The organism is Parapedobacter sp., from assembly GCF_035556095.1.
Taxonomy (GTDB): Bacteria; Bacteroidota; Bacteroidia; order Sphingobacteriales; family Sphingobacteriaceae; genus Parapedobacter.
Genome location: NZ_DATMFT010000022.1, coordinates 173,014 through 224,580 on the forward strand (window position 1 = coordinate 173,014; position 51,567 = coordinate 224,580).

Sequence of the window (51,567 nt, forward strand, 5' to 3'; positions counted from 1 at the left end):
CACCATCTGAAACGCCCACGTACCATGCACCAACGAGCCCCGTATGGAAATAAATAATTGCGTCGTCTTTTCCGTCACCATTTACGTCGGCCAAAAACAGCTTGGTTGACCCTACCCCATTGCCTACCGACCAAATACTGGGCGCTGAAAACCGATCGCCTTCTGAAAGCGACACGTACCAATTTCCATCATCCGGATCAAATAATATCGCGTCTGTTTTTCCATCTCCGTTTACGTCACCCATAAGCACCCGCTTGTTCCCTGTATCAAGCGCGTCATAAGTGAGCAGTAAATTTGGTGTTGAGAATAACACCCCGTCGGAAAAAGCACCCAACCATTCGCCGTCTTCAAAAACAACGGCGTCGTCCTTACCATCGCCATTGACATCCTTAAAAAATAAGAAGTCGGCCTCGAGACCAAATCCAGAAAGCCGCTTATCCGGCCCCTCGCTGGCAAAAATCGTCGAATAAAATATCCCCGAATTTTTTGGCGGGTCGACCTCCTGTGCGCCACCGGTAATTACGCTTAACAGTACAATAGCCAATGTCTGTAGTTTTTTCACTGAATCTCGCATAATCGCAAATGCCGACTTTACTCGGGCAATAGTGATTTTATAATAATATAAAAGCTATTTCTACCAATACACACCGTTGAAATTCAACAGCTTTTCGCGAAATATCTCAATTTGATGAGGTATATCTGTGAACTGCAGGATACAAAACTTAAACGATTACTCCCATGTAATCTTAATAATTTGTCCCGGTGCTCCCGAACAATGCATTAAATTGTCATCCGATAATTGCGGAACCGGAATTTCCTGATTGTCAACAGACACCGCGGTCACCTTTGCTTTCAATCTGAGAATCAAATTGGACGCAGCACCCAAATGAATCGTCAACGTATTATCCGCTAATGTCATATCGTTAATCCATCCGGTAGAAGACACAACCGATACACCTTTCCCATCATTACCCAAAATAAATGCTTCACGCGTATCATCCGGCATAGCGAACTGAAACGGCAACTCAAGCACCCCGTCTGAAAACGAATAGGCATGATTGAGTACGCCCAAAAAATGGGAATCATTTAAATCGACACGGTGTGTATAAGACAACGCCGAGCCACTAAACCCAATTACCTGTCCGTATGCTGTTGCTTCATTAACACAAGTGTACACTTCCGGAGATTCGCCTACGCGTCCGTAAACGCGGGTAGGTAATTGAGCGATATGCGGACGTATCCGTTTACTTTTTGAAACCGTTGCATTGACGGATGCGCGTTGCTGTTCGTTGGTTTGTTTGAGATTCCCCCAAAATCCATTACCTCCCACAATTGCGGTGTTGACATGGTATCGTTGGGCATAAAATGGTGCTGCGTTATGCGGATAAACAGCAAATGTGAATACCTGGCTTGGTAAAACCCCTGCAAATCGATTCGTAATACTTCGCATAGACTTGGTTCGGTAGGTGCTGTAATCGCCGTAACCCGAAGCGCCATTATTCATCCAGAAAAATTTACCCTCCTGTAGCGGCATCAAACCGACCATACATCGCTGCGGCTCCGTCACATCAATTTCCACTACAACATCCGGATGATATTCCCGTAATGCTCGCATAGCCCGGGTCACATAAAAGGGAAGAAGGTAATCATACCGATCTTTGCGCTCTTGCGCACTGTATGTGCTATCGCCATGAGCCAATCCTGCCAATGAACTAGGGAAGGAGTTGATGGCATCCCATTTAAAGTAACGAACCCCCTGATCAATCAACCATTTACAATCATTAACAAAAACATCGTAAAAACCTCCCACCATATCAAATACCGGATGATTCCATTGCCCTTTGACGGGATTTCCGTTCTTGTCCAATATCACCCATTCGGGATGTTCCTTAAACCGGTCGGCCTTTGCGTCGATTCCCATGGGCGACAACCAAATTCCAGGAATCATACCCCGATTTTTGATTTCAGCTATCAACGGCTCAATACCATTAGTTAGCCGTTGGTTCGGAGTCCATACGCCCTGTGTCACTTCCCAACCATCGTCCAATACGAATAACTCCGCACCCAACTCCGCAGCATAACCGATCTCTTCTTTAATACGTTCTTCCGTAAAAACAGCCCTTACATCTCCTGATGCCCGCTGCATTCCCCATGTATTGTAGTAAAAATGGGAAACGCGTGCCGGTTCGTGGTCGGTTATCTGTTCCATAATATATCGATGCACAATAGCTCGGGTGTCCTGCTCCTTTTCATAAAAAGCCAGCGCCATCCACGCCGTTTCATATGGGTGTGTGGTATCCACCCGTTCTCCCTCCAAATATCCCCCTCTCCGAATCTTCGTGCCGAGCGTCAAGTGATCAGTCAGCTTCCTGGTTTCCATAGCGATGAACCATAAGCTCTCATCGGTATTATCCAGATCGGTTTCGCCGACGACACCTTGCGCCCCATCATTGGCAAACTGGCCGCTTTCCGACGGCTGGTACATTGCTTCAAAACCTTTTCGGCTGTCCTGAGAGGCATGCTCATATGCGCTGAAAAGCGTATATCCATCCATCCGTATTGTCTGGAATGGTCCTTTGACGTTTGCCGAGTCTCCGTTACTGAGCGAAAAGAATAGCGAGTCAGGTGCAAACATATGGCAATATGCTAAATTATTTACGCGGTGCCGTTGATCCCAGGTAGCAGAAGAGTTCAGTTCGGGCAACACTTCCTGCGCATAGGTCGCTATGCGTGTCTCCTTAAGATTAGTCGTCGCACTTGAACTCGTAAAAGCATATTGCGGAAAGACAAAATGAAGTTTATTGTCAAGCTTATTTAAGCTGAATTGGTGCTTTCCTTCCGTTTTCAAACCAAGCTTTTCACGAGTCAACGAAGAAAAAGGGAAATACTGCTTGCGCACTTCCACGATCAGACCTTTCAGTTGTCGTTGTCCCGAAAGGCGTATTACCAATTCCGTCCCCCCGTTGCCCAGCGCTATTACCTCGTGGTCACGATATTTCCACACAGGCTGCAAGGCATGCACCAACTGCTCATTAATCACAAATTCAAACCAAGGCACACGGTGAGACGGAGCAAGTAACTCCTTTCCGAGTTGCTTGCTCCATATCGACTTAGGTATCACTTTACCATCTTCGAATGCGATTACCTGGGTCATCGCCTCGTTTTCTATAGTAAGCCGTTTTCCATCCCAAGTAACCTGTGCAGATACCGAGTAACTGATTATCAAAAACGCGATGACTATTAACCTCAGCTTCATTTTCTCCAATTTGCCCATCATTAACTAAATGTTCCCTTTATAAATCGGGTCCCCATAAATAGAGCGCACCTGCTCTTACCGCTTGTTGACCGCTGGTAAAGTTAACCAAAATACCAATCGAGACTTCGGTGGATTCCTCCAACGAAAAATTCACTTTGACATTGAAGCGATCCACGCCTGTCACAAACGAAACTTTACCTAATGCGTCATCCAAATCAGCGACATCTGGAAGAACGCCGCCCTTAGCCACCACCAGATATCGCTCTGCGGTACCACGATTTACCGCAGCCGAGTTGCCCTCAGTTGTCCATATTACTTCATAATCGCCCGCCGGCAATGTCACGGTCTGATAAATCTTTCCATTTACAATCGCTGGATCTCCATCCCCCCATTTCTGCAGACCGAACGATCCGGAGTTATTGATATTGTCATATCCTCCATAAATTTTATTACCAGCAGGACCCTGATTGTGCATCGCATCGTTTGTTACCCAATCTTTTAATGTCCCCCATCGGGCACCGTCGTACGCCTCGCGTTGGAATGGCGCCTCGAAATTCTTAAGGTAGCGGCTACTGACATCTATCATTAAAGGCGGCACATATTCTTCCACCTGCTGCTCGGAATAGGCCGTTCGGAACATGTCGAGTGCGTTGGAGTCAGGGAGAAAAAGCGTCCGATAAAAATAGGAAGTCCCGGTTAAATAGTCCTGAAAAAATGTCGAATCGGCTATCGCATCGACATTTCTATGTACAGTATCTCCGGCAAGGTTTACATATTTGATTTCGGTAGCAAACGCCCCCCCCGCCGTGTCAGCTATACCCCAAACAATAAACATTTCTCCATTCTTTTTTTGCTGAGAAGTTAAAACCGGTCTATCCAACAACTGGGCTTGGTACTTTTCACCATACGTATTCCCAAATACTTCCAACGGTACGGAACGATTCCCCGCTTTATCATAAGTGACAATAACAAAAGAGTAATTGCCTTCCGGAAGATTTTCGATCGTACAGTTAACGGTATCGATAGTGGACGCTACGGGAATCTCGGTAGAATCCGAAAATACATTCCAAAAAATTCGTGCTTTGACCACACTTGGATCCGGTCCTTTCGGCCAGCTGATTTTCACTCGTTCCCGGCCACTGCTCACCGTAACATTTGTTGGCCTCTCCGTATAAATCCGACCACCCCTTTCTATGTGCTCCTCATAGGTACGATCCATCTTTTTACAGGAACCGAGTAGCACACACCATCCCAATATCCAAAATATTAACAACTTATTATTCATGATCTCTCCGATTTAAAATCAAATTGCATTAATTTATCTGTCCCCAAAATGAAATCTCAGAGGTTTGTACACCGCCTCCCGGGGCCCACGTCTCCAAGGTCTTAAATCGAATGTACCTGACAGGGGTCGCCATCGTTCCATCGAAGTCAAAATCTTCCCCATTGATTACAGCATATTCGACATCTTCTGTAGTGGTGGATCCAAATGGCAGCCCGGAAGGTTTTACCGAGGTAAAAGCGCCCAATAACTCCCAATTGTTCCATCCGCCATCGGGATCAGGGTTGTTACTACCATAAATCTCAAATGCCTTTATCATCGGTGCGATGTAGGGATAATTGGCCCGTTGATAGACTTTCATTCGACTAAAGGTGGCCGATACGCCTAGATCTACTGTGAACCATTGAGGCACCGAATACGTTGCAGATACGATCCATACGTTTTCGGAGTTATTGGTAACACCATCCCATATCTTCTCTATGTTGTAGTTGAAGGTGTTCTGCCAGGTGTCACTGGGTAGCTTAATCAATTTGAAATTGTCTTTCGGTATAAATTCTTCGTATAATGGAGTGAGCAATTTCACAAGCGTGTCCGACCTATTCCCCCAGCGGTCGCGAACAAACAATCCGATTCTTTTTTCTTCATCATCCAAGCCTCTGGCTGAATATATAGCACGTTCACTGCTGGTAAAAAATGTAGCTATTGGATCCCACGTATTCTGGCCGCTTGAATCAACCATTACCACGATAGCTAAATTGGCTTTGCTAGCATTTTCGAAAGCAACCTTCACACCACCGAATGTTGCGTCCAAGTCGATCGAACTAAATACTGATAACACAGGTGGTGTTAGCGGATTGACGGAAATTTCAACCGGTTCGGACGTTTTTTCATTTTTACCTACACTAAAAATTTTAATCGGATGACTACCGGTATTGCCAAAACCCTCTACCCGCAACGTATCGTAATACCTCGATGCTTTTGTTTCCCGCATTACACCGGGTTGGATTTCATAAACGGCCTTTACATAAGAAAGGTTGGGATCATCGGGAAGTTCGTAGGTAATTATTGCTCCTCCGGGTGTGGCACTAATTTCCAGACCTGTCACCTGTGCCGGTGCAGGCTTATCGGGATCCAAGTGGTCTAAACGCTCAACTTCTGAGCAACTAAAGACCCCAATCACTATCCCTGTGAATACAATGGGGATTATGCTTTTTATGTTCATAACATTTACTTTATTAGACAGTCTATTACTTACCATCCTATGTTTTGCACCAGATTTCGATTCACGATGATGTACTCATCTTTTATAGGCCAGAAGTAATCTTTCGTACTAAATGTTTGGTTATATACTACCTTTGGCCGGTAATATGCGCTGGCGACTTGCTGTTTCAAGTCCCAGCCAACGACAGGTTGATTTAAGACCGTGGTTGCGTCTTTCCATCGACGGATATCCCAGAAACGGTGGCCTTCAAAAGCCAGTTCGATAAGCCGCTCCTGTTGAATAATCTCCCGCAGCCCGTCTTTTTCATTAGGTTTATTCGGTTGGTTCGAATATTCAGCCCACGATTCCTCTACTCCGCTAAGACCGGCGCGAGCTCTAACCAAATCTATATACTTATAAGCCTCCGCTGTTGGACCGCCAGATTCATTTAATGCTTCCGCATATAACAAGTATACATCGGCTAACCGAATAATAGGCCAAGGATATGAGGTAACAGAGTAGCTCGTGCCAGTACCGATAACATTTTGGTAGTGGATGTATTTTTTTATGAAATAACCCGTTATGGTGCCGCGATCTGCCAAGTTGCTGCCGTTTCGCTGCCCTCCCATGGCTTCCAGATAAAACAACTCATCTGGTTGCTTATCGTCATATTTACCCTGTCCATACCACACACCTCCATCAAACCCTAAGTCAGCGTAGAACCTCGGCTCCCGATCAAAATGCAAACCGGCTGTAACGAAATTCTTCCGAATGTACAACTCGTCCTGTTCCGTTGCCTCGCGAAGGTTATATCTCGCACTGTAGTTCCACGTTTTATCCTCCTCGATAGGTACACCATGCTGAGAATAAAACATTTCAGCAAGCTTCATCGGGGGAGAAAGTTCTCCCCGCAGTGGCCAATTATCCAGATACCGCGGGTCAATGAAGGTTGTGGCCAACACTTGAATACTGTTTGATCTGGTTTGCGTGTTGGCCCAAATGACCTCACTGTTCCATTTCTCAGCTAGGCTGTTGCGTATGTTCATCTGTGTGAGGATGGTATCCGTAAGCGCATATTGCCCAAATTCTGGTTGAAAATAATATAGGCTAAAACCAGCATCATGGCAGGCTTCTATGGCTTCTTTACAGGCTTCAGCCGCCCTTGCCCATTTGGCAACATCAAATTCGGGATTAAACAAAGGTTGTCCATCGGGGTTTTTTAAGCCCACTTGGTCAGGATTGCCGTTAAACAAAGGGCTAGCCGCGGTAACCAATACCTTCGCTTTCATGCTGAGCGCTATGGCGGCGGTAACCCGGCCAAGTTCGTCCATGGGGTTAGCGATCTCAGTAGGCAAGTATTCCAATGACTCGTCGATCAAATCAACAATGTAATTGAAGCATGAATCGACCGGATCACGCATCACCTTTACCTCGTCGGGATCGGCCCATATCGGAAGATTTTCTTTAATAAGTGGAATGGGACCATACATCCTTACCAAGCAAAAATGATAGTATGCCTTCAAAAACTTAACTTCACTGGCCCACCTCGCTCGCTCGGGAGCTTCCATATCGGTTACATTTTCTATGTTTTCAAGGAATATATTACAGTCTCTAAGCGCACGGTACATCAACTGCCAATTGTCGCCATACGGATTCACTACATTCATCAGCCCACGAGCAATTTCAAACATCGATCCGCCCCGTTCATTGATCCGCCAGATTTCATCACCACCCAACATGGCAGGGTCGGATCCTAAATCACCATTTCTCGGCATATAGGAGTAACAAGTATGTAAAAACTTCTCTGCCTGCGTTCTGACGGTAAACGCGTTATCGAGCGTAGCGACATTATCCGGCACGATATCCAAATAACTGTCACATGCTACTAGGGTATTTAGGCCTACGATCAACGCCAAACACCTATATTTAAATTGCTTACTATTCATCTGTTTATTTTTTTAATTCAGTTGTCAGATGGAGCCTTTGATGTTTAAAACAATTATTGCCCTATGTGCTTAATAATTATTTTAAACATGTCGGGTTCATAATAAAATTGATTTGGTTACCTTACGTTTGTCAAAAATTGACGTTTAATCCGATATTATATACGCGTTGAACCGGATAACCCAACCCGTCTCCGGCCATTTCCACGTCCCAAAGTTTAAATTTGCTAAATGTCAGCAGATTGCTACCATTCACGAAAATCCGGAAATTACTGGTCCGCAATTTCTTCTGCACACCGGCCGGCAACGAATAACCCACTTCAACCTGCTTCAGTCGTAAAAACGTCCCATCACGCATAAACCAAGTACTGGTTTGTGCGTTATTATTGATTAGGGTTGTGCTGAGCCTTGGCCAAAGCGCGTAGACATCTTGATTGTCTTCAGCCCAATGGCTGTCGGCGTAGGCCTTTAGCAGTTGCGTATCGCCGACAAAAGGATAGGTACTATTGGGTGAACTGACGTCAATCCAGAATGACTCATTCGCAAGCCCTTGGAAAAAAGCGGAGAAATCCAGCCCTTTATATCCCGCTGAAAACCCAAAACCATATACAATTTCTGGAACCACCGGATTGCCGATAGGGACAATGTCATCTTCCGTGATCCTTCCATCATTATTCACATCCAAATACTTGATATCGCCCCCCCGATACTCGCCAAAAGGCTGGGCCGGGGAATTATAAGCTTCATAGTCGTCTACAAATAACTTCTCAGCGATATAACCATACCACTGGTTAATGGAGTTGCCCACGCGATAACGGTAGGACTCGCTATACTGCGGTTCTTCAAATTGCCGGTATTGATTCGTAGCATATGTGAAATTACCCCTCATCGATAGCCACCATCCGTTATACCACGACTGCTGATAGTCAACGGATGCATCTACGCCTTGGGAAGACGCCTCTCCCACGTTGGCCCGTATCGGCGCAGAAAGCCCCATTGTAATGGGCACGTAACTCCTTGTCATTAAGATATTCTTGCGGTACTCATAGAAATATTCAGCTTGGAGATTTATTTTATCGAATAACCCCAATTCAAGTGCGTAATTCTGCTTCAGCGCGGTTTCCCAAGTAATATCCTCGTTCGCATAGCGTCCCAATGAGATTCCGTTCCGGATATAGGTTTGATCGCGGCCAAAGGTCGCCGCCCGGCTTCCATCATCCATGTTCACATTGGATAGGTAAAAGAAGCGATCTTGGGGAGATCCTATCGCATCATTGCCAACGAAGCCGTACGTAGCTCTCAACCTGAGATTGGATACAACATCTCGTGCGGGTGCGAAGAATTTTTCGTTGGATAAGCTCCAAGCTAAACCGGCCGATGGGAAAAAGCCATACCGTCTGGATTGGTGGAACCGTTCCGAACCATTGTAGCCAAAGTTAAATTCGGCGAAGTACCTATTGTCGAACGAATAGGTTGCCCGGCCGGATAAGCCCAAATTCCGGAAAGGCAATGACAGCTGAAGTTCTTCAGCGTTAGCATCGAGATATTCCCGCATCATAAATACCAGCAAGCCACTTATTCCATGTTTTTGGTTGAAATTCCGGTTATAATTTACGATGGATTGCAAGTAGAACGAAGAGTTGACGGTTTTAACCCCCGGTTCATAGCTGAGGTATTCTGTCGCGGTAGCCTCGTTGACGTTGCTGATGCCATAAGTATCGGTAAACCGGTCATACCCATTGAGTGTATAATAAAAAGGATTATACGCCCGTACCATATCGAAATAGGCATATCGGTTGGTATTAAACATCGCTTCGATAGACAAGCCTTCCGTCAAATAAGAAAAGTCGTGTTTGAGTTCGAGTTGTGCCGCCATTGTCGACGATGCGTAATCCTTATATCCTCGTGTCATATCCGCATACGGATTTCGATAATTGCCGGTATCGTAATTCCCATACATAATGTGATTAACACGCTGGTGTTGCTGATCTTTAGGGAAGTATGCTGGAAAAAGAACAGGGTTCGACCTCACCACACGCCGATACATGTCGGCACCGCCCCATATAGGCCCGGTATAGTCATCGAAATTACCGTTTAACCGAACGACCATGTCCGTGGTCTTCGTAAGACCGATGTTTACGTTTGAACGGAGCGAGTAGCTTTTTAAGTCGATGTTATTGTTGAAGTTGTTGCGGTTATCTACTTTAAGCACTCCGTTATCCCGATTAAAGGTGCCTGAAACGAAATATTGTGCTACTCCGCCACCACCGCTTACATTGAGATTCATCCGCTGGTTCATCGCGTAATCCTTAAACATCATCTTCCGCCAGTCATTTGCTGGGTACACGTACGGATTCAAACCGAGTTCAGTATTCATGATTTTCTCATCCGAATACAGTACTGTATTCGGATTGATTTGCCCAAGGGGCGTGCGCGTATACACCGCCTCATTATATTGCTTCATGAACGTCACCGGGTCAGCCAACTCCACATTCCTTGTGGGCGTGGAGAGGGAGTTCTCAATTCGGAAAGACAAGGCAGCTTTACCTACCTGTCCTTGCTTCGTTGTTACCAGTATAACGCCGTTGGCCCCACGGGCTCCGTATACGGCAGTGGCCGTAGCATCTTTCATAATACTGAAGCTGGCGATATCATCCGGTTGAAGGCGGGCCAATTGGGTGGTGGTTACTTCCATGTTGTCGATCAGAATCAATGGATCTACCTTATACCCGAATGTCGTGACTCCCCGAATAAAAAAATCAGCATTATCCTGACCCGGCTCTCCGCTCCGCTGGTAGGCAATCATACCGGCTACCCGGCCCGCAAGAGCAGTTGTTAAATTGCTTGATGGGTTTTTCTTCAAATCATTCGCACTGACGGAAGTTACAGACCCGACCATATCACTTCGCTTCTGTTGTCCAAATCCTACTACCACCACTTCATCCAATGCACTGGGGTCGGCTGCTAAAACCACATCGATTTTTGTCAATTGATTTACTTCAATTTCTTGGCTGACATAACCAACCATGGAGTATACCAAAACAGCTGATGGGCTTGATACATCGACGACATAATTACCGTTTTCATCCGTTTGAGTGCCCTGACTGGTACCTTTAATTTGTACCGTTACGCCAGGCAAAATACCAGTCGTGTCTTTTACGCTCCCGGTTACCCGGACCGCTTGTGCCGATACCAACGCAACATTGGCCAGCAAGCACAGAAACAGCACAAAACAACTTTTTTTCGTACTTATTTTTCTCATGATTATATAATTGATTACAAAATATTAAAGAATGTCTCGTCTTTCTAGATAGACGTGATTTCGAGGATCTCCTGCCCGTATCGGTCCAATGACAATGTCAATTTTCCACGTATTAATTCGTCACCAGAAAATATTCCAACTTCCTGATCAGTGAAGCATGCATGCACACGATAGCGCCCATCGGGCCGTACCCAAGGCACATTAATCTGCCGGTTAGCAAGCCCTTCGCTTCCCCTCAAAACCACGACCGCGCCACTTCCCTGCTCGTTGAGTTTGCCCCACCAGTGCCAATCGGTGTCGGTTGGGCCTGGTACACCACTAAACTGAAAATGTGCATAGACACCGTACTGCCTATTTAGCCGATCCAACAAGGCGAATCCCTCCCGATAAGTCGTCTTATTCAGTTCGCTCAATGATTCCAAATCACCTGCGAACACACTAGGCACCCCCATAAACCAACTACAAAGCTGCCGCTGTTGTATCGCTGGTGTCAAACTGTTTTCAAGATTCACCGTAGCGGCACCGTAATATTCGATAGACCGCAGCGGCAACCCCCTGTGCGCAAAGAATTGCTGACGCGCATTCCAACACCCTTCTATCAGCCGCGCACGGAGGCTATCGGTGTTCTGCAGGCGTTGTACGGCAGCACGTTGCCTCGGATTTCCCGCACCCGCGTAATCGTTGGGCGGTACGTGAAAATAATGCGCATATTTCAAGGCTGCGACATCGCACGGCGTACCGGGCGTTCCCCAGTAGATTTCATGGGTCAATTCCAAGTGTACGTCAGGCGCCATACGAGCAACTGCATCCTGCGCTTCAAACAACCCCCGGAGCCCCCGCAATAGTGATTCCTTTTGCGTACGGCTGTCATGTCCGCTAGCGATGTCCCCGAATTTGATATTGGTTAAATCCTGCTTGAAATAAGTAGCATCGTAACGGTCATGTAAAGCAATCAAATCATATGCATAGTAAAAGCGCCACTTACTGGCGTAACTCATTGCCAGTGCTCCATCGCGCTCCACTTTAGGATAGCTGTATGCAGTTGGCAATGCCTTCAGGTCCGCCGAACGTGTCGGGTGCCGAAAGCAAGTGACCCATAGCCCCACATTCAATCTTTTATTTTGGATATAAGCCGTCGTCTCACTAAAATCAGGAAAGTTCGTTGAGTCCGGAACAACGCTGAATCGTGCAATAGCACTCGGGCTATTTGCTTCAGACCAACCTGCATCTAATAACAGTGTCTTTATCCCAATGTCGGCAGCTATGTCCGCCGCCTTCCGCATATTTTCGTCATTGATTAAGGGCCCGTAATTGGACCAACTGCACCATAAAGGAGCAAATAACGAAGGATCGAATGTTTTTATGCCCACTACCTCCTGCAAATATTGCTGGAAGTCGGTTTCGACCGTCCTATCCAGGGCGGTTGAAATTGCGGATATCGTATTCGCGGGTGGTCCCGCATAGGCATAAGTAAAAACAGGTTCGGATTTAAATTGCTCTGCCGGGCCCAATACCCATTCGAAATGTTCCAAATTATATCCCATGCTTCCCTCCGTCGAAATGGTACGCAACGCGGAAGGAACTTCACTCACTTGTAACACACCGTGGGTCTGGCTGCTATCGGAAAAAGCCCGGATACTGGATACCGCTCCCCTACCCGAAGGCGTCAACTCGGAGATGTTACGATAATCAGCGGATAGACATATATCATCAATCATCAAGCTGTCAAACTTCAACCACGACCCACTCCCATTGGTAATCTCCACCCACTTCCTGATGGCCGGATGTTTCTCATGAATTTCATAAATGATATCAACAGCCAACCCCTCAAGGCTATCCATACCGCTGCTTCTGTAGCGCACCCTTAGTTGGTCCACTCCCGCATTGGGCTGGGATTGGATAATAACATGATGGTTAAATACGCTCCCCAAGGTAGATCCATGACATACGGTTACCGGTGTCCATTTCACTTGTTGCCCATCTACCGTATGGTCATTGTTCACATGCAGCTCGTCCGTTTCTCCCAAATTTTCCGCTAATGAAATCAAACCCGGGTCGCCATCCTTTGATTCACGTAGTCCTTGGGGCTCTATGTTCGGTACGGCCCGATGTATACGGAAAGATATTTCCGACGCTGGGCCCGAGAGCAAATTCTGTTCTGCCACATGAAGTTCTTCCGTGCGCACTCCCGTTTTATCTATCGATAATACGCGCTTCAAGAGCCCGGCATCCAATATCACCGACCGTTCGTTCTCGATAACAACACCGGCCCCCTGGCCTTGCGCCAACGCAATGCTCATGGAGAGAAATTGAATTAAAATATAATATATCAACCATTTAACTGACATAGCATTGATATTATGTTTGATGTTTCCTGATTAAAGAACCATGGCTCGCAGAATCTTTCTTAGGCCTATAAGCAATGGTTCTTACATCCGCTAAATTCCTCAAAAATGATAGTCGCTAAAAACATCCTATTTGCTTGTTATAATACACTATTTACGGACATCAAAAAGTAATCATCAACCCCCCGTCCACAGTCACCACAGATCCCGTCATATACGACGCATCTGACCCTGCCAGGAACCAAACTACTCCAGCCACTTCTTCGGGCATCCCAGGTCGTTTCAGTGGTAAATGATTATATTTGATATAATTATCCCTGAACCAATCCGATTCCAATTCGTTACCGTGTGCCTTAATCGACATGGGTGTACAAATAAATCCCGGTGCGACCGTGTTGGCCAAAATACCCCGTGGCGCCAGTTCCAATGCCAACGAACGCGTGAATTGAGTAATTGCCGCTTTGGCCATCCCATAGGCCGAACTGCCATTTTCCACCCGGTTCCGATGGATGGAGGTGATGTGAATCACCCGGCCGCCGTCTTTTAGCAGCGGCACAAGCAAACGGCAACTCTTTACCGTACCATACAGCATCACTTGTAACGCATTATCCCATTGTTCAAATTCGCTTTCCAATGCCGGCATACCCTGCGAAACGCCTACGCTATTGACCAATACGTCGAAGCCGCCGACCTCAGTTTCAATCCATTTAGCCAGTTCACCGATATGCTCGCTGTTCCTTACGTCAACCTCAAACGCCCGATGGCCCTCACCCACTAACGCTGCACAAACGTCGTTACCCTTACGCCGGTTTGACGACCCGATGAACACGCGATAACCTTCTTTGGCGAATCGATCGGCAGTGGCCTTTCCGATACCTGATGATCCACCAAGTATAATTACTTTCTTTGTTTCCATCGTTAGTATGTTGCCCTCCCGCCAGAAATATCAAAAACAAACCCGGTTGAAAAACTCGCCTCCGGCGAAACAATCCAAGTGGCCATAGCAGCCACCTCGTCAATGGTTCCTAATCTGCCCATCGGAATCTTGTCTGTCATATATTTAAGTTGCTCTGGCGCCGTATCAGCATTCATCGCCGTTTTAATTACCGCCGGCGCAAGGCCGTTCACCGTTATCCCTTTGGTAGCATATTCCTTACCTACAGCCTTCACCAAACCAATGACACCAGCCTTCGTTGTCGAGTATCCCACCATGTTGGGATTGCCTTCCTTACCCGCTATCGAGGCAATCAAAAGGATACGACCGTAGCCGCTTTTTTCCATCAATCCAACCCCGTATTTGGTTACTAAGAAAGCTCCCCGAAGATTTACGCCATAAATCCGATCAAATTGCGCAGTATCGTATTCGGTAATCGGTGTACTTGTAGGGCCAACAATACCCGCTGAATTCACGAGCACATCCAATTTCCCATACCGTCGTGCTACTTCTGCAAACACTCGCTGTACCGATTCCTCATCTGCGATGTCCACCGGAAAACCTGAAACACCTTCGCTATCGCTAAATTCTTCTAGTGTGGCGTTCAATCTATGCTCATCGGCATCGACTATTACTACGGTTGCCCCTTCGTCTGCCAACCGCTTGCTGATACCTTTTCCCAGCCCGTCCGCACCACCCGTTACCACGGCAACCTGTCCTTGAAATCGTCTATCCATTTAGTTGTATTAGATTTAATACTATTTATTCCACTGCTATTCCCGAAGGTCACTCGTCGCTCGCTTCAAAAATGATATCGGCTAAGTTAGGCGACTTCATTTCAACCGAGAAGCACCTTATTTGCCATCTGTGATACATTATTTACATTGGTAAGCTTCAAATTTGGATATTCGAAAAATAGTTGCTAATTATGTATTACTAACGAACAGATTATGGCCACGCAACACCACCTGAAAAGTATTTTCCAACACCAAAGTGCATTGGTGGATATGAGTTTCATCGTGAGGGAATACCGCCAGCGGCATTTCGACTCGCCTTTCCATTTCCATGATACCTATGAGCTGATCATGATTCCGAAAAGCCATGGCAAATTATACATCAGCAATAAAGTCGTCAATTTCTCAGATGGCGAGATTTACCTGTTCGGTCCAGGATTACCGCATTGCTTTCTCAACGACACGTCCTTCCGGGCAACCGGCGAAATAGCACATGCCATCGTGGTTTTCTTCAAAATGGATTTCTTGGGAAAGGATTTTTTCGAAAAGCCCGAGCTGGCGGCTGTAAAAGAGCTTCTCCAACATGCGGCTGTTGGATTGAAGCTCGACAAGCCGAACCGGTGGCTGCAACACGCTTTCCCCGCCATCGTCGAGGCAAAGGGAATGGACGCCATGCTTATTTTGCTGCAAATGCTCCATCGGTTATCACGGCTGCAAGAGCAATTGGTCCCGATTAACAGCGCCATACCGAAGGTCCGGCCCAAACAAGAAGATGCTGAGCGGCTGGAAAAGGTAATCCGATATATTATCGACCACTTCAAAGACGAGCCGGATAGCAAGGAAGCGGCTTCCATTGCCTGCATGAATGATGCAGCGTTTTGCCGGTATTTTAAGCGGCGGACGGAAAAGACGTTTTCCCAGTTCGTAAATTACGTGCGGGTTACTCACGCCACCAACTTACTGTCAAAAGAAAATTGGAACATTGCCAGTATTTGCTATGAATGTGGCTATAAAAATGTTTCCTACTTCAACCGGCAGTTCAAGAACATTATGGGGGTCACGCCAATGGAATACCGATCTACCCATGTAGGTACCGCAGAGACCTTGTTGGAAGAAATCGCCTAATATAGATAACGACTGATGTCACGACCAGTCGCATGTTACCAAAACATCATATACAGGGCCACCAATATACCGCAGACCAAAAGCGCGCCCACAGCAAAACTGTTGTCTACGCCGAATAGCTTACGATCCACCTCGAGCCCTTTTGCCTGTACGCCACGGCGCCGGTCCCACTGACTGATGCCCCACATACCAATGACACACAACACAAAAACGATACTCATTCGGTCCAAGAAGGGTATTTCAAACTGCCCGGAAGAATTTAGTTTTGCAAAACCAATGGGCTCCAAAAACGCCCAGTTTATCCAATATGGAGAAAACTTAAGCCACACCGAAAAGACAAAACCACCAATTGTCGCAAATAATGCCGCATTAGATGTGGTTCCCTTCCAGAAAAATCCGAGGATGAACATGGCGAATATCCCGGGTGAAACGAAACCGGTATATTCTTGGATGTACTGAAAGCCCCCCTTTTTATCGATACCCAAAAACGGAGCAATCACTACGGCAATCAACATGGATAGGATAACGGTGAGCTTCCCCACGCGCACCATCTTTCGTTCGGAAACCTGCTTATCCGACAACCTTCGGTAGATATCCAGGGTAAAAATGGTTGCTATGCTATTGGCTTTGCCCGCCAAAGAAGCGACAACCGCTGCCGTAAGGGCAGCAAACGAAAGCCCTTTAAGCCCAGCAGGCAAGAGGTTCAACAATACCGGATAAGCACGGTCGGGATTGAGCGAGCCATCGGCCATCATTTCATCCTGAAAACTTCCCTGCTGGTATAGCACATAAGCCGCAATACCCGGCAAAACCACAATCAGTGGCATGAGTAATTTGAGAAAAGCAGCAAAAAGAATTCCCCTACGTGCGGTTTTCAAATCAGCTCCCAGTGCCCGTTGTGTAATATATTGATTACACCCCCAATAGTTGAGGTTGGCAATCCATAGACCACCGAGGATGACACTGAGGCCGGGCAAATCAAAGTAATACGGATTGTCGCGGTGTAAAATCATCTCGAAGTGACTGTCTGCATGCTCAGTCATCAGCTTAAAGCCTTGTAAGACGCCCGAAGCCCCGAAGTGATCCGCCACCAAATCAAGGGCGAGGTATGTAGTAGCCAAGCCTCCCAACACCAGAAACCCAACCTGTATAACGTCGGTATAACCGATTACCTTCATGCCTCCGAGTGTAATCACGATAGCGAACACTGCAAGGAAATACATACAAGCTGTTAGGTCAAATCCAGATATGCTATTGATGGCCAATGCCCCCAGAAAGAGGATAGACGTAAGGTTTACCACGATATACAACAGCAACCAGAACACAGCCATGATCAAGCCAACCGTATCGTTGTACCGCTGGCTCAAGAACTGCGGCATGGTAAAAATCTTGTTTTTCAGGTAAACCGGGATAAAAAAAACAGCTACTACGATCAGCGTCAGCGCCGACATCCACTCGTAAGATGCAATAGCCAATCCCATTTGAAACCCTGAACCACTCATTCCGATAAATTGTTCGGCTGAAATGTTGGAAGCAATGAGCGAAGCCCCTATCGCCCACCACGTGAGTTTGCCTTCTGCCAAAAAATATTCCGTGGTCGACATTTCAGCTGACTTTTTCCGAAAGTACACCCACAGGCCATATCCGGCAACGACGATAAAGTAGCAAATAAAAACAACGTAGTCTCCTGTGGTTAATCTATTCATCAGGCTTACTCTTAGTTTGGTACTGTGCAACAGGTTACAAATATAAACTGCCTTGTGGCGGAAAGTTCATACTAGGTTTGCGTAGATTGATACATTATTTGCCGTGTCCGCACTATCTTTGGTCGCTTCGGTTTCGCCCTTACAGTATAGTACGGGTTGCCGGCCGACCTAAAACATCTACATTTGATGGCGTTATCTCACCATGGCTAATCATCTGAAAACAGAAAAATATTATGCTTCTAATAACAGCACATCGACCATTATGAGTTTACTAAAAATTACACAGGCCTTTTGGTGCTCAGCCATCTTGCTCATGGGAAGCGCCCCGTCGCTCTTTGGGCAATACATCAAGGTGAATGAAGCAAACTCACCTTATGTCAGCAAGCCCCTGGTAAAAAATGATCCGGCATATGCCGATTTCAATACGGAGCAGATTGCGCTTATCATGGCGAAGGCACCGCAAGGTGCAACCATTTATTTTCCGGCAGGGGATTATCATTTCAATGGTAGCGCCATGCCCAACAGGGGCACTATCGAATCCAGTCAAACCGGGCAGCTTTTCCGGGGAGATGGCGTGGGAACCACCCGTATCATCCAGCATAACGCACAACGCGATTTTGGATTCCGTGCGCGATCCGACTTTAAGCGGGTACCTGCTGCCACGCTAAGGATACGGCACAAGGGATGCCGGATAGAACAGCTGACAATCAAATTGGCCGATCAACTGCCACCCAAAACCATAGCTGGTACAGCGGCCATTTCCATTGCACATATTGTTTATTTTCCCGACCATAATGTGGGAATCGTAGAAACCACAGGCGATGCAAGTACAGGAAATTTTTTACTGGATCATGTGGTCGTCACACAAGTTGACATCGGCGAAAACAATACCGGAGGCATTTTGGCCCAACGATTTTTCGAAGTCGGCATCGATATCCAGGGATCGGGTGGGCATATCCGTGCATCGCACATAAACCGGCTTGATGCCCGAACAGGCATTCGACTCGACAACGGCAATCATTGCGGACAAGGTGAATATCAATTCGAGTCAATTTATTCCATGGGCAACCCCGCTGTTTTCACCGACGGAATATTCTTCGATTGGGCAGGTGGGCAAGGCCCCTCCATTCACAACAGCTCCTGCTCCTTTACCAGCGGTATCTTTGCTGGGCCCAAAGGCAAGTACGGTGATCGGTTGAATCCCTACCCTGAAGCCATTGTAAAGCGACGACCGGAAAAAGATTGGGATTGGTTCACCATCCATGATCATTATGTGGTTGACCAGCCAAATGAAAACCAGCGACGCGAATGGTATGGCTTGCCGAGGTACAGCGAAATCGTCCGCATCGGCAGCCAGCCAAGAACGGGGGGAAAAGAATGGACAGTGGGTGAAGACTTCGTTATCGAGCAAATCGATACGGGCGCATATCAGGGTGCTGCTAAGATTATTTGGAAAGGCGATAGGCCGTCACCCTCCTCAGTGTACTATGTTACATATCAACAGGAAGCAGCCTATCGGGTACACGACCTGGAATGGGGAAACGCCATTAACTTTTCCTGCCAAGAAGCTAACCAGGTCAACGGATTTGCTATTAAGTTTGATGATCAGGAGACGGGATACCTCAATCCCGACTTCCGTTTCGGCATCGGCTATAATTTCCTTTTTTCGGGAAACTTCATTATTAATGGCAATATCGAATTCAACGGACATACAGACAACATTAATATCAGCGGCCTGACCTCCGGCGTTTGTAACATTGTGTTGAAGGGAGCAGATAAGAACAGAATGGTTAGCCGTATATCGGTGAATAACAGCACATTTAACCATTTAGTTGTAGGCGATTATACGCACCAAGTAAAAGCTGCTAATAATTTCCTAGACAACACCTATCAAATCCATGCCCAACCGGGTAACCGGCAGGAGGAGCTGCTCAACGAAAAGAAACTGCATTTTGATGATTTGGGTAAGGTGGAATTACTGTATACACCTTAAGCGAATATAGTGCCTATGCCCTGGTTATCTTTTCAGTTTTTTACTTTGACTACCCTCACTTTCCAGTCCTCAGGGCCTTTTTCAATATATTCCCACCGGAAAGGTTCGTTGCTTTCCGCCTCCATTTGATAATACAAAGGTTTGGGGTCGTGGTCGTTTATGAACTCAAAAGCTTCACCCGGCCGGATGTCGGCGAATGCCTTATAAAATAGTTCATGCCTTTCCGCCGGGGGAAACGGACGTAGATCAAACTCACTGACCACCGAGAAGCCATCGTCCCCCAATCCACTATCATCCTGTTTGGTGATATGGACCACATACTCCCCATCACTCTTCTTTTTATAGATCCATTTGTGCCTACCTTCAAACTTATTGATGAAAATCTCGTGTATTTCCACGGGGTCCTCACCCGAAATCAACTCCATCGTGGTATTTTGCTCCATCATACCGTATCGGTGGAAAACGATTTGCTTCCATACCTTTTCGTCCGCCTTTCTCAAATCGAGCAACGTCGAAACATCGTCGAATTCAACCCCTTTGGATGCTTCCAGACGGGTCACTTTAACCTTCCATTCCCTTCCGCCCCGGTTCAGGTATTCCCAACCCACTACGTCGCCGTATATGGAGCGGAACTCATAAAATAAAGGGATCGGATCATGATCGTTTATAAAAATGAAATGGTCATCCACCGGCAGCTCCCCGAAAAGCCGGATTAATAATTCATGTCGCTGGATTGGAACCAATACCCGTACATCCAACTCGCCGTCTGCATTTTTCGCTATTGTCATTTTTATGAAATTTAATAAAGTCTGTTACTCAACCCCGGTCTACCCAATCAGGTAGGCCAACCCGTTAGTGACCGAATGGCAAAGGGCCCGGACTTTTCTTTCCCTGAAAATCTTCTCCATCAATTCCCTTGCGATTTTGTATTCCTCATGGATCGGGCAGGGGTGGGATGCCGAACATTTACTCAGGCCAAGCCCGCACTCCCTGAAAACACCATCCCCTTCGATTGCTTCAACGATATTGATAATGGGTTGCTCCTGCTGTTCTTCCGTCAGGTAAAAACCACCGGACGGGCCTTTGAGGCTATTGATTATTCTTTTCCGGGCCAATAGCTGCAATATTTTCCCAACAGTATGTTCACTGGCATTGATCCTGTCGGATATCTCCTTTATATTGGCTTTTTCACCGTCTTCACTTTTTCTCGATAGAAAAATGACCGCTTTAATGGCTGTTTTACACGTTAAGCTCAGCATATCGTTTCGTTGTTATCATAAATTTATTGTCCCAAAAACTCCCTTCCTTCCGGGGAAAGCATGGCGAAACTCCATGGCGGCTCGAAAGTCAGGTTGACGTTCACCCCCCAACCCGGAAATGATTTGCCCAGGGAGTTATGCGTATCTGTTGTGATTGCGTCGCCCATGGGGCAAAACTGGGTGGTCAGCGTCATGATACACACTACTTTATTGTCCGTTTCATCAAAATATAATTCATAGACAAGCCCCAGATCCACAATATTCAGTCCGATTTCGGGATCATACACGTGATACAGATCCTGCAATGCATAATTGCATTGCTCACTGTTGTTTGTTTTGATGTTCATGTTTGCTTTGCTTTATGGCCTGCGGTAACCGCTACATTATAGACGTATAATATAGCTGCGATAAGTAATGCCAGCGCACCTGTTTTCAGTATGAGCTGGTTGAGGATGATAATACCCAGGATAAAAATGATGAAACCCACAAGATAACTGTACCACATGATGCGGTAGACGCGATCGTTGAAGATTTCCTTTGGTGCCGGTGTTTTTCCTTTATGTGCCTTGTTATGATAGACCTTATTCCAGATGATAAAAGGCATGGTTTTGAAGGTCATGCCGAGGATGATGGCGGTGATCCAGCCGAAGAAGATACAGAAGCCGTAGATCATGGCAATCCGTGGAAATTGTCCCTGAGGTAAAAAAGTCAATGCAAGGATCAACGCTACAAAAGGCAACAGCATCTGAACGACCGAAATTAATGAGGTTTTTACCTGCTGGTCTACACTTTTCCTGATCCTGCCCTGATAGGCCTTGTAACAATGCCTGCCAAACAATAAGATAGCAGTCAGTCCCATGATAACCGGGATATAAAATAGCATAGTCGGCACAGCCATGAGATAAAGCACCATAAAGCTGATTAATGCGATATTCAGCAACGCAAACACCAGCCATAATATCCCGTCATTTGTATACTTGGAAATCAAAAACATGGGTATCAATCTCGAACCTACACCGACCACCATGAATACAAACCAACCGACAATCCCCAGATGGGCATGGATAGACAAATAATCCACCGAATTTCGGGACAATATCGGCGTACGGAAATTCAGCACCAGCAGCAGGCCAAAAAACGTGGTTGCGAACAGCCACAATGTGGCCGTGATCACATACCACGCATGTACGTTCCTGTGCTTGCTTTTGAACGAACTGCCCAGCACATTAGCAAGGTAACAGATTACGCCGATATTGACCAGCACGGCCCCGATCTGCATCGGCCAGCCCATATCAAACACATAGAAGCCATAAACCAAAAGGGGGATACCGACGGCTGAAAAACCAAACGTCAGGTAAGCCAACCGGTCGCTGTCCAGTTTTCCTTCCACCAGCACCGGCAAGAGCTGATGGGATGCCCCGAAGATGATCATCGTACCCCAGGCCAACGCCATGGTATGCGTAATAGCCAATGTCTTTGGATTGAAATAATGTGCCCCGACGGCCTCCGTACTGAACAAAAGAAGGATGGTACCCAACAGGAAACCCAGGGAGGCATAGCTATAAAATGGCAGCACCACTTTATAATTGGTTGTCTTCTGCAATCCGCCGATAAGTGGAGACATCATACCGAATCTACTTACTTTTAAATATCAGCAAATAAACTTCCCCGTCTCGAACTTCCTTTATCCGGTAATCAAACTCCCTTTCTTTCAATTCTGTTAGGAGAAATACGGGAATCCTTTTATGGTGAACGTAAAGCGCTTTACCCTGAGGTAAGACCTCCAGGTTCTCTAAAATGGTCATCATGGGCATGGGCATTTCCAGGTGGCGGACGTCCACTTCGACCAGCTTGTTTTCATATTGCCGCAATAAGATAGCCCAGTCCCCGGAGGTCGACAGGTCCTCTTCTCCGACATTGACTTCCTCCGCTTTCGAGGTATCGGCTGCCGCTATTTTATAAAAATAGGTTTCGATCGTATCCTGATCAATAAAATTGACATAGGTCTGGAAGCCCTGTTTCTCCAACAATTTTATCAATGGAACAGGTTCAAAATTGTTGATGATTACCAAAACCTCTCCGGGATTCAGTGATTTCACCCGCTGCTGTATGGATTTCAGTGGGTCGTTCCCTTCGGCCAACATGGCGCGTACATCAAAATTGACCAGGCGGTCCGGTGGTATGTTTTGCAGGTACTCGGGTTTGGGGTTGTTTTCCGGAACTGCCTCTTCCTGGGCAACCGTTTGCGACTGATCCACTTCAAAACCAAGAGGTGCCAACGCTCTGAAAAAATCAACGGGCTTACACCCTCCTATCTTCGAAGCCATGGCAATGGTAGTCCTTCCCGCCATCAATGCCCTCAACACAGGATTTCGCAGTTTTTTGAAATCAGGACTAAGTGTTACAATGGTTTCCAGCGCATCGGGATGGTGTTTCAGCAGTGCCGCAATTTTGGTTCGTTCATTGATCAACATATTCATTTCAATAACTCCATCGATTGGTTACTTGACTTCCTCGCTTTTTCTGCTTATCCGGATGTCCCACCATTGAGGGCCCTGCTGCAGGTATTCCCAGGTAAAGACGTCTCCATGCATTGCTTGTAATTGATGGTAAACGGGTCTCGGGTCATGGTTATTATGGATGATAAATGTTCCTCCGGGCTTCAGCATTTCAAACACCTTGAAAATCAACGCATGTTTCTGCTGCGGTTCGATTTCCGGGATATTCAGGATAACATCGTCTTGTCTTTCCGTCGGAACAACAGGGACCTGCCGGGTCACCTTGATATCCCACCATTCCGGGCCCTTTTGCAGGTATTCCCAAGAGAAAATATTTCCACGCAGGTTCATCAATTGGTAATAAACAGGCATCGGGTCGTGATTGTTGTGGATAACCAGATGCTCACCCTCCACGAGTGTATTGAACACGTCGAATATGGTTTGATGCCTCAACCTTGGTTCGAGTTCCTGAACATTGATAATCTTTTCGTTGGCTGTTTGCATGTGTCTAATTTTTAATGGATTTCTGATTTAAACAAAGCAAATATAACTAATAATCTTTCAATAAAAGTATTAAAGTACTTTTATTCTTTTATGATTACGCAATTTGACAAAAAACTTAGAAAGCCAGCATTAGCCTGAACATCGTGTGATTTTGTTATTGATTTGTCGCTTTATTTCCCGATGCAAAACTTCGAAAAAATATTATCCAGTAAATCATCGGTGGATACACTGCCCGTGATTTCTCCGAGGTGATGTAATGCCTGGCGGATATCCATCGCCAAGAAATCAGATGTAACCGGGTTATCGATGCCGTCAAGTACTTTCCCAAGCGACTCACTTGTTTTCCGCAATGCCGCCACATGCCGGATATTGGTTACCAGCACATCATCACTGTCTAGGTTATGCAGGTTTACTTTACGCAATAACTCGTCTTTCAGCTCCTCCACCCCGACGTTGTTCTTGGCTGAAATAAACAAAGGTTTAATATTGGCCAATGCTTCCCTGTGTGTTTGTGTGAGCAGGTCTGTCTTGTTGACCACCACCACGTAGGGTACACCCAACGCAGCCACCTCTGCAATCTGGCTGTCGATCTCATCAACATCATCCTGCTGCGGATCGGCCAAGTAAATAATGAGCCGTGCCTGCCGCATCTTTTCGCGTGTGCGCTCCACCCCTTTCGCTTCGATGATGTCCATCGTGTCGCGGATGCCCGCCGTATCGATAAAACGAAATGACACCCCATGGATGTTGATCTCATCTTCAATCGTATCGCGCGTTGTACCTGCGATATCCGATACGATGGCACGCTCTTCGTTGAGCAAGCTGTTGAGCAGCGTCGACTTGCCTACATTGGGCTTGCCCGCGATGACCACCGGCACCCCATTTTTCAGCACATTGCCTTGTTCAAAAGAAGTAATAAGCCGACGGACCACCGTATTGATTTCAAGCACCAGGCTTTTGAGCTGTTCCCGATTCGCAAACTCCACATCTTCTTCCGAAAAGTCCAGCTCAAGCTCGATGAGCGAGGCGAAGTGGATCAGTTGTTCGCGGAGCTGCTTCAATAGATTGGAAAACCCACCGCGCATCTGCTGCATGGCCACTTGGTGCGATGCTGCAGAATTAGAGGCGATCAGATCGGCTACAGCCTCAGCCTGTGATAGGTCCATCTTGCCGTTGAGAAAGGCACGCAGCGTAAATTCGCCCGGCTGGGCTGCGCGGGCACCCCCGCTGACGAGTAGCTGGATAATCCGCTCGATGATGTAGCGCGAATTGTGCGTGGAGAGCTCAACCACGTTTTCACCGGTATAGGAGTTCGGACCGACGAATAATGACACCAGCACCTCATCCAACACCTCATCGCCATCACGGATGGTTCCGAAATGGACGGTATGGGTAGACTGCTGCGAAAGGTCCTTACCTCTGAAAACCCGGTTGACGATGGCTATCGCATCCGTACCTGACACACGGATGATCGCAATGGCGCCGCTTCCGGTGGCCGTCGCCAACGCTACAATCGTTTCTTGATTTGCCATAGCGGCAAAGGTACAAAACTCAACCGATCACCGTACCGCTAGGCAATATCGCTCGCTTTTTGGTGACCACAATGCCGTCACGTATGACATGCGTTTCGAAGTCGCCATCCTCCAAGTGACTGCCACCTGTGATGCGGACGTTATTGCCAATGCAGCAGTTTTTATCAATGATGGCATTTTCGATGTAGCAATTTTCACCTACACCGGCCAGCGGCATCCCCTGTTGATTTGATTGCTCAATTTCTTCAAGTGTCTGGTAAAAATCACATCCCATCATGTAGGTGGTCTTAATCACCGTGCCTGCACCGATACGCGATCGTACACCAATGACGGAGCGTTCAATTTCCTCAGCCGCGACGATACAACCATCGGCCAACACTACCTTATCCAGCCGGGTACCCGAAACTTTAGACGGCGGCAGCATGCGTGGCCGGGTAAAGATGGTATCTTTGTCAAAAAGGTTAAACGAAGGAATATCGTCTGTGAGGCCAATATTGGCTTCGAAAAATGAGCCAATAGTACCAATATCGGTCCAGTAGCCCGGGTACTGATAGCTGTGCACCCGGCGGTGTCCGATGGATTCGGGCAATAGCTCCTTGCCAAAATCAACACCCGAGCTTTCAGCCAATATCTGTTTAAGCACCTCTTTATTAAATACATAGATACCCATTGAGGCGAGATATTCCCTACCGGCAGCCTTCATCTCATCGCTCACTTCAGACACCCAGTCGGGCAGCAGCGAACTATTAGGCTTCTCAATGAATGAAGTGATGTTGCCTTCCTCGTCGGATTTTAGGATACCGAACGACGTGGCATCCTTGGCACTCACCGGGATGGTAGCCACGGAGATCTCGGCACCTGCCTTGATATGCGACTGGATCATTTCCTGAAAATCGATCTGGTATAACTGATCGCCCGACAAGATGAGCACATGCTCATAATCGTGGTGCTTGAGGTAACGCATCAGATGCCGAACCGCGTCGGCCGTACCTTGATACCAGCGCTCACCCTCGTTGGTCTGCTCAGCCGCCAGTATATCCACAAATCCTTTACTGAATAGACTGAAATTGTAGGTATTTTTGATATGTGTATTGAGCGAGGCCGAATTAAACTGGGTAAGCACATAAATGCGGTGATAGCCCGAGTTGAGGCAATTGGAAATCGGAATATCTACCAATCGGTATTTGCCGGCAATCGGCACTGCAGGCTTTGAACGCTTTTCAGTCAATGGATAGAGGCGCGTGCCCTTGCCACCCCCCAGTACTACGGAAATTACACTGTGCTTGATCATAATCTATTCGTTTATATGCTGATAAAGATCTATGTATGAAACGGCCGATTTATCCCAGGAGAAATCGAGCGCCATCAGCTGCTTCCGCAACTGCTGCATCCGCTGCGGGTTGGCATACAGTTCCAGCGCCCGGCCGATGGCGCTGGCAGCATCCGCTGCATTAGCCTCGGCAAAGGTGATGCCGTACCCGCCCGGCTCAAGGATATCCTGCACCGTGTCCTTCAATCCACCCGTACTTCGTACGATTGGTACCGTACCGTAACGCATGGCATATAATTGGTTGAGCCCGCAGGGTTCCACGCGCGAGGGCATGATGAGAAAATCTGCCGCAGCATAAATACGGTGCGACAATTCCTCTTGGTAGCCAATGTAGGCCCCTAGCTTGCCAGCATACTGTTCGGCCAGGTGGGCAATCGCGGCCTGCACCTGCGGATCGCCTGAGCCCAGTACCATGATGGATAGCTCAGCACCCTCACGCCCCAATAGGCGTTCGATGATATCCGGCAGGAGATCTGCGCCTTTCTCACCGGCGAAACGCCCGATGTAGGCGACAAGTGGCTTCTTCGGGTCTAAGCCATAGGCATTGCAGAGGAAGGCTTTGTTTTTACTTTTGCCCGACTGCACGCGGCTTGGCGGGTAATGGTGCGGCAACATCGCATCGCTTGCCGGGTCCCAAACTGCGGTATCGATACCATTGACGATGCCGACACCCTTGGCACGCTCCATGGCAAAAAGATGTTCCAAACCATTAGCCTGTGTCATCAGCTCGCCGAGGTAACCTTCGGAAACCGTAGTAAACGCGGTGCAGCATTTAATTAACGCCGCTAAGGGATTGATGGTTTTATCCCAATCAAGCAAGCCCCATTTCCATGTATCGAATGGGGGCAGTAAAATAGCTTTGTTCCAATCCATCCATCCCTGGTACTGCCCGTTGTGTACGGTACCTACTGTGGGTACGTTCTTCAGCGTGGCAAACTGTTCGCAGTAATACATCATGAAAGGGATGAGACCCGTATGATGGTCGTGGCAGTGCACCACATCCGGCACAATACCCGCTTCGGTAATCCAATACAAAAAACCATGCTGGAAAGCCATAAATTGATCGCTCTCATCAGCATATCCGTAAGGTTCATCGCGGTCCAATAGACCCGGTATCTTAATCAGATAAAGTTCAAAACCCAATACGTCGTTCCGCGCTTTGAGCACCGTCATTTCCAATGGCCGTGACCCTTGGCGGAACGAACCGGCATACACCACGTCAAACGTATGGTGCTGTACAAAGGGTTTATTATACCACGGCAGCACCACCCAGGTGCGGATGCCCGCTTGGTTCAAGTACTTGGGCAGGGCGCCCACCACATCGCCGAGGCCACCTACCTTGGCCACCGGATAACATTCGGCACTCAAGTGGATTACGTGCTTACCCGCCCGATGTGTTGTTCGTTTCCCCATCGTCTTAGTTGTCTTTTGTTGTGTCTTTTTTGGAAGCATGCCGCTTACGGACCGGCACGTCCGCTTTTTCCGGTTTTTTTTCCGATTTCCGCTCCGGTTTACTGGCTTTCTCCGTACTGATAAGTGGTGTTTTCCTGCTTTGCTTCACCTGTTTCCGGGCGGGCTGCTGTGCGGTATCGCGTTTGAGCACAAGGCCTGCCAACGGCGGCAATGTAAGCATGGCCGACCAGTCTTTGTTCATCCAGCGGATAGGTTCGGCCTTTATCGCGGGCTGCTCGATGCCGCTGCCGTCGTAACGGCGGTCATCCGAATTGAGTACCACGGCCCATTCGCCCTCGGCGGGTAGACCGCAGCGGTATGCGTACCTTACCACAGGTGTCAAGTTCAGAATAATGAGCAGATCATCTTCTGACCGCAACCCTTTGCGCACATAGGCAAGCACGGAGTTGGACGAGTCGCCGGCTTCTATCCATTCGAAACCCTCCGGGCTAAAACTATGTTCATACAGCGCGGGCTCGCCCCGATAGAGGTAATTGAGTGCCTTCACCAGCTCAAACATTCCCTGGTGCGGTTGGTATTGCATCAGGTGCCAATCGAGCGACTGATTACAGTTCCACTCGGTGGTCTGTCCAAACTCGCAGCCCATGAAGAGTAGCTTTGTACCCGGGTGGGTGTACATGTAGAGATATAGCGCACGGAGGTTGGCAAACCGCTGCCAATCGTCGCCCGGCATCTTCTGTATCATGGCACCTTTGCCATGTACCACTTCATCATGCGAAAGGGGTAGCATGAAGTTTTCATGGAAGGCATACAGCATACTGAAAGTAACCTGGCCGTGATGGTGTTGGCGGTATAAGGGATCGCGGCCGAAATATTCCAATGTATCATGCATCCACCCCATCATCCATTTCATGCCGAAGCCAAGGCCCCCGCTATACACTGGGCGACTCACGCCCGGCCAGGAGGTGGATTCTTCCGCGATGGTCTGCACGTCAGGAAAATACCCATACACAGCCTCATTCAGTTCCTTCAGGAAACCGATGGCTTGCAGGTTCTCACGGCCGCCGTGTTCGTTGGGTATCCATTCACCTTCCTTGCGGGAATAATCGAGATAGAGCATGGAAGCCACCGCGTCTACCCGTAACCCATCCACATGGTATCTATCCAACCAAAATACAGCATTGCTGATCAGGAACGAGCGTACCTCATTGCGCCCGTAATTGAAAATATAAGAACCCCAGTCGGGATGAAACCCCTGGCGTGGGTCCTGATGCTCATACAGGTGCGTACCGTCAAACAAGTGCAAGCCATGTGCATCACCCGGAAAATGGGATGGCACCCAGTCCAACAGTACGCCAATACCGTTGCGGTGCAGTTCTTCGATAAGATACATCAGATCCTGGGGCGACCCATACCGCGACGACGCCGCAAAGTAACCGGTAACCTGATAGCCCCAGGAAGGGTAATAGGGATGTTCCATAATGGGCATCAGCTCTACATGGGTAAAACCGGCTTCCTTGATATAGGGGACCAACTTTCCGGCAATATCCCGGTATCCGAGCAGTTGAGTCGGGTCGTCTGGACTACGAATCCACGATCCGAGGTGTAACTCATAAACGGCGACAGGCTTATTGAGCCCATTGTGCTCATGGCGGGACTGCATCCAATCGCCGTCGTCCCATTCATACCATGTGGTTGATATCACCGAGGCTGTTTTAGGCGGCACCTCACATCGCAATGCGAAGGGGTCGCTTTTCTCCAAGGTCTCACCCTGATACGACCGGATATGGTATTTGTACAACTCACCTACACCGACGCTGGGAATAAACCCTTCCCAAATGCCCGACCCATCCCAACGTACAAACAGCGTGTGCGCATATGGGTTCCACCCGTTGAAATTGCCGATTACCGATACCGAATCGGCATTGGGCGCCCACACGGCGAAATAAGTTCCCCATATACCGTTCCGCAGCACGGCGTGCGCCCCAAACTTTTCGTATAGTTTGTGATGCTTGCCGGCCTGGAAGAGGCTTACGTCAAAATCCGTAAATAACGAATATACTTCTACCGAATGCTGCATAACGTTGGGGTTAAATGGTTAAGCAATAGCTATACTCCTGAAATCCTTCGGCACTTTAACGACATAGCGGCCCTCATCATCCTTTTTAAACGTTGTCGTCTTATCGTCAACCACCACCTGTTTCAGCTCAAATGGCAAGGCAACCAAGTGCAGGTCATACGTATCGTATTTTTCGGAATACAGGCCATCGATATGCTGTGTAATGGCCAAGCCCTTGGATGTACCTTTTACTACGAACTTCTTTTCCAAATAGATGTGCTGCTCGTATGCAAATGTGTCGCCGTGGTCTTCATAAAGGTACGAATTGGTTTTCTTATCTGTATAGTATACCAACAACTTTAGCGATTCTATGCGCTTTTCATGCACATATTGCATCACTGGATATTCAGGCATGACCGCCCCAGCCTTGACAAATATCGGCATCCTATCGATCGGCGTATCCACCTCGTACTCCTTGCCACCTTCGAAGCGGACGTTGTCCCAATAGTCGTACCACGTGCCTTGGGGTAGGTATACTTTTTTGCGCTGCTGACCGGGATTCAATACTGGCGATACCAGCAGCTTGTCGCCGAAGCAGAACTCCTCTTCGCGCTGGATGTTACTATCCAAGTGCTGCTCGACCATCGTCACCGGCCGCAGGATGGGAAAGCCATATTTGGTGTGTTCCCAAAATACCGAGTAGATATAGGGCAGCAGCTTATACCGCAATTCGATGAATTTCCTGTTCAGCGCCTCGCTCTCAGGGCCAAAACTCCATGGCTCGCGCTCGGCGGTATCACCCGCCGAATGGGCACGCATAAACGGCGAGAACACCCCGAATTGGATCCATCGAGTGAAAAGTTCTGCGTCTGGCTCCCCGCTGAACCCGCCGATATCCGTACCGCAGAAAGGTAATCCCGACACCGATAACCGCTGCAACTGCAATACGCCCAATCGGAGGTGTTCCCAAGTAGCGATGTTATCGCCTGTCCACACCGATGCATAGCGCTGTGTGCCGGCATAGGCGGCACGGGTGATGGTGAAGGGTCGCTTTTTCTGGAATAGTTTCTTGAGCCCATCGTAGGTTGCCCGAACCATCTGCATGCCATACACGTTGTGTGCCTTACGGTGCGAACCCCGGTGCCCATCGAAATTGTGGCGCACGTCATTGGGGAAGGTACCCCTACCGAACACCGCAGGCTCGTTCATGTCGTTCCATACACCGGCTACGCCGGCCTCCACCAGCTCCTTGAACAATCCGCCCCACCATTCACGCACTTGCTTATTGGTGAAGTCGGGAAACTGGCAACGGCCCGGCCACACATAGCCTTCCATGAAATAATCATCGCCGCGGCGGCAGAAGTAGTGGTTTTTCTTCCCTTCCTTAAACACCCAGTAGTTTTCATCCACCTTTATACCCGGGTCGATGATTACCACCGTACGGAAGCCATCATCGGCCAGCTCCTTGATCATCTTCTTCGGATCGGGGAAATAATGTTTGTTCCATGTAAAGCAACGGTAGCCGTCCATGTAATCGATATCGAGGTAAATCGCATCGCACGGGATTTTCCGATCGCGGAAGTTTCTCGCGAGGTCGTGCACTTTGCTTTCGGGATAATAGCTCCAACGGCACTGATGAAACCCAAGGGCCCACAGCGGCGGCAGGTAATGCGTGCCGGTAATACTATGATAGCGTCTCACCACGTCCATCATGTGGGGGCCGTGGATATAGTAGTATTGCAGTTCGCCACCTTCGGACCAAAAGCTTGTTTGGTCGTGCGCCTCGGCTGCAAAATCAAAATAGGTTTTGAACGTGTTGTCGAAGAAGATTCCATACGCATTTCCTTCCTGTAAACCGATATAAAAAGGAATGCTGCGATACAGCGGATCTTGGTTGAACTGGAATGAGTAGGTGTCCGAATTCCAGTTGGTAAAACGCCCCCCACGGAGGTTGAGGTGGGTCGGCTTGTCGCCCAGCCCATAAAACGCCTCGTTGACCGTGGCCACCTTGGTGCTGTATACGTAATAACCACCGAAGTCGGGGTTCTCCTCCCAGTGCATGGGCGAATAGTCCCTATTATACACAATTCCTTCGCGATCTTCGAAAGAAATCAGAAAATCAGCCTTGTTGATGACACAAGTTACCGTATTGGTTTTTACCCGGTAAACATGTTGGTCTTCCTCAAAATTATACACGGCTACGTGCTGGTCGGTCTGCGGCACCGCATAGGAGAAGTCTTCCAAGAACTGGCCGCTCGGCGCGAGCCGCACCCGGATAATCTCATCACTGACCACTTTGACCTCCACGATGGCACTGCCGTCACTGAAGTAATAGTTGTTATTCTCCTGATGGTACCCCGCTACCGGGCCCAAGTAGTTCTTTACAATCTCCGGTAAATCCAATACCGGATTATTCACGTGGTGTATTCCCTCTTCCAATAATGAGGAAGCACTGCTCGTATCTATTTCTTGTTGTTTAGTCGAATCCTTCGCCATAAATCACCTTATATTTTTAGCCAAAGTACATTTTTTGGGAAATTAAAACAATTTATCAGTTTATAAATTAACCGAAATAAACCAATATGCTTGTTATCAGTTGTTTGCTCAAGTAGTTCTCGCTTTCCGCCGCTTGCCGCGATATGGGCTTGTTCTCTGGCTTGACCCAAAGAATCAAACTGACCAAAGGGAGCTCGTGCCAAAAAGTAAAGCGCACCCGGCGAGGGCAAAAAAGAAAAACATGCCGAAAGAGCGGAAAAAAGAAACAACGTTTTAGACAAAAACTTGCATAGACCACATTTACCACCTATATTTGCCCACCAACTTCATGGATTATTAATAGAAAACATGCAGCTTGCTTTCATCCATACATTTATACACCACCATCGCCACTGCGGCGATATGTAATTTGTATGTTTCTACGTGAAGCAATTTGAAACCCAATGTTTTTATCTCCAAGTATTAATAATTAAAGCGCATTGAAGCCAGCATGGAATTAGCCCTTAGCATGGATAGCATGCATAGCTTCATAGCCGTTAAAAAAATATACTCAACTCATGAACAATCTGAAAATAGCGATACAAAAATCCGGTAGGCTCAACGAGAAATCGGTACAACTCTTGAAAAACTGCGGCTTGACTTTCGAGAATTACAAGAGCTCGCTCATTACCACCGTTGCCAACTTCCCATTGGAAATCCTTTTCCTGCGCGATGATGATATTCCTGAATATGTACAAGATGGGATTGCCGACCTCGGCATCGTGGGAGAAAATATAATCGCCGAAACCGAGGCCAGCGTACGCTATCTGCAGCGGCTAGGGTTTGGCAAGTGCAGCCTCAAGATTGCGGTTCCCACACACAGCGAATTCAACGAACCGGCCGATCTAAACGGCAAGGCCATCGCAACCTCCTACCCCACCATCCTCAAAAAATTCCTTGATGAAAACCACATATCTGCCGATATCCGTATCATTTCAGGGTCGGTAGAAATTTCACCGGCATTGGAGTTGAGCGATGCCATATTCGATATCGTCTCCACCGGGGGAACGCTACGTAGCAACGGGCTCAAGCCTTTTGCCGACGTGATGACATCAGAAGCCATCTTAATCAGCAAAAATGGCATTGACGGCAATCCCGTAGTGCGCGAGCTCATCCAGCGCATCCAATCGGTATTACGTGCCGAAGAAACGAAGTACGTGGTGCTCAACGTTGAGCGTAGCAGCCTTGATGAAATCATCGCCCTGCTACCCGGCGTGAAAAGCCCCACCATCGTACCACTGGCCGAGGAAAACTGGGTAGCGGTACACACCGTCATCTCCGAGCAGGACTTCTGGGACAAGATCAATAAATTGAAAGCGGCCGGCGCCCAGGGCATCGTGGTGATGCCCGTAGAGAAAATCATCATGTAACCACACCATGTTGAACACTTACCGATACCAATCGCTCAACGAGCAAGACATCCGACGGCTGCTCGACCGCAATACGGATCCATCGAACGAGATACAGCAGTCGGTTACCGCTATTATCGACGACGTGCGTATAAACGGTGATGCCGCACTCAAAAACTACGCCGCGAAGTTTGACGGTATACAGTTAGAACGCCTGTACCTCGAAGCCAACGAGATCGCTACCTTGGCCGCCTCCATCGGACGTGAGCAGCAACGTGCGCTGGAAATCGCTTTTGCCAATATCCACCGATTCCACGAAACGCAGCAACGGAAAGAACGGGTAGTGGAAACGATGCCGGGCGTGAAATGTTGGCGTGAACCGCGGCCCATCGAAAAGGTGGGACTATACATCCCTGGTGGCTCCGCCGTGCTACCCAGTACGCTGTTGATGCTGGGGGTACCCGCACGTATCGCCGGCTGCAAGGAAATCGTAGTTTGCTCACCGCCACAACCCGACGGCGGCATCAACGGCTATGTGGCGTATTGCCTGCAATTGCTCCACGTCGACCGGGTTTACCTCGTGGGCGGCGCCCAAGCGGTGGCTGCCATGGCCTATGGCACCGCCAGTGTACCCAAGGTCGACAAGATATTCGGACCGGGCAACCAATACGTCACCAAGGCCAAGAGCCTGGTTCAAGGCCTCACCCAGGTGAGCATTGATATGCCTGCTGGCCCTTCTGAAGTATTGGTTATTGCGGACCACACGGCCAACCCTAACTATGTCGCCGCCGACCTACTGGCACAGGCTGAACACGGAACCGATAGTCAGGCCGTATTGGTGTGTACGGACCAGCTGTTGATTGACCGTGTGCAGGCTGCCCTTGACGAACAGCTTGCCGGATTACCACGCGCAGCCATCGCGGCGAAAGCCATAGCCAATTCATATGCGGTTTTGTGTGATACGTTAGATGAGGCCATCGCATTTAGCAACCGATATGCCCCGGAGCACCTGATCATCGAAATCGACGACTGGCAGCCCCTATTGCGGAAGGTGATGAACGCGGGGTCTGTATTCGTCGGTCACAACACGCCCGAAAGTGCGGGCGACTATGCCTCGGGCACCAATCACACATTACCCACAAGCGGGTTTGCCCGTTCATACTCCGGCGTATCGGTCGACTCATTTATCAAAAAGATCACTTTTCAGCACATTACTGACGAAGGGTTGCAACGCCTCGGCCCCACGGTAGAGGTGCTAGCGGAACTGGAAGGCTTGCAGGCACACAAAAATGCCGTCTCGATCAGGCTGGGCTAGGGGGGACATATTTATTCCGATAAATTCCGTACCTTTGCACATAGTTTCATAACAAGGGTCCGACCGGAATTGACAGGATGGAGACGGTTATGTAAGCATGCAGCGCGTTGTGAGTATGGCGCTTTAATCTCAACTTTCAACTTTATAAATGGCGAAAATAACTACGCCTTAGCTGCCTAATTTAGAATTAGCACAGCTTTTGTCCCGCTCGCGCTTGGTTCCGTAGCGTAGCGTCAGGGGCATCGAATTACGGAGCTGGTTGACCTGGTGTTGCGACAGGTCGATGAGATAAAGCAACTACGGAAAACGGTATAGGCAAGCATCCGGCCTTCCCTTTCCCGACAATGAAACGGAAGCTAAGCATGTAGAAAGCGTACATTGTACCATGGCTGGACGAGGGTTCGAATCCCTCCGGATCCACCGAAAAGAAGCCCGGCAACTGCCGGGTTTTGTTGTTCAACGGCGTTGCAAAACGCAGTTTTAGCAAAAGCAGGAGGAACAACAAAACAGATGGAGCGCAGCAGCCAATTATCTCTAAGCAACCCAATGCATGGGGAATGAGGGATGAGAACCCGACAAGAGGGTTCGGCAGACTATTCCATGATACTTGACGAGGAAACAAGATGCAGGTCGGCATATTGCCATGACTCTTCAAATGCAGCTTTCACTTCGACTGCTTCATTGGCTTTGCCCAGCTTTACCAAACTGTTGTATAGACCGATCAACGCCCAACCGTTCTTGCGCCAAATCTTTAAATCATCCCGATAAACGTTCACGGCCTCCTCATACTTTCCGGCCTTGAGCAATACGGCTCCCAAATGATGCCGGACAGCGAAAAACCAATCCGGGGGTTCATTGTAATTGAGGTCATCTTCAATCGCCACCGCTTCTTCCAACAAGGACTCGGCTTTACTTAGTTCATTCTGTTGAACCGCAATTCCGGCAGACAATACGTTGACCGCGATATGAACGAGGTTGACCGCAGTATTGATATCCCAAACGGTAATGTGCCGGAGGCTGGTGTCTGCGGCCAAGAAACGCAGGCTGTCCAACTGTTTTGCCGCACCGGGTAAATTGCCTTTCCCTAAAAAGGCCATTCCTCTGGCATAATGCCAAACAGCCCGCGGATATACAAGGTCTTGTTCCGGCGCAGTGATGGACAGGATGTTATCCCATGCGGCGAACTTTACCGCTACGTAATAAGGGATGGTGTAGTAATGCTGTAAGGTTCCCCAACCCGGCATGCGCATGATATCTTTTGCCGTATGCTGTTGTAATTTCATGGCGGCCTCCCAGGCTAGTTTTGAGTTGCCTTCCAATGTGGCTGTTGCGGCTAAAAAATGATAATTATGTGGATAGTAAGCGAGTGGGTAAACCCCTTGTGCATGGCAGGCCGTGGTGTACAGGCTGTCAATTTCTATTGCGCGTAAATTAACAAGTGAACCGAGGTGATAATCGCCTGTATTGATATAAATATGGGAGGGCATGTGCACCAGATGGCCCGACCCCGGCACCAATGTTTCGAGCAGTTTTGCGCTTGGCAATGCGCGCTCAGGTGTGGCCGAGGATTCCAGTGCATGTATATAAAAATGATGCGCACCCGGGTGCTTCGGATACTTTTCCATCAGATGTTCCAGCACGGCCAACAGTTTCGGTGTCCAGGCCCTAGGAGCCTTTGTTGATTTGTCATACAGATCCCAGGGATGCAGGTTCATCATAGATTCCGCATATAGCGCTCCGATATCCGGATTGGACGGATATTGGTCATAGACTTTTTTCATGGCAGCGGCATAAGCTATATCCAATGGACTGCGGTCAGCCGGAGGTTGTTCCGCGTACCTTTCTGTCAATGCTTCAATGAGCGCAACCTCCGCGGGAGTACAGTTTCCAGAAAGTGCTTTTGCTTTCATGGCCGCATCATAAGCCCATTGAAAATGCTCCTCTTCCATTCCTCCATTGTAGTTAGGCCCCAATACATAGGCAAAACCCCAATAAGCCATGGCGCATGTGGAATCGAGCCTGGTAGCCTCGTAAAACGACCGAGCTGCTTCAGCATGATTAAACCCATACGCCAACATCAACCCTTGATTAAAGTATTCCTGCACTTCTTTATCAGCAGCGGATATCTTGAAATCGATGCCTTCCAACCCCGCAAACCTCGGTGCCCGCTTGCCCGATGTGTACCAATCTTTATCGGATATTTGCGGACTGTAACAGCGCACGGCCTGCGGCATTTTATCAGACCGTCTGTTTTCCTTTGCGGAATTATTACATCCGAGGAAGAGAAACAGGAAGAGCAACAGTAAACAGAACGTTTGCATGTGTATGGTTTTTGATTTCTTCTCAATAATTTATTCCTCATTGGCCAAGCGGAGCCCTTGGCAATAAACGCCGAAAGACCCACGAACATACAAGCTACATTCAAAACGCGTAAAACAAATATACTGGCATCTTTTCATATTTAGCAAAACAATCTTTGGCCTCGTCGGTTTGTTTTTACACAGTGAATAACTCAGAAAATTAGCGAGATAGTTATGAGGAGGTTGTTGCTTTTCAATGGGGTCTGTATTTTACTTTCTATTTTTGCATCGTGCGTGAAAAATGACGGCACCGATCGTACCATCAACATACATTCCGACTTTTCGGAAGGTAAAGATGGCTGGGAGGCCGGTTTTTCCGAATATAATGGCGATAACGAAGAAAGTTATGAATTGGAAGAAGGGTTAGCGCCGCTACCGCCACCGCTGGATGAAGGGCAATCGGCGTACCGGATCTCGGGGATGAATCGCAGCGACGACCTTTTCATGTACCTCACGAAGCGGATGCAAGGGCTCAAGCCCAACATGCGGTACCATGGACATTTTACCGTGAAGCTGGCTTCAAACGCACGTACTGGCGGAGTGGGTGCCGGCGGCGCTCCGGGTGAATCCGTAGGCATTGGCATTGGGATTACGGTCGACAAACCCATTTCCGTAGCCGACGAAGACAACTTCTACCGGATGAACATTGACAAAATACAGCAGTGTTGTACCGACGGTACCGACATGGTTGTTATCGGAGACGTGGCAAACGGTACAGAAGACGAAGTATACACCATCATCGAGCGGACCGGTGAGTTTTCAGCTGAGACTGACCACCAGGGCGTACTCTGGCTAACCGTAGGTACGGACTCGGGTTATGAGGGCCGAACCGCGCTATACTACACCGGTATCGACGTAGTCCTGCAAGAAATATAAGTGCCAGCCATACCGTCAATCGGGGTGCAGTGCTACCGAGCGGGGTTTTCGTTGTACTTTTTTACCAAACTCCTTGATAATCAAAAATAATCTATCTACCTTTGCCGTCCTTAAAATAAGTTTAGGATAAAGCAAAAATTAAAAAAAGGTAAATGCCTACTATTCAACAATTAGTTAGAAAAGGTAGAGTAGCTCTGGAAGACAAGAGTAAGTCCCCAGCGTTGGACAGCTGTCCACAGCGAAGAGGCGTATGCACGCGCGTGTATACCACTACCCCTAAAAAACCAAACTCAGCAATGCGCAAAGTGGCGCGTGTACGCCTTACCAATGGCAAAGAGGTAAACGCTTACATTCCTGGCGAAGGCCACAACCTACAGGAACACTCCATCGTGTTGATCCGTGGCGGCCGGGTAAAAGACTTACCTGGTGTGCGTTATCACATTATCCGTGGCGCTTTGGATACCTCGGGTGTTGCAGGACGGAACCAACGGCGTTCGAAATATGGCACAAAACGTCCGAAACCAGGACAGGCAGCGGCGCCAGCAAAAGGCAAGAAATAATTAAACGGAGGACAAGAAGATGAGAAAGTCAAAACCCAAAAAAAGGATCATTCTGCCTGACCCGAAGTTTAATGAAGTGCAGGTAACCCGCTTTGTCAACAACATGATGATTGACGGCAAGAAGTCACTTGCTTACAGCATATTCTATAAGTCAATGGATTTGGTAGAAAAGAAAACCAGTGAAAATGGCTTAGAGACTTGGAAAAAAGCGTTGAATAACGTGATGCCGGCAGTAGAAGTGAAGTCACGCCGCGTAGGTGGAGCCAACTTCCAAGTTCCCACGGAGGTCCGTCCGGAGCGGAAGGTTGCACTGGGCATGAAATGGCTGATTAGCTTCGCTCGCAAACGGGGCGAAAAGACCATGTACGAAAAACTAGCCGCTGAGATCATCTCTGCATCAAAAGGCGAAGGTGCTGCCGTTAAGAAAAAGGAAGATACCCACCGGATGGCCGAAGCCAACAAGGCGTTCTCGCATTTCCGGTTTTAAGAATTAACAACAAAGCACAAATGAATATACACCGATCTTTAGTAAGGTGCAATCGTATCCACTAAAATCGGTGTATTTTTTATTGGTGCAATTTTGAAAACATCCGCACCCTGCGGATCATCTCAGAACATTATGTCAAGGGATTTAAAATACACAAGAAACATCGGTATTGCCGCTCACATTGATGCTGGCAAAACCACCACCACCGAGCGTATCCTGTTTTACTCAGGGGTAAACCATAAGCTTGGTGAAACGCACGAAGGATCGGCTACGACCGACTGGATGGCACAGGAACAGGAACGCGGCATCACCATCACATCAGCTGCCGTAACCGTATTCTGGAACTACCGTGACAACAAGTACAACGTCAACATCATCGATACCCCGGGACACGTGGATTTTACCGTAGAGGTGAATCGTTCACTCCGTGTATTGGACGGACTGGTATTCCTATTCTCTGCCGTAGACGGCGTGGAACCACAATCGGAAACCAACTGGCGTTTGGCTGACAATTACAAAGTGCCCCGTATTGGCTTTGTCAATAAAATGGACCGCTCTGGTGCTGATTTCCTGAATGTGGTCAAGCAAGTAAAAGAAATGCTTGGCTCGGAAGCTGTGCCTTTGCAATTGCCGATCGGTGCTGAAGATAATTTCAAAGGCGTGGTTGACTTGATCAACAACCGCGGTATCGTGTGGAACGAGGAAGATAAAGGGATGACCTTTACCGAAGTGCCCATCCCGGACGATATGTTGGACGATGTGGCCCAGTGGCGCGAAAAACTGTTGGAATCGGTAGCTAGCTACGATGAGTCGTTGATGGAGAAATTCTTCGACGATCCGGATTCCATCACCGAGCGTGAAGTGTTGGACGCGCTGCGCAAGGCCGTGCTTGATAACTCCATCGTACCGATGGTCTGCGGATCATCCTTTAAAAACAAAGGGGTGCAAACCATGCTCGATTTCGTGATGGAATTGTTGCCTTCACCTATGGACCAGGAAGCTGTAAAAGGCACGGACCCACGCAATGACCAGGAAATCAGCCGTAAGCCGGACACGAAAGAGCCGTTCTCTGCGTTGGCTTTTAAGATTGCTACCGATCCATTTGTTGGCCGGCTTTGCTTTATCCGGGTGTATTCCGGTAATCTGGAAGCCGGCTCCTATGTGTTCAACACGCGGTCGGACAACAAAGAGCGGATTTCGCGGATATTCCAGATGCATGCCAACAAGCAGAACCCGATTCCAAATATCGGAGCCGGTGATATCGGTGCGGTGGTTGGTTTTAAAGACATCAAAACCGGCGATACGCTTTGCGACGAGAAAAACCCGATCGTATTGGAGTCCATGAATTTCCCAGAGCCGGTTATCGGCTTGGCCATTGAGCCGAAGACACAGGCCGATGTAGACAAACTGGGTGTAGCATTGGGCAAGCTTGCTGAAGAGGATCCGACTTTCCGTGTTCAGTCTGACGAGGAAACTGGCCAGACCGTTATCTCCGGAATGGGTGAGCTTCACCTGGATATTCTCATCGACCGGTTACGGCGTGAGTTTAAAGTGGAAGTAAACCAAGGGGCACCACAAGTGGCCTATAAGGAATCCATCAACGGCACAACCCAACATCGCGAGGTGTATAAGAAACAGACCGGTGGTCGCGGTAAATTCGCCGACATCCAGGTGGTCATTTCTCCGGTGGATGCCGATTACGACCTTTCGAAGTCTCCGTTGCAATTTGTCAACGAAATCGTGGGTGGTTCTATTCCCAAAGAATACATCCCATCTGTACAAAAAGGATTCGAATCTTCGATGGTAAATGGCGTATTAGCCGGATATCCACTATCCAGCATGAAAGTACGCTTGATCGACGGATCGTTCCACGCAGTCGACTCCGATTCGCTCTCTTTCGAAATCTGTGCGCGTTCGGCTTTCCGTGAGGCACTCCCGAAATGCCAGCCGGTATTGATGGAACCGATCATGAAGATCGAGGTGCTTACACCGGAAGAAAACATGGGTGACGTGATGGGCGATCTGAACCGCCGCCGCGGACAGTTGCAAGGTGTCGATACACGTGCCGGGGCGCAGGTTATCAAAGCAAAAGTACCGTTATCCGAAATGTTTGGGTACGTTACGCAACTGCGTACCATCACTTCCGGACGCGCTACGTCGACAATGGAATTCGACCATTACGCTGAGGCTCCACGCAACATCCAAGAAGAAGTGATTGCCAAGGCAAAAGGAAAAGTAAACGTTTAATTCAAATACCATAGGCTGCCTGTTGTTAATAGCTCTAACGGGCAGCTTTCACTTTTAACTAAATAACATGAGCCAACGTATCAGAATCAAATTGAAATCGTACGATTACAACTTGGTAGATAAATCTGCCGAAAAAATCGTCAAAACGGTAAAACCCACAGGCGCGGTGGTAAGTGGTCCCATCCCCTTGCCAACAGAAAAGAAAGTGTACACGGTTTTGCGTTCACCACACGTGAACAAAAAAGCCCGTGAGCAGTTTCAGCTTTGTGCGTATAAACGGCTGTTGGACATCTACAGCTCCAACTCCAAAACGGTAGACGCGCTGATGAAGCTCGAACTGCCCAGCGGTGTTGAAGTTGAAATCAAGGTGTGACGGTTTCATTGAAAACAAAAAAAGCCCGTCTCGTTTAGCACGAGACGGGCTTTTTTTGTGTTGTAACTGGCTTACGCTATAGTGCAAACCCTAAACCAACGGTCCATACGCGGTTGGTCAACTTTTCGTCGCCCGTAAAATAGTTGTTGTTTGAGCCGCGGAGATCGGTTATCCCCATGCCATATCCACCATGAACCATCAGTCCATTAGCGAATTGAAAACCGCCGATAAAGTTCAAACCGAAATCAGTGCCTTTCAACGTTCCTTCCTTATCAAACTCAAATTCAGTTTCTGTAGAACCCCAGTCTGAATCATACTTGTTCTTCCCAGAAAGGCCGAATGCAACATATGGACCTGCGCCCAGGAAAAAGTTGCCTGCATTCTGCACTGGGAACTTAGCAACGAAGTTAACTGGGACTTCCAACCACATCGTATTCTGTGTAAAAGAACCAAATTCGTTATCGATTAATTCTGCACCTTTCCCTTGCAACGACACGCCGGGCTGGATTGAAAACCAATCGGTCGCGATTGGCGCATCTAAAAACGCGGTCACGTGAAAATTAGTCGAACTATTTGTTTGGTACGCGGCATTATCGCCCGAAAAATTATACTTCGGGAAATTTACCCCGGCTTTGATACCAAAACCCATGGGCTGACCTTGCGCGAAGGCACCTACAGAGACGCCTAATGCTACTATTGCTAATACTAATTTTTTCATTTTTGATTTCTCCTTTTTCGTTGAAATTTATGTATAAAACCAGATAGAGAGTGGCAAGATATGCGCCACGATTTGCATTAATAGCTTAATCAATTAATTATCAGCACACTACTCTAACATGAGTCATACCAACGAGTGTATGGATTATTGTACACTCAATTAATATCCATTCTACCTTTCCTATTATCAATAATTTATCTTAGCTTTGCAGTCCTTTAGCGAAAGGGTCGGGTGGCCGAGTGGCTAGGCAGAGGTCTGCAAAACCTTTTACAGCGGTTCGAATCCGCTTCCGACCTCGTTTTTATGACAAAAAAATAAGAAAATGGGAGTTACACGCTTAAAAAGAAAAGACAGAAGAAATAAGGTAGTGGCAAAAAACGAAGTGCAATTTTTGAAGCTTGGCCGTAACCTTGAAACAGGTAGCCGTTCCAAAATGCCGGCTAACAGCCAAGTTGTGAAGAACAACGCTGTCCTTGATAAACTGGCCACTGAATTGAAGAAGTAAGCTTACCGTTTACTTCGGTTTCTTTCTAACGATTTTTTAGCATATCCGCCATTTGGCGGATTTTTTCCTTTGCAGACACCCAAACGGTGTCACCCATCCCTCCCACTTCGCCACCTACGTAGTCCATCCCACTTCGCTGTTCGATTTTAGCCGATGAATGGAACGAAGTGGCTCCCGTCAGCTCCGCGATTTGTGTGATGTTCTGTTCGCTGATACCTGAGCCCGGCATCACTTCGATCCTCCCGTTAGCCTGTTTGATCAGTTGGGCTATCGTCTCCACACCTTCCATGGCAGAGTTTTTCAAGCCCGAGGTGAGCAGCCGGTCGCAGCCGAGGTTGATAATGGCCTCCAAGGCTTCGAAAGGGTCCCTGCAACGGTCGAATGCCCGGTGGAAAGTCACCTGCATGGGCCGAGCCAGCTCAATCAATTCGGCCATACGTAAGGAATCAACCTGCCCGTCCGCAAGCAGCATACCGATCACCACACCATCACATTTCGCTTCTTTACAAAACATGACATCCGATTTCATCTCTAAAAACTCGGTGTCTGTGTATAAGAAATCCCCGGCTCGGGGTCGGATCAATACGTGCACACCGATAGACAAGCCTGCCCTGGTAAGCCATACCTGCCCCAATGAAGGGGTGGTTCCACCCACATCCAAATTCTGACACAGTTCCACACGATCGGCCCCGCCTTCCTGCGCAGTTAAAGCCGACAATACCGAGTTGGCACAAATTTCTAATTGGTATGTTTTATCCATGGTTGGGGATGTATTCTTGTGCTTCAAACCTACTTAAATTTACCTTTATATCCAATTTCTGCGGCCCAATCTCAACCAACAAATTCCTATCTTTACGCCGCATGCGCGAATCGTTTGATATCATTGTCATCGGAAGTGGCCTTGGGGGTCTCGTCTGTGCCACCATCCTGGCCAAGGAGGGACTTAAGGTGCTCGTATTGGAGAAAAACAAGCAGTACGGCGGCAATCTCCAGACCTTTGTACGCAATCGTTGCATCTTTGACACAGGCGTCCATTACCTGGGCGGATTGGAAAAAGGCCAAAACCTCTATCAGTATTTCAACTATCTTGGCATCGCTGACAACCTCCATCTCAAGCGTATGGATAAGAACGGTTTCGACCGGATTACATTCGATAATGACCCTCACGAGTACCCATACGCACAGGGTGGAGACAACTTCATCAACCAGCTCTGCCACTATTTTCCTAGCGAGCGTCATGGTATCGCCAAGTTTTACACGCGTATGCAAGAGGTTTGCCAGCAATTTCCTCTCTATTTTCTCAATGGCAAAGACGCCTACCAATGGAATGAAGAAATACTCAGTTTGAAAGTGCACGATGTGATAAACAGCTGCACCACCAACCCGAAACTACGTGCGGTCCTGGCCGGCGTCAATCTGTTATATGCTGGAATCGCCGACAAGACCCCATTCTATGTTCACGCACTATCCACCAACTCCTATATCGAAAGTGCATGGCGATGTTTGAATGGTGGCAGTCAGATTGCCAAGCTTCTCATCAAGGCAATCCACAAGAACGGCGGCAAAACGCTGAAGTATAAAGAGGTGTCACAACTTCACATCGAAGATGGCCTAGTGCGGTCGGTCTCAACTACCGATGGAAGTACGTATCGGGCAGATACCTTTATATCCAACGTTGACCCCAAGCAAACACTTCGCCTCATGGGCCAATACCCCGTACGCAAATCGTACATCAACCACATCCGGCAGGCAGCGGACACCATTTCGTCATTCAGCCTCTACATCGTACTGAAACCGGGACGAATACCGTACCTCAATTACAATTATTACCATTTTAAAGACGAAACCAGCGTATGGGGCAACATCCATTACGACGAGACCGACTGGCCTGCTGGGTACATGGTGTCGATGAATGCGAAAAGCGAAAACGATCAGTGGGCAGAAGGGATGACCGTATTCACTTACATGCGCTATGAGGAGGTCTCTAGGTGGGCCCAGACGCATAACACGGTTGCATCGGCAAGCGATCGTGGCGACAGTTATGAGCAATTCAAGCAACGGAAAACTGAGGTCATGCTCAATGAGCTAGAGAAGAAATTCCCAGATCTGCGGAAACATATCCGCGCAACGTATGCATCCACCCCACTCACCTACCGCGACTATATTGGTAGTGAAACCGGCGGGATGTATGGTTTTATAAAAGATGCCAACCAGCCGCTGAAAAACAATCTCCCACCGCGCACTAAGATCAAAAACCTTCTGCTCACGGGACAGAGCGTCAACATGCACGGTATCCTTGGAGTAACCATTTGTGCGGTGCTAACGTGTTCGGAACTATTGGGCAAGGACTATCTGCTCCAAAAAATCAATGAAGAAAACGGATTACACATCCCCAATGCATATGGCAGCACTTAATCTCAAACCCCTCGAACGTATACAGCCCATTCCGAAAGAACAATTTATCCGGCGGTATTACCGTACACAACAACCTGTACTTATTGAGAACCTCACGGACGCATGGAACAGCAAATGGACATTTGACCATATCAAATCCCTGGCCAGCGAGCAGCTCGTGCCGCTGTATAACAATAAGCCTGCCGAGGGAAAAGAAAGCGTTTATGAACCGGTGATGAAAATGCAGTTCGGCGAATACATCGACCTGCTTAAATCAACACCCACCGACCTCCGTATTTTCTTTTACACGTTGAAAGATCATTGCCCACAGCTGCTGGAAGATTTTGAATATCCCGATATCGGACTGAAATTCTTCAAGCGGCTACCAGCTCTGTTTTTTGGAGGTGGGCTATCCAAGGTCTTCCCCCATTACGACATCGATTTGCCGGACAACCTGCACATTCACTTCGAAGGCAACAAACGTGTGCTGCTGTTTGGGCCAGATCAAAGCAAAGACCTATACAAGGTGCCATTTTCAATACACAACATCGACAAGATCGATCTCGACAACCCAGATTTCGACCGATACCCAGCCCTAAAAAATGTGCAGGGTTATGAAGTGCACATGAAACACGGTGATGCCCTCTATATGCCAAGCGGTTGGTGGCATTACATCACCTATCTCGACGGTGGTTTTTCGATGACGTTGCGGGCATTACCGCGCACACCGCGGCGCGTGGCAAAGATGCTATATAACGTCTTCGTGATGCGACTTGTCGACAACTCGATGCGGAAGATAAGCGGTCAGAAATGGCTAGATTTCAAGGAGCGGTGGGCCTACCGGCGAACGCAACGGGCGCTAGAGAAGACCTAGCTGATTGCCGAACCGATAGCTGAGTCCAATTTCGTGTGTGGTGTTGTTGATGCGCCTACTCAACACTTCGCTACCGGGATTAAACTGGTAGCTGTATCCTAACCCGAAACTCGCGAAATTGAACTGAGCCATGCCAGCAATCTCCCCATAACTGCGGAAGTTGCCGCCTATACCAAAAACTTGCTTAATGAAGAATAAGGCGGAGGCTTCTGCCTGTGGACGGAGGCTTTCGGAGTACGTAACCAACACGGACGGGCGGAAGTGGAAATCTGTACCCAACGGAAACAACGCCCCTGCCGTAAGGTGGTAGATGTTACGGAAATTGTATCGGCTATCGTCCGACCCACCCAAGCTGCTCAGCATCAGGCGTGGCAGGGAGAGTCCCACGTAGTAGCGCTCGGGTCTATACAACATTACACCAAAGCCGACCAACGGATCGACTTCCTTTACGTCTTCTCGAAATGCAGGGTCTTGTGGGTCCAACTGCGAGAAGCGCCCGTCCATGTAAGCTACTCCGGCATTCAGCGACAATCCCACGTATTCCGTTTGGGAGATACGGACGCTCTTCGCAAAAAATGCACTGGCTTCGGAAAGTTTTTCCACCGCCAGGCTCTCATGGCGGATGCTGAGCCCCGCCGTGGCACCAAAGTCTTTAAAGCCGATATGTCCGCTACCCCAAAATACGGCAGGCGCACCATCCACGCCCACCCATTGGCGGCGGCTGATCACACTTACTTCGCCACCACCGGCTATCAGACTTGCTGCTGGATTCAAAACCGTGCGCAACCGCCCATGTTGCGTATGCGTTAGCGGTTGTTGCGCGTTTGCGGCAGCTGCGAACATCAAAATCGCAGCTACCGTATTCATTGTTATTCTTCTCATTTTCCTTTTATCTAATAACTAACGACTGATGACCAACGACTAATCAATACCTCATTACAAAGTATCCCTTCTGCGCCCGCCATTCGCCATTTTCCTTGATTTCAACAATGTAAAAATAAGTTCCCGCAGGCAATTGCAACTGTCCGGTAGAGACGCCGCGGAAGACCTTATTCGCATTGTCATATCCAGAAACCTCGAACAATACCGTTCCATTTTTATTGATGATGGTTACCCTATTTTCCGGATAATCCCTGATTCCTTCAATCATCAGGAATTCATTAATCCCATCGCCATTCGGTGATACGGCTTTATGCACCCGCACCGGGAAGTCGCTTCCATCCGTTACCTGGATGGTAACGCTTACCGGTTCGGCCGGATAATAATTGGCGTTTCCTTCCTGCGTGGCGGTGATGGTGACGGTTCCCACACGGAGTACATCGAGCGTGTTCCCGTCAAGCTTAGCCACCTGCTCATCGTCTAGCGTCAGTGTCACCGACAAGCCGCTGCTGGCCAGTACATCCAGCGGTACACGGCCCACGCTGCGATCCAACTCGTCCGGCGCGTCAAATTCAATCTGCTGATGGGCGCGCGTCACGGTCAGCGTTGTTTCGTTATATTTAAACACATAATTCGCCGACTTTCCACCGCTGATTGTAATTGGATAGTTGCCTACGTCGCTACTCGGCGTCGCCGCGGTTGTGGCCACCGGCGCTTGTTCCAAATCCTGTTCCGTATCTTCATTCTCGAAACCGGAATAATGGAGTTCAAACGCCGGATTGGCCTCCCCGAATGGTCGGTCGACAGCTTGAACCGAAACTGAAAGTGTAGCGGGTTGGATAGCCAATGTCCGCACCACATCTTCCGCGGCCCCATAAATTCCTGCACCGGCTTGCGATGCGATGACTTGCACCGTACCTGCGCCATTTATACGCACACGGTTACCGTCCACAATTTCCGCGATATCGGTATCGTTGCCCTGCACATCCGTTATTCGGTAAGATACCGATAATCCGCTGGTTGCCGTTCCTTGCAATATGATTTCTTTATCGCCGTAGGTCTTGTCCGGGATTGGTGCAAACGCAATTTGTTGTTCCAATTCTTCCACTACAAGCACACCTATGGATACCGAGCGCTCCTCTCTCGTATTCCGTACCACACCATTGGCTTGCAAGGTATGCCTACCCAATTCCAGATCAGCAGGGATCGCCAATGTGCCCTCAAACGTACCGTTTTCCTGTACAGGTATGTGACCCAGCAATTGCGGTTCGGAGAACACGTACAATGTGATTACCGTTCCCGGCTCAAAGCCATAACCTGTCACCCGCACCGAAGCCCCTTCACCACGGATAATACGGATGACCGCTTCAACGTCCGTAATTGGGATTAGCTGATCATTGATACCGATAGAAGCCAAATCCATTGCGAATCCATCACCGCTTAGTCGCAAGTAGCTGTTATCGATCACTTCCAATGTAACGTTTTCCGGCTGGCCGTCAACAATCACGACGGTCTCTCCCGGCTGCGGTGTTGGCAGTTCACCGGTTTCGTCGGGCACCGGTATGGATGGCACTACCACGGGCGTGGCAGCACTAAACGCGCCCGTCCCGGCCGCGTTGACTGCCGCCACGCGCAACCGATAAGGCACGTTGTTGGTCAGTCCCGTTAACGTTGTTTCAGTAGCTGTAGAAATACCGTCGTCAATGGTATGCCAAGTTGCACCATTGTCCGTGGTATACTGGATTACGTAGTCCGTTATTGGGGCACCGTCGGTGTTTTCGGGTACCTTCCAAGTAAGTTGCACCTGTTCATCACCCGCTTGCGCCACCACAGCTGTCGGGGCGGCTAAGCTACTGCCCGCGGATAGGTTTGCGATGGCATTATTCAATTGTTCCAACGCTGCGTCTACTGCTGCCTGCGTAGCCGTCGGATTATCGAGCACAACCTGTGCGGTATTTACTGCCTCTTGCAGGTCGTCCCAACTTGCTGGCGTATAATCCGTTTCTACCAATCCATCCACTTCACCAACAGCTGTTTGCAGTGCCGATTTATCCACTGTTACGAGGAAGGCCAGCGTATTAGATTCCAATGTCGGTGTAGCTGTGCTGGCGACAAGGGTCACGTTACCGGCCTTTTCACCGGTGATCGTAAGTTGAACCGTACCTCCATTGGTTGTAGCCGCCGATAAGCCGGTGATTGACCCATCGCCGCTTTGTTGTGCAAATACAATTTGCAGCGTACTCTCAATGCCGGTCGTAATGGTGTTTCCAGCATTGTCTTTCAACGTGGCTGTCAATTGACGGGTATTGCCAGAAGCCAAGTCGGCCGTGCTTGCTACCAACTCAAGTTGTGCAGCGGTACCATGGCCGGCAACCATCACTTTCGATGGAGCTGATGTCAGTGCTGGATTAGCCGTAAAATTGAGTACGTACGTTTCACCGACGATACCTGAAAGCGCAATGTCAGTAAACGTGATGATTCCCGAGGTAGCCACGAGCGTTGTTGCGCCGGTAAGTGTACCACCATTTCCAGCAGCAATTGCAACGGTTACCTCTGTGTCGTTGTCTGAGGTAATAACGTTGCCGTAAGCATCGCGGATCTCGATCAACGGTTGCGTAGCAAATATTTCACCGCTGGCACCGGCAACGGGATGTTCGATAAAGACAAGCTGGGTTGCCGTATTTGGTGACACCGTACTGTTATACGGACTGCCGTTGATGGCGGCGCCCCCCAGGGCAATGTGGATTTCATCTTCGCCTGCTCGGGTTGGTACGTAGGTCACCGAGTATGTGCCATCACCGTTATCGACTATATCACCTACTTCCGCCCCTGTATTTGCACCGTCGATATTCAGATCAATGTCATCAAGCGATACATCACTTACCGGATTGCCTTCGCTATCGCGAATGATAATGGTGATGGTAGTGGTTTCGCCAGCCGTACCCGGCGTGACAACAGCAGTTGTGGTGGAAGCATCCGGTGCACCTGCGATTAAGGTGATTGCATTTGATGTTACCGCCGGTATAGTTGTTGCGGATGTTGTTGAAATACTGAATTCCAGTTCATAAATACCTGCCTCTCCGGTAATGCCTAGATCGGTAAAACTCCAGCTTTCTGTGTCACTTAGCAGCCGCGTTGCAGCGGTGCCGTCCAATGCCCCATTCCCCGATTTAATAGCGGCATATAGAACAGTTCTACCCGTGCGCGGGCCAGCTGGATTGTCAAATGCGTCCAATAGCTCGATAGTGGGTTGCTGGCCGAATACCATACCACTCCGTGTTGTTGCACTAGGCTGGGTGCTTATTGCCAATTTTGCTATTGGTCCGCCTATGATTTCTGAAGAGTAAGGGCTGCCACTGATGGCATCGCCGTTTAAGGTAATGGCAATATTATCCATGCCAGACTTGGTCGGTGTGTAAACCGCTTTGTAAGTACCAGGGGCCGTACCCGCAACGAACGTCAGCGTGCTCGTGTTATCACCGATGATGCTACCCGATAAATCGGTTGACGCGCCTGCAACAGGGTTATCATATTCGTCCAGCACCGTAACCGTAATCGTGGTTTCCTCCCCGGCCGTTCCGGCCCCGACAGTAGCAGTCGTATGGCCAACAGAGGCCGCACCAACTGTAACCACAACCGTCTCCTCGTCCGTGATGTCCGTGCCCGCAAGCGTACCGGTGATCGTAGCCGTCCCAGGGCTCGTAGCCGTAAGCGTGGCC

General features: G+C 48.4%; 38 protein-coding genes, 1 tRNA gene and 1 other RNA gene (1 of these 40 only partly in view). 14 read left to right on the forward strand and 26 right to left on the reverse strand.

The annotated features are described in order from the left end of the window. The 9 genes from VNQ80_RS14630 to VNQ80_RS14670 form a co-directional block, all read right to left on the reverse strand. On the reverse strand, nucleotides 1-574 hold the 5' portion of the coding sequence (locus tag VNQ80_RS14630) for an FG-GAP-like repeat-containing protein (RefSeq protein ID WP_325639908.1). The gene continues 1,622 nt to the left of window position 1, outside the view; 574 of the gene's 2,196 nt are visible here — the first part of the coding sequence; it begins with the start codon at nucleotides 572-574; its stop codon lies off the left edge, out of view. A gap of 156 nt (nucleotides 575-730) precedes the next feature. Further along, entirely contained in the window at nucleotides 731-3,256 is a 2,526-nt protein-coding gene (locus tag VNQ80_RS14635; RefSeq protein ID WP_325639910.1) for an alpha-galactosidase, read from the reverse strand. A gap of 37 nt (nucleotides 3,257-3,293) precedes the next feature. Beyond that, complete coding sequence (locus VNQ80_RS14640; protein WP_325639912.1) at nucleotides 3,294-4,541, reverse strand: DUF4998 domain-containing protein; 1,248 nt, start codon at nucleotides 4,539-4,541, stop codon at nucleotides 3,294-3,296. Nucleotides 4,542-4,569: 28 nt separating this feature from the next. Then, nucleotides 4,570-5,760: a DUF5000 domain-containing lipoprotein gene (locus VNQ80_RS14645; RefSeq protein ID WP_325639914.1), complete on the reverse strand. Its 1,191-nt coding sequence runs from the start codon at nucleotides 5,758-5,760 to the stop codon at nucleotides 4,570-4,572. A 29-nt stretch (nucleotides 5,761-5,789) separates the two neighbouring features. Further along, nucleotides 5,790-7,685, reverse strand: coding sequence for a RagB/SusD family nutrient uptake outer membrane protein (locus tag VNQ80_RS14650; RefSeq protein ID WP_325639916.1), 1,896 nt, complete (start codon nucleotides 7,683-7,685; stop codon nucleotides 5,790-5,792). Nucleotides 7,686-7,815: 130 nt separating this feature from the next. After that, nucleotides 7,816-10,944 carry a TonB-dependent receptor gene (locus VNQ80_RS14655; RefSeq protein ID WP_325639918.1) on the reverse strand — a complete coding sequence of 1,043 codons (3,129 nt, stop codon included), beginning with the start codon at nucleotides 10,942-10,944 and terminating at the stop codon, nucleotides 7,816-7,818. A gap of 44 nt (nucleotides 10,945-10,988) precedes the next feature. Next, a complete protein-coding gene (locus VNQ80_RS14660; RefSeq protein WP_325639920.1) occupies nucleotides 10,989-13,244 on the reverse strand; it encodes a hypothetical protein in 2,256 nt (751 codons plus the stop codon). Nucleotides 13,245-13,452: 208 nt separating this feature from the next. Then, complete coding sequence (locus VNQ80_RS14665) at nucleotides 13,453-14,205, reverse strand: SDR family oxidoreductase (RefSeq protein WP_325639922.1); 753 nt, start codon at nucleotides 14,203-14,205, stop codon at nucleotides 13,453-13,455. 2 nt (nucleotides 14,206-14,207) lie between these two features. Beyond that, nucleotides 14,208-14,960: an SDR family NAD(P)-dependent oxidoreductase gene (locus tag VNQ80_RS14670; protein ID WP_325639924.1), complete on the reverse strand. Its 753-nt coding sequence runs from the start codon at nucleotides 14,958-14,960 to the stop codon at nucleotides 14,208-14,210. 213 nt (nucleotides 14,961-15,173) lie between these two features. On the opposite strand from VNQ80_RS14670, the gene VNQ80_RS14675 reads away from it, so the two are divergent. Continuing rightward, nucleotides 15,174-16,082, forward strand: coding sequence for an AraC family transcriptional regulator (locus tag VNQ80_RS14675; RefSeq protein ID WP_325639927.1), 909 nt, complete (start codon nucleotides 15,174-15,176; stop codon nucleotides 16,080-16,082). 35 nt (nucleotides 16,083-16,117) lie between these two features. Here the strand turns inward: VNQ80_RS14675 and VNQ80_RS14680 are convergent, their stop codons facing one another. Continuing rightward, nucleotides 16,118-17,788 carry a sodium/sugar symporter gene (locus tag VNQ80_RS14680; RefSeq protein ID WP_325639929.1) on the reverse strand — a complete coding sequence of 557 codons (1,671 nt, stop codon included), beginning with the start codon at nucleotides 17,786-17,788 and terminating at the stop codon, nucleotides 16,118-16,120. Between the two features lie 262 nt (nucleotides 17,789-18,050). Between VNQ80_RS14680 and VNQ80_RS14685 the strand changes: the two genes are divergently transcribed. Beyond that, a complete protein-coding gene (locus VNQ80_RS14685; protein ID WP_325639931.1) occupies nucleotides 18,051-19,781 on the forward strand; it encodes a hypothetical protein in 1,731 nt (576 codons plus the stop codon). A 32-nt stretch (nucleotides 19,782-19,813) separates the two neighbouring features. Here VNQ80_RS14685 and VNQ80_RS14690 read toward each other — a convergent pair whose 3' ends face one another. From VNQ80_RS14690 to VNQ80_RS14740, 11 genes are all read right to left on the reverse strand, one after another. Further along, nucleotides 19,814-20,569: a DUF2249 domain-containing protein gene (locus tag VNQ80_RS14690; RefSeq protein WP_325639934.1), complete on the reverse strand. Its 756-nt coding sequence runs from the start codon at nucleotides 20,567-20,569 to the stop codon at nucleotides 19,814-19,816. Between the two features lie 39 nt (nucleotides 20,570-20,608). Then, a complete protein-coding gene (locus VNQ80_RS14695) occupies nucleotides 20,609-21,040 on the reverse strand; it encodes an Rrf2 family transcriptional regulator (RefSeq protein ID WP_325639936.1) in 432 nt (143 codons plus the stop codon). A 23-nt stretch (nucleotides 21,041-21,063) separates the two neighbouring features. Continuing rightward, nucleotides 21,064-21,387, reverse strand: a complete 324-nt coding sequence (locus VNQ80_RS14700) for a metal-sulfur cluster assembly factor (RefSeq protein WP_325639938.1) — start codon at nucleotides 21,385-21,387, stop codon at nucleotides 21,064-21,066. Next, nucleotides 21,384-22,667, reverse strand: a complete 1,284-nt coding sequence (locus VNQ80_RS14705) for a cytochrome C oxidase subunit I (protein WP_325639940.1) — start codon at nucleotides 22,665-22,667, stop codon at nucleotides 21,384-21,386. Before VNQ80_RS14705 ends, VNQ80_RS14700 begins: the two co-directional genes overlap by 4 nt. 7 nt (nucleotides 22,668-22,674) lie before the next feature. Continuing rightward, entirely contained in the window at nucleotides 22,675-23,520 is an 846-nt protein-coding gene (locus tag VNQ80_RS14710) for a DUF2249 domain-containing protein (RefSeq protein ID WP_325639942.1), read from the reverse strand. Between the two features lie 21 nt (nucleotides 23,521-23,541). Next, on the reverse strand, nucleotides 23,542-24,042 hold the full coding sequence (locus tag VNQ80_RS14715) for a DUF2249 domain-containing protein (RefSeq protein WP_325639944.1): 501 nt from the start codon (nucleotides 24,040-24,042) through the stop codon (nucleotides 23,542-23,544). 170 nt (nucleotides 24,043-24,212) lie between these two features. Continuing rightward, on the reverse strand, nucleotides 24,213-25,574 hold the full coding sequence (mnmE, locus tag VNQ80_RS14720; RefSeq protein WP_325639946.1) for a tRNA uridine-5-carboxymethylaminomethyl(34) synthesis GTPase MnmE: 1,362 nt from the start codon (nucleotides 25,572-25,574) through the stop codon (nucleotides 24,213-24,215). A gap of 19 nt (nucleotides 25,575-25,593) precedes the next feature. Then, nucleotides 25,594-26,862 (reverse strand): glucose-1-phosphate adenylyltransferase, encoded by a 1,269-nt coding sequence (locus VNQ80_RS14725; protein ID WP_325639998.1) that lies wholly within the window; start codon nucleotides 26,860-26,862, stop codon nucleotides 25,594-25,596. A 6-nt stretch (nucleotides 26,863-26,868) separates the two neighbouring features. After that, nucleotides 26,869-28,317, reverse strand: coding sequence for a glycogen synthase (locus VNQ80_RS14730; RefSeq protein ID WP_325639948.1), 1,449 nt, complete (start codon nucleotides 28,315-28,317; stop codon nucleotides 26,869-26,871). Between the two features lie 4 nt (nucleotides 28,318-28,321). Beyond that, nucleotides 28,322-30,397 carry a 1,4-alpha-glucan branching protein GlgB gene (gene glgB / locus VNQ80_RS14735; protein WP_325639950.1) on the reverse strand — a complete coding sequence of 692 codons (2,076 nt, stop codon included), beginning with the start codon at nucleotides 30,395-30,397 and terminating at the stop codon, nucleotides 28,322-28,324. Between the two features lie 18 nt (nucleotides 30,398-30,415). After that, a complete protein-coding gene (locus VNQ80_RS14740; protein WP_325639952.1) occupies nucleotides 30,416-32,872 on the reverse strand; it encodes a glycoside hydrolase family 31 protein in 2,457 nt (818 codons plus the stop codon). Between the two features lie 557 nt (nucleotides 32,873-33,429). Here VNQ80_RS14740 and hisG point away from each other — a divergent pair. The 3 genes from hisG (at nucleotide 33,430) to ssrA (ending at nucleotide 35,998) form a co-directional block, all read left to right on the forward strand. Beyond that, on the forward strand, nucleotides 33,430-34,281 hold the full coding sequence (gene hisG, locus VNQ80_RS14745; protein ID WP_325639954.1) for an ATP phosphoribosyltransferase: 852 nt from the start codon (nucleotides 33,430-33,432) through the stop codon (nucleotides 34,279-34,281). A gap of 7 nt (nucleotides 34,282-34,288) precedes the next feature. Then, the gene (gene hisD / locus VNQ80_RS14750; protein ID WP_325639956.1) at nucleotides 34,289-35,575 is read left to right on the forward strand and encodes a histidinol dehydrogenase; all 1,287 of its coding nucleotides are present in this window, start codon (nucleotides 34,289-34,291) and stop codon (nucleotides 35,573-35,575) included. Nucleotides 35,576-35,630: 55 nt separating this feature from the next. Continuing rightward, nucleotides 35,631-35,998: a transfer-messenger RNA gene (ssrA, locus tag VNQ80_RS14755) on the forward strand. Between the two features lie 170 nt (nucleotides 35,999-36,168). Here ssrA and VNQ80_RS14760 read toward each other — a convergent pair. Beyond that, nucleotides 36,169-37,896, reverse strand: coding sequence for a tetratricopeptide repeat protein (locus VNQ80_RS14760; RefSeq protein WP_325639958.1), 1,728 nt, complete (start codon nucleotides 37,894-37,896; stop codon nucleotides 36,169-36,171). 213 nt (nucleotides 37,897-38,109) lie between these two features. On the opposite strand from VNQ80_RS14760, the gene VNQ80_RS14765 reads away from it, so the two are divergent. The 5 genes from VNQ80_RS14765 (at nucleotide 38,110) to rpsJ (ending at nucleotide 42,478) form a co-directional block, all read left to right on the forward strand. Then, nucleotides 38,110-38,811, forward strand: coding sequence for a hypothetical protein (locus VNQ80_RS14765; RefSeq protein WP_325639960.1), 702 nt, complete (start codon nucleotides 38,110-38,112; stop codon nucleotides 38,809-38,811). A gap of 152 nt (nucleotides 38,812-38,963) precedes the next feature. Further along, the gene (rpsL, locus tag VNQ80_RS14770; protein WP_325639962.1) at nucleotides 38,964-39,371 is read left to right on the forward strand and encodes a 30S ribosomal protein S12; all 408 of its coding nucleotides are present in this window, start codon (nucleotides 38,964-38,966) and stop codon (nucleotides 39,369-39,371) included. 19 nt (nucleotides 39,372-39,390) lie between these two features. Beyond that, nucleotides 39,391-39,858, forward strand: coding sequence for a 30S ribosomal protein S7 (gene rpsG, locus VNQ80_RS14775; RefSeq protein ID WP_325639964.1), 468 nt, complete (start codon nucleotides 39,391-39,393; stop codon nucleotides 39,856-39,858). Between the two features lie 132 nt (nucleotides 39,859-39,990). Continuing rightward, entirely contained in the window at nucleotides 39,991-42,105 is a 2,115-nt protein-coding gene (fusA, locus tag VNQ80_RS14780; protein WP_325639966.1) for an elongation factor G, read from the forward strand. A gap of 67 nt (nucleotides 42,106-42,172) precedes the next feature. Continuing rightward, a complete protein-coding gene (gene rpsJ, locus VNQ80_RS14785; RefSeq protein ID WP_090632042.1) occupies nucleotides 42,173-42,478 on the forward strand; it encodes a 30S ribosomal protein S10 in 306 nt (101 codons plus the stop codon). A gap of 76 nt (nucleotides 42,479-42,554) precedes the next feature. Here rpsJ and VNQ80_RS14790 read toward each other — a convergent pair whose 3' ends face one another. After that, entirely contained in the window at nucleotides 42,555-43,196 is a 642-nt protein-coding gene (locus VNQ80_RS14790) for a porin family protein (protein ID WP_325639973.1), read from the reverse strand. A 225-nt stretch (nucleotides 43,197-43,421) separates the two neighbouring features. Between VNQ80_RS14790 and VNQ80_RS14795 the strand changes: the two genes are divergently transcribed. Together VNQ80_RS14795 and VNQ80_RS14800 are read left to right on the forward strand one after the other, a co-directional pair. Then, nucleotides 43,422-43,492 (forward strand) — tRNA-Cys (locus VNQ80_RS14795). 26 nt (nucleotides 43,493-43,518) lie between these two features. Continuing rightward, nucleotides 43,519-43,701, forward strand: coding sequence for a spore protein (locus VNQ80_RS14800; protein ID WP_325639975.1), 183 nt, complete (start codon nucleotides 43,519-43,521; stop codon nucleotides 43,699-43,701). A gap of 25 nt (nucleotides 43,702-43,726) precedes the next feature. Here the strand turns inward: VNQ80_RS14800 and VNQ80_RS14805 are convergent, their stop codons facing one another. Continuing rightward, nucleotides 43,727-44,461, reverse strand: a complete 735-nt coding sequence (locus tag VNQ80_RS14805) for a copper homeostasis protein CutC (RefSeq protein WP_325639977.1) — start codon at nucleotides 44,459-44,461, stop codon at nucleotides 43,727-43,729. Nucleotides 44,462-44,562: 101 nt separating this feature from the next. Between VNQ80_RS14805 and VNQ80_RS14810 the strand changes: the two genes are divergently transcribed. Both VNQ80_RS14810 and VNQ80_RS14815 read left to right on the forward strand, forming a co-directional pair. Continuing rightward, nucleotides 44,563-46,116, forward strand: a complete 1,554-nt coding sequence (locus VNQ80_RS14810) for an NAD(P)/FAD-dependent oxidoreductase (protein WP_325639979.1) — start codon at nucleotides 44,563-44,565, stop codon at nucleotides 46,114-46,116. Beyond that, nucleotides 46,103-46,969, forward strand: coding sequence for a cupin-like domain-containing protein (locus VNQ80_RS14815; protein WP_325639981.1), 867 nt, complete (start codon nucleotides 46,103-46,105; stop codon nucleotides 46,967-46,969). The genes VNQ80_RS14810 and VNQ80_RS14815 overlap by 14 nt, the downstream gene beginning before the upstream one ends. Here VNQ80_RS14815 and VNQ80_RS14820 read toward each other — a convergent pair. After that, the gene (locus VNQ80_RS14820; protein WP_325639983.1) at nucleotides 46,955-47,851 is read right to left on the reverse strand and encodes a PorP/SprF family type IX secretion system membrane protein; all 897 of its coding nucleotides are present in this window, start codon (nucleotides 47,849-47,851) and stop codon (nucleotides 46,955-46,957) included. The genes VNQ80_RS14815 and VNQ80_RS14820 overlap by 15 nt on opposite strands. A 43-nt stretch (nucleotides 47,852-47,894) precedes the next feature. Continuing rightward, nucleotides 47,895-51,567, reverse strand: a 3,673-nt coding sequence (locus VNQ80_RS14825; RefSeq protein ID WP_325639985.1) for a filamin/ABP280 repeat domain-containing protein, incomplete at its 5' end; no start/stop codon positions are given.

Bases quoted from the DNA above. Each gene is read 5' to 3' on its own strand.
- VNQ80_RS14635 (WP_325639910.1), bottom strand. From the start codon at position 3,256: ATGAAGCTGAGGTTAATAGTCATCGCGTTTTTGATAATCAGTTACTCG.
- VNQ80_RS14640 (WP_325639912.1), bottom strand. From the start codon at position 4,541: ATGAATAATAAGTTGTTAATATTTTGGATATTGGGATGGTGTGTGCTA.
- VNQ80_RS14645 (WP_325639914.1), bottom strand. From the start codon at position 5,760: ATGAACATAAAAAGCATAATCCCCATTGTATTCACAGGGATAGTGATT.
- VNQ80_RS14650 (WP_325639916.1), bottom strand. From the start codon at position 7,685: ATGAATAGTAAGCAATTTAAATATAGGTGTTTGGCGTTGATCGTAGGC.
- VNQ80_RS14655 (WP_325639918.1), bottom strand. From the start codon at position 10,944: ATGAGAAAAATAAGTACGAAAAAAAGTTGTTTTGTGCTGTTTCTGTGC.
- VNQ80_RS14660 (WP_325639920.1), bottom strand. From the start codon at position 13,244: ATGAGCATTGCGTTGGCGCAAGGCCAGGGGGCCGGTGTTGTTATCGAG.
- VNQ80_RS14665 (WP_325639922.1), bottom strand. From the start codon at position 14,205: ATGGAAACAAAGAAAGTAATTATACTTGGTGGATCATCAGGTATCGGA.
- VNQ80_RS14670 (WP_325639924.1), bottom strand. From the start codon at position 14,960: ATGGATAGACGATTTCAAGGACAGGTTGCCGTGGTAACGGGTGGTGCG.
- VNQ80_RS14675 (WP_325639927.1), top strand. From the start codon at position 15,174: ATGGCCACGCAACACCACCTGAAAAGTATTTTCCAACACCAAAGTGCA.
- VNQ80_RS14680 (WP_325639929.1), bottom strand. From the start codon at position 17,788: ATGAATAGATTAACCACAGGAGACTACGTTGTTTTTATTTGCTACTTT.
- VNQ80_RS14685 (WP_325639931.1), top strand. From the start codon at position 18,051: ATGAGTTTACTAAAAATTACACAGGCCTTTTGGTGCTCAGCCATCTTG.
- VNQ80_RS14690 (WP_325639934.1), bottom strand. From the start codon at position 20,569: ATGACAATAGCGAAAAATGCAGACGGCGAGTTGGATGTACGGGTATTG.
- VNQ80_RS14695 (WP_325639936.1), bottom strand. From the start codon at position 21,040: ATGCTGAGCTTAACGTGTAAAACAGCCATTAAAGCGGTCATTTTTCTA.
- VNQ80_RS14700 (WP_325639938.1), bottom strand. From the start codon at position 21,387: ATGAACATCAAAACAAACAACAGTGAGCAATGCAATTATGCATTGCAG.
- VNQ80_RS14705 (WP_325639940.1), bottom strand. From the start codon at position 22,667: ATGATGTCTCCACTTATCGGCGGATTGCAGAAGACAACCAATTATAAA.
- VNQ80_RS14710 (WP_325639942.1), bottom strand. From the start codon at position 23,520: ATGAATATGTTGATCAATGAACGAACCAAAATTGCGGCACTGCTGAAA.
- VNQ80_RS14715 (WP_325639944.1), bottom strand. From the start codon at position 24,042: ATGCAAACAGCCAACGAAAAGATTATCAATGTTCAGGAACTCGAACCA.
- mnmE (WP_325639946.1), bottom strand. From the start codon at position 25,574: ATGGCAAATCAAGAAACGATTGTAGCGTTGGCGACGGCCACCGGAAGC.
- VNQ80_RS14730 (WP_325639948.1), bottom strand. From the start codon at position 28,317: ATGGGGAAACGAACAACACATCGGGCGGGTAAGCACGTAATCCACTTG.
- glgB (WP_325639950.1), bottom strand. From the start codon at position 30,397: ATGCAGCATTCGGTAGAAGTATATTCGTTATTTACGGATTTTGACGTA.
- VNQ80_RS14740 (WP_325639952.1), bottom strand. From the start codon at position 32,872: ATGGCGAAGGATTCGACTAAACAACAAGAAATAGATACGAGCAGTGCT.
- hisG (WP_325639954.1), top strand. From the start codon at position 33,430: ATGAACAATCTGAAAATAGCGATACAAAAATCCGGTAGGCTCAACGAG.
- hisD (WP_325639956.1), top strand. From the start codon at position 34,289: ATGTTGAACACTTACCGATACCAATCGCTCAACGAGCAAGACATCCGA.
- VNQ80_RS14760 (WP_325639958.1), bottom strand. From the start codon at position 37,896: ATGCAAACGTTCTGTTTACTGTTGCTCTTCCTGTTTCTCTTCCTCGGA.
- VNQ80_RS14765 (WP_325639960.1), top strand. From the start codon at position 38,110: ATGAGGAGGTTGTTGCTTTTCAATGGGGTCTGTATTTTACTTTCTATT.
- rpsL (WP_325639962.1), top strand. From the start codon at position 38,964: ATGCCTACTATTCAACAATTAGTTAGAAAAGGTAGAGTAGCTCTGGAA.
- rpsG (WP_325639964.1), top strand. From the start codon at position 39,391: ATGAGAAAGTCAAAACCCAAAAAAAGGATCATTCTGCCTGACCCGAAG.
- fusA (WP_325639966.1), top strand. From the start codon at position 39,991: ATGTCAAGGGATTTAAAATACACAAGAAACATCGGTATTGCCGCTCAC.
- rpsJ (WP_090632042.1), top strand. From the start codon at position 42,173: ATGAGCCAACGTATCAGAATCAAATTGAAATCGTACGATTACAACTTG.
- VNQ80_RS14790 (WP_325639973.1), bottom strand. From the start codon at position 43,196: ATGAAAAAATTAGTATTAGCAATAGTAGCATTAGGCGTCTCTGTAGGT.
- VNQ80_RS14800 (WP_325639975.1), top strand. From the start codon at position 43,519: ATGGGAGTTACACGCTTAAAAAGAAAAGACAGAAGAAATAAGGTAGTG.
- VNQ80_RS14805 (WP_325639977.1), bottom strand. From the start codon at position 44,461: ATGGATAAAACATACCAATTAGAAATTTGTGCCAACTCGGTATTGTCG.
- VNQ80_RS14810 (WP_325639979.1), top strand. From the start codon at position 44,563: ATGCGCGAATCGTTTGATATCATTGTCATCGGAAGTGGCCTTGGGGGT.
- VNQ80_RS14815 (WP_325639981.1), top strand. From the start codon at position 46,103: ATGGCAGCACTTAATCTCAAACCCCTCGAACGTATACAGCCCATTCCG.
- VNQ80_RS14820 (WP_325639983.1), bottom strand. From the start codon at position 47,851: ATGAGAAGAATAACAATGAATACGGTAGCTGCGATTTTGATGTTCGCA.